The sequence below is a fragment of the Pseudomonas sp. LBUM1643 genome, assembly GCF_059716215.1.
Window position 1 is genome coordinate 5419745 of sequence record NZ_CP166813.1, and the last position, 55590, is coordinate 5475334.

The following is a 55590-nucleotide window of genomic DNA, read 5'->3' on the forward strand; positions in this document are numbered from 1 at the left end:
ATGCTGCTGTTGAACCTGGCAACGCGTCTAGCCGACTATCAGAAAGCGGTCGGTGAAGGACGCTGGCAGCAGGCGAAACAGTTCTGCCTTCTGGACTATCCGATCGTCGAACTGGAAGGGAAAACCCTCGGCATGCTGGGCCACGGCGAACTGGGCGGCGCGGTCGCGCGGCTGGCGGAGGCATTCGGCATGCGCGTGCTGCTGGGCCAGATTCCGGGGCGCCCTGCCCGGCCGGATCGGCTGCCACTGACTGAACTGTTGCCCCAGATCGATGCCTTGACGCTGCATTGCCCGCTCAATGAACACACCCGCCATTTCATCGGGGCCGCTGAACTGGCGTCGATGAAACCTGGCGCTTTCGTGGTCAATACCGCGCGCGGCGGCTTGATCGATGAACAGGCGTTGGCCGATGCCTTGCGCGATGGTCACCTGGGCGGCGCGGCCACCGACGTGCTGAGCGTCGAGCCGCCTACCGCCGGCAATCCGTTGCTGGCGCAGGACATCCCTCGGCTGATCGTCACCCCGCACAATGCCTGGGGGAGTCGCGAAGCGCGCCAGCGGATCGTCGGGCAACTGACGGAAAACGCGCAGGGATACTTCAGCGGTAAAGCACTGCGGGTCGTCAGTTGATAGACTGCGGCACTTTTTTTCAGGGAGCAGATTATGGATCCGCGCAGTGAAGTACTGCTTCGTCAGGCCGAGTTATTCCAAGGGTCGGTGCTACTGGCCGGTTTGCCCGCCGATGATTTGCTCGGTCGCCTGACCGGCGCCCACGGCTGGTGCTGGCACGCCGGCGATCAAGCGGCACTCGATGCCCGCTTCACCGAGCGCAGCCACTTTGGCGTGACGGCGCCTGAGCGTGAGTTCGATTCCGCGGTGGTGTTTCTGCCCAAGTCCAAGGACTTGACTGACTACATTCTCAACGCCCTGGCCTCACGCCTGGCCGGCCGGGAACTGTACCTGGTGGGTGAAAAGCGCAGCGGCATCGAAGGCGCCGCCAAGCAGCTCAATCCCTTTGGCAAGCCGCGCAAGCTCGACAGCGCGCGCCATTGTCAGCTTTGGCTGGTCACTGTTGCCGATGCGCCACAGGCCAAATCTTTGGAAAGCCTGGCCCAGACCTACGAGTTGCCGCTGGCCGAAGGCCCGCTGAAAGTCATCAGCCTGCCGGGCGTGTTCAGTCACGGTCGGCTTGATCGGGGTAGCGCGCTGCTGCTTGAACACCTGGACAAGTTGCCGAGCGGCCACTTGCTGGACTTCGGTTGCGGCGCCGGGGTGTTGGGGGCTGCGGTCAAGCGGCGGTATCCGCACAACCAGGTCACCTTGCTCGACGTGGACGCCTTCGCTGCCGCGAGCAGCCGTCTGACACTGGCTGCCAATGGCCTGGAGGCCGATGTGATTACCGGCGACGGTATCGATGCGGCACCGATGGGTTTGAGTGCCATTCTGAGTAATCCACCGTTCCATGTCGGCGTGCACACCGATTACTTCGCAACCGAGAACTTGCTGCGAAAAGCAGCAAAACATCTGAAAAACGGCGGCGAACTGCGCTTGGTTGCCAATAGCTTCCTGAAGTATCAACCCTTGATCGAAGAGCATCTGGGTGTCTGCGCGATCAAGGCTGAAGGACAGGGTTTCAGGATCTACCGCGCCAAGCGTGGCTGAGATGTCTTTTCAAAAAGAGGCTTGCCCAATCGGATTTGCCTAGGCAGAATCCGCTCCGTCCTAGGGGAGTAGTCTCCCACGAGCGCCATGCTCGTCCGGCATACGTCAACATACTTGGTCCTCAGACCATGGCGTATGCGACCCAAGCGTCCGCATCAGACGGATCGCAGGGTTTGACAAGACCTATGACACGAACACCTTACCCGGGGCGGGAAGGCTGTACGTGTCATAGCCGTGTCGACCCGCCCCTTAGGAAAACCCCTGATGCTGGATTCACTACTCGTTCCGACCGCAATCGTTGCCTTGGCCGAAATCGGCGACAAGACGCAACTGCTCGCGCTCATTCTCGCTGCCCGCTTTCGCAAACCCTGGCCGATCATTGCCGGCATCGTCGCCGCGACCCTGGCCAACCACGCGGCGGCCGGCGCGGTGGGCGCCTGGGTCGGAAGTTTCTTCTCGAATTCGATGCTGCACTGGATCCTTGCCGTGAGCTTCGCCGCGACGGCGTTGTGGACCCTGGTGCCGGACAAGATGGATGACGACGAAGCCAGTACCGCGCGTAAATTCGGGCCGTTCCTGACCACGCTGATCGCGTTCTTCCTCGCCGAGATGGGAGACAAGACCCAAGTCGCTACCGTGATGCTCGCGGCGCAATACCCGGAATTGTGGCTGGTGATCATCGGGACCACCCTCGGCATGTTGATTGCCAACGTACCGGTGGTTCTGGCGGGTAACTTTGCGGCGGACAAACTGCCGTTGACCCTGATCCGTCGCCTGGCGGCGTCGGCGTTTTTCATCCTGGCGATTGTCGCGGTGTACAAGGCGATGCAGAGCAGTGGCTGGATCTGACGCGGTAATTTGTTAGACCGCGTTATCGTTCATCGCCAGCAGGCTAGCTCCCACAATTGGAATGCATATCCCTGTGGGAGCCAGCCTGCTGGCGATGAGGCCCTTATTGACGATGAATCAACGTCAGGATTTAGGCGCTTTCTCGTACAGCGGCATGACTTTCGGAATCGCCGCCTGCAGCGAAGCAATGCGACTGGCCGAGGCCGGGTGAGTGCTCATGAACTCCGGTGGCGAGCCTTCCGACGCCTTGGACATCTTGTTCCACAAGGTAATCGCAGCGTTCGGGTTGTAACCGGCACGGGCTGCCAATTCCAGACCGATCAGGTCAGCTTCGTTTTCGTTGGAGCGACTGTTGGGCAGCGTCATACCGTAGTTAGCCACGGTGTCCGCCAGCGCCAGGCTGTCCTGGCCGAGGCCGAACAACGCACCGGCCCCCTGCTTGGCCATCTCGATGCCATAGGCCTTGGACATCGCTTCACGACCGTGCTCGCGCAAGGCGTGAGCAATTTCATGGCCCATGACGGCAGCGATTTCATCATCGGTGAGTTTCAGGCTGTCGATCAGACCGGTGTAGAAAATGATCTTGCCGCCAGGCCCGCAGTTGGCGTTGAGCTCATCGCTCTTGATCAGATTCACTTCCCATTTCCACTGCGCCGAATCCGGGCGGAAAACAGGTGCCTGGGCAATCAGTCGATCAGCGATCGCCTGCACACGCCTGGCTTCGCTACTGGTTTTGTCCAGCACGCCCTTGCTGGTCGCCTCACCCACGGTCTTTTGATAAGACTGGGCGTACATCTGGTTGACCTCGTCCGTCGACAACATGCTGAACATGTATTGCTTGCGCTCAACGCCCACGGCCCCGCCGCTGGTGGTGTTGACCGACTGACAACCGGCGAGCAGCAAACTTGCGCTCAGTGCACACAAAACCAATGTCTTGTTCATCGAAAAGCTCCTTGAAAACATGCGACGTATCCTAGGCGCGCAATTGTATCGGCGCCAGATACATCCGTCGTGACGAAACATATTTCAGTTAGATCTCAAACAGATCAAAAGATCGCAGGCCGTGATTTTTTGGTTTTGATTGTCTACAAACGCGCAAAGACGCACCTATCCAGGTGTTAAACACTCAGGCGCATTGAGCTTCGGATCATTCACCAGATTGGCCAATACCCGCTCGCGCAACGCAATGGGCTCACTGGCCAGCAGCGCCTGCAACACATGTAATGGAGTTTCGGGATTGAGCCACGCTTCTTGCCCCGCCGCATCAAGTATCAACGGACGACGCTGACTCGCCGCCGGCTGAGTGATAACTGCCGTGCTCAGCCAGACTTGCTCCTGCACCGGATAGGCCTCCCAGATCGCCGCGAAACACAGTGCCGAGCCTTCTCCCGGCGTCAGCCAGTATGGTCGTTTGCGCGTCGTGCCGCGCCATTCGTAGAAGCCGTTAGCCGGCAGCAGGCAACGGCGCAGGCGAAAGGCCTCGCGAAACATCGGTTGTTCTGCAACGGTTTCAGCCCGGGCATGAGCCGGCGTGCGGGACAGGTCGGTCAGCCATGGCGGAGTCAGACCCCAGCGGGCACGGGCCAATTCACGTTGGCCGTCGACGTTCGCGCGCAGCATCAGCACCGAATCGGTAGGGGAAATGTTCCACTGGGCCTGCTGATCGGCCGGAAAACCTGGCAGCGCCGCGAAGGCGGGGTTCCAGCGAAACAGGGCATAACGTCCACACATGGGGCAGCACGACTCTTGATAAAACGAATGTCAGCCTAACAGACCAGCGTGCCGGGAAAACTCTCCGGCTCATCACCGGGTAGCGGCAGCGCGGCATTGTACGCGGTGATCAGTTCTCGGGCGTATACGGCCTGGTCATTATCCACTGACAACCCAAGAAGGCCGAAGATCGGCAATTCGCCGGTGCCACCGACCAAATCGCGTCCCTCCAGATGAGCCTCGATGCCTTCGCTGGCCAGCATGCCCTGCAGCAACTCGCCTTCCATCAGGTTTTCCGGTTCGTAGATTCGCTGCATGGACGCCCCCTCACTCGTTTTCGCTGAAAACTTCGAGATGCCACTCCTCTCCTTCGACCTGCAACACAAACGTGATGGGTCGACAACACACCTGACAATCCTCGATATAGGTTTGATCGCCCCCTGACAGGTCCACCGACGTCTCCACCTCTTCACCACAATACGGACATTCATACTTCGCGGCTTCCAGCATCGCGGTCTCCCAAGTGACTTGTGCGTATAATCGCCGGTCTATTTGCAGGGCTATTTTTGTCTGTCTAACTTTTTCAGACCGTACCCTGTTGGTTTTCGATCAAAACCTTTACTTACCCTAGCCGTTTCTAACAAGAGAGCATGATGGGCGAATTCGATACCATCCGACCTTACGACGACAGCGAAGTCCCAGCGGTGCTGGCTCGGCTGCTCAGCGACAAGGCGTTTCTAGATATCCTCACCCACTTTCGCTTCCCGCGCTTTGCCGGTGCTTTAGGCTGGGCGCTCAAACCTCTTATAGCTCATCGGTTGCGCCGTGAGTTCGCCGGCGTCAATTCGGTAGCTACGCTGCAGGACAAAGTCGAGGTTTACGTCGACCACACCATTGAGCGCGCCACCGACGGCGTGACCTACAGCGGCGTGGAACAATTCAAGTCCGGCAGTGCGTACCTGTTCATCGCCAACCATCGCGACATCGTCATGGACCCGGCATTCGTCAACTATGCCGTTTACCACGCCGGCCTGCCGACCCCGCGTATCGCCATCGGCGACAACCTGCTGCAGAAGCCGTTCGTCAGCGACCTGATGCGCCTCAACAAGAGTTTTATCGTGCACCGCTCGATCACCGGGCGGCGCGAAAAAATGGCGGCGTATCAGCTGCTGTCGGCGTACATCAACCACTCGATCCGCAACGATTGCGCCTCGATCTGGATTGCCCAGGCTGAAGGTCGGGCCAAAGACGGTGACGACCGTACCGAGTCGGCGATCCTCAAGATGTTTCACATGAGCCGCAAGGACGAGCCGTTCGGTGAAGTCATCCGGTCGCTGAACGTGACCCCGGTATCGATCAGCTACGAGTACGACCCCTGCGATCAGGCCAAGGCTCGCGAACTCTTTATCCGCGCCACCACTGGCACCTACACCAAAGTGCCGGGCGAGGATGATGTGAGCATTGCCAAAGGCATTACCGGGTACAAGGGTCGAGTCCACGTGAATTTTGCCGCACCGATCACGCAGATGTTCGACGACACCAAGCAATTGGCGATCGAAATGGACAAGCAGATTCTGGGTGGGTATCGCTTGTTCCCGGTGCATTACCTGGCATACGCCCAATGGCAAGACGCCGACCCACAATTGCAGGTGCCGAAAGCCGCCGAGGTGTTTGCGGCCGACGAACTGGCCAAAGCCCAGGAAGAATGGCAACGTCGCCTGGACGAATGCCCTCAGGAGCATCGCCCGTACCTGGTGCAGCAATATGCGACGCCGGTGCGCAATCAGTACCGGGTTAAAGCGGGATTGGCATTGTAATAAAGATCAAAAGATCGCAGCCTGCGGCAGCTCCCTACACGGGATGTTTGTTCACCCTGTAGGAGCTGCCGCAGGCTGCGATCTTTTGCTTTAAAACATTTAAAGGCGCGTGCTGATCCACGAAACAAGCAACGCCAGCCCCAGGCAGGCGAAGCCGAATCGATAGAAAAAACGGTTCATGCGCAAGGTTGCCCAATCCAGGATCGGCTCTTCGCTCGGGCGGCTCTGGCGCTGAGACGCAAGACTGGCCAGCGCGCGTTGCTCGCGACGACGCGTAGCGTGCAGCAACCAGCCGCCAGGGAAGGCAAGCAGCAGGGCCAGCAGGTTGATCAGTTTGGCGGGATGGGCGGTAAACAGCGTCATCAAATGCAGCGACATCACGGACCTCAAGCAAAACAGGTGTGGCAGGCGCCGGACCGGCGACCGCGCGGCAGATTCTACCGAAAGCCTCTTCGCCTGCCCTTCCTTTCCGACAAATAACGAAGCAATTGACCCAATACTGCCTTGTGTCACGGCGACGTCATCTAATTGCGGCAGTCTGGCGCCCCTCGAAACCGACAGGGAAACCGTCATGCTGCACGCCGAAAACCAGGATCGTCTCTACCTCATCGCCCAAAGCGACGAACAACAGAACCTCGTGGGAAGCCTCGCCTTCAATGTTCAAGACCGCCACTGGCTGGTGTATTGCGCATTGGGTGGTCATCAGCACGCGGACTTGCCGGAGACCGATTTGCTGACAGGCGTGAGCGTGCTGGACTTTTATTCGCAAGCTGCCTGACCACAGAAGGGCTCTGTATCCGCCATAAAAAAACCCGGGCCATTTTTGGCACCGGGTTTTTTTCGTCTCGCGAAAATTTACTGGCCGAGAATCTGACCCACTGATGGATCTTTGAACAGACGCGTCAACGCATCGCTCAACACATCGCTGACCAGTTTGGTGTTGGTCTCCTGATTCGGCGCCATACCGAAACGCTGATCCAGGGATGCGCCGTAACGACCGCTGTAACGACGACCAGCGTTCTGCACATCCGAGCGGAACGTCGCGCCAATAGTGGCTTCCGTCACGTACATGCCTTCTTTGGGCGACTGATACTTCAGTTCGGCCAGCGTCACGGTCAACTGCGGCGCGTTCATGCCGTTGCTGACAGGCGTGAAGCCCAGCAGGCGCACGGCCGCTTCGGCCTGAGCCTGCAACTTAGGCAGGATCTGTGCGCCCTGCACAGTAATCGCGCTGGTTTCAGGGTACATACCGCCACGGGTGCCCAGGGTTGGCGACGGACGACCATCCACCACGCGAACCACCACCTGCTGGCCATGGCCAACCGGCGCCAGCTGAGTGGTCAGCTTCGGCTCCGGGCTCAGTTGTTGCGGGCTGTGGGCGCAGCCGACGAGGGTCAAACTGGTCACAGTGATCAAACCGAACAACAAGCGTTGCAACATGCTCTTCTCTCCAGAATCAGGCACAAACAGGCCGGCAGTATAGCGGTGCGCCACCGGGGCAAACCAGCGCAACAATTACAGATGAATCTGACACGCCTATCAGACTGCGGTTCATGTCACAGATCTGTCACCGCCCATACACTTGCACGTCACGACCCACTGGCAACCTTCAGATCAGTCCCCGAACAAGGAACCTGGCCATGCGCTACCTCATATCGCTGTTTGCACCCCGTCCGCTGCATCGCTGCTTCGCCCTGCTCGACCGCAACGGTCATTGCCAGGCATTCAAGCAGTGCAGCCTCCAGCCAATGGGTGACGGCTGGGTCGAAATAGAAGAAATCCGCCTCAACTGGCTGCACCATCCCCTGCCCCCAAGTGCCCGGGTCCGCCAGCGCCAGACTCGCTCACGGGCCCAACAACTGTTGACCACCTGACCGGACGCCTAATAAAAGTCATTATTGACGACCATTTCCCCGCGTTTCTTCGTTACAATCTCCCCCCGATTATAAGGACGTCTCCTGATCGGGCCCCGCAGCATTGTCAATGCGCTTGTATTGACCCTCGATACCGCCCACAGAGAGCCGCCCACACAGATCGTGTGAAGCTGGCGCTTGCTGTTCTTCAAGCAAAAAACCCACTTTTCGCGAATCTGCAGAGCTGTCATTACGCTCGGTCACTGAGCTGTCTGCCCGTTTTGCCGGTCATGTAACCCATGACGGCGATCCATCCGGGCACAGTGCCAGGCTGGGACAGCCCTTTTTGAGGTTCACGTCTTCAAAAGAGCGTGAAAAAAACGGGTTTTCACAACTTCACAAGAGTGTGGCGAGCAAATGAATAGTTTTGCGTCTGAACATGCACCATTAGCGTCTGAAACAGCCCAACGACACAGGACCGAGTACTCCTCGAATACCGGAGCCTGAAGCCTGTCCGCTACGGATTTGGTTGCACAAACGGATGTATCGACCATAAGTCGAATTGCCAGTCGCGCGTTGAAATGAGTTCATAGACCTCATTATCCCGGCCGGTAGCGTCCGTCGAAGTTGCGATAAATTGCGAAGATTCGGACATGGCGACAGTGCCATGAGTACCAGGGGCATCACTGACTCGCCCCGGAACGCCTGGCAGCCATACCGACAATTTGGTGCTGCAGATTTTGGAGACGCGTTAAATGGCGCATAACGAAGCAGTCGACGTAGTACTCGTAGGGGCCGGCATCATGAGTGCCACCCTCGCCGTACTGCTCAAAGAACTCGACCCCGCGATCAAGCTGGAAGTCGTCGAGCTGATGGATTCCGGTGCCGCGGAGAGTTCCAACCCGTGGAACAACGCCGGTACCGGTCACGCCGGGCTGTGTGAGCTGAATTACACGCCACAGGCCGCCGACGGCACCGTCGACATCAAGAAAGCCGTGCACATCAACACCCAGTTCGAGGTGTCGAAGCAGTTCTGGTCGTACCTGACCAAAAAAGGCACCTTCGGCTCGTGCAAATCGTTCATCAGCCCGGTACCGCACCTGAGCTTCGTGCAAGGTGACGGTGGTGTGTCGTTCCTCAAGGAACGCTTCAATGTGTTGAGCAAGCACCACGCGTTCTCAGACATGGAATACACCGAAGACAAGGCCACCATGGCCGAGTGGATGCCGCTGATGATGCCAGGCCGTCCGGCTGACGAAGTCATCGCGGCCACCCGCGTGATGAACGGCACCGACGTCAACTTCGGCGCCCTGACCAATCAACTGCTCAAGCACCTGACCAGCGCACCCGATGCCCAGGTCAAGTACTGCAAGCGAGTGACCGGCCTCAAGCGCAACAACGGTGGCTGGACCGTCAGCATCAAGGACGTGAACAGCGGTAACACCCGTGAAGTCGACGCCAAGTTCGTCTTCCTCGGCGCAGGCGGCGCAGCACTGCCGCTGCTGCAGGCGTCGGGCATTGAAGAGAGCAAAGGCTTCGGCGGCTTCCCGATCAGTGGCCAGTGGCTGCGCTGCGACAACCCGGAAGTGGTCAAGCACCACCAGGCCAAGGTGTACAGCCAGGCAGCCGTGGGTTCGCCACCGATGTCCGTGCCGCACCTGGACACCCGTGTCGTCGATGGCAAGAAGTCCCTGCTGTTCGGACCTTACGCCGGTTTCACTACCAAGTTCCTCAAGCACGGTTCCTTCATGGACCTGCCGATGTCGGTTCGCGCCGGCAACATCGGCCCGATGCTGGCGGTGGCGAAAAACAACATGGACCTGACCAAATACCTGGTCAGCGAAGTGATGCAGTCGATGGAGCAGCGCCTGGATTCCCTGCGTCGTTTCTACCCTGAAGCGAAAGCCGAAGACTGGCGCCTGGAAGTGGCCGGCCAACGGGTGCAGATCATCAAGAAAGACCCGAAAAAAGGCGGCGTGCTGCAGTTCGGCACCGAGCTGGTCGCGGCCAAGGACGGTTCCCTGGCGGCACTGCTCGGCGCTTCGCCAGGTGCTTCGGTGACGGTTTCGATCATGCTTGAGCTGATCGAAAAATGCTTCCCGAACAAGGCATCCACTGAATGGGCTGCCAAGCTGGCAGAAATCTTCCCGGCCCGGGAAAAGGTTCTGGAAACCGACGCTGCGCTGTATCGCAAGATCAACACGCAGAACAACGTCGCCCTGGAACTGGTTGAAGCCAGCAGCGAGACCGAAAGCTACGCTTGATTCGGTCCCAATAAAAAACGCCCCGTTCTCATTGAGACCGGGGCGTTTTTTTATGGGCAGTGAAACAACCATTGTGGCGAGGGAGCTTGCTCCCGCTGGGCTGCGAAGCGGCCCCAAAATCTTGTGAGCGCTGCGCACTCAAGCGGGAGCAAGCTCCCTCGCCACAAGGAAAAGTGATTAGCCACGAGCCTTGGCGATCAGCTCAATGTACTCGGCCGCATTGCGCTGATCCTTGATCACCGCGACGAAATCGTTGCCGTGCTCATCCTTGCCGTCCAGGTCATGACCCGCCTCGACGAAGAACGTCAGGAAACGCTCGAAGTCATCGATACGCAGGCCACGGTAGGCTTTGATCAGTTTGTGCAGCGACGGCGAAGTGGCGTCGACCGGCTCGAAATCGAGGAACAACTTGATCTGCTCATCGCCGATCTCGTCACCAATCACTTGCTTCTTATCTTTACGCATTGCCGACTCCAGCTCGCAGACATTTCACGGGGCGGGCAGTTTACCCCTCCCTTGGCGCCGCACTCAACGCGGACGAACGCTGCCGGTGTGCAAATCCGCCCAGATATGGCCGTTGGCATAGCTGAGGAATTGGCAATACACCGTGTCATTGCGCAACAGATCCATCACTACCCGGTACTGTGCCATCGGGTAGTAAAGCGTCAACGTCCTGGTTTTATCGTCGTAGATCGGCTTTTTCAGGCTTTTGCTTTCGCCGTCGAAGTTGACCAGCACCTGATTGATGGTCGCCCCCTTATTCAAGGACTTGCCCTTGAGGCGGATCATCAACGGTGACGTGACGGGAATCGGTTGCTGATTGGACTGGCGCTGACTGCCCACCACTACCGAGTATTCCGTAACCTGCAACAACTGTTGCAGGTCCGGTTCGGCGTCACGCAGGTTCAGGTCATCCAGGGGAAGAAGTTGCGCGTGCATGGGCGCAGGGGCGGCGGCCAGCGGCAGGCTGACCGTCAGCAACAGGGCGACGCAGCTGCGAATCAAAAGGCTCATGACGGGCTCCCAGGTCGAAGCCGGGCACTCTATCACGGGTTTAAAAGCAAAAGATCGCAGCCTTCGGCAGCTCCTACAGGGGAAACGCATTCCAAATGTAGGAGCTGCCGCAGGCTGCGATCTTTTGATCTCTCATGAATATCAATCGAACTGCGCGCGCATCCAGGCCTGATACTCGGCAACGCCCGGCTGGCCTTCGCGCGGTGCCCAATCTGCCAGCTCACCGTCACCGACCGGGCGGTAAGGACCGGCCTTGCATTCGAACATCAGGCTGTCGGCTTCCAGCACCACCAGTCCATGGAACACGCCAGTGGGCAGGTCCACGCCGATGCAATCGCCACCAGCCTGCAGGATGCGCTTGCTGACTACCCCGCCCGACTCATCAAAGATCAACAAACCAAGCCGCCCTTTGAGGACCAGCAAGGTTTCGGCCTTGTTCTCGCCAAGGTGGCGATGCGGCGGGATATAGGTGCTCGGCTGCAACCCGACCGCCATGCGGTGGCAAGCATCTTCCATCTGATGGAAGTTGTGATGTTGGCGCCCCCGGGGATTAGCCGCGGCTTTCTCGGCCAACTCAGCGAACAGCGTTTGATCAAGAAAGCTCGGCGTGGTCATTGATTACATTCCTTTAACGGCAAAAATCCCGTTGGCGTTGCGCCAGTAACCTTTGTAATCCATGCCGTAACCGAAAATGTAACGGTCGATGCACGGCAGACCGACGAAGTCGGCTTTCAGATCCGGGCGAGCCTTGCGGTCGTGGTCTTTGTCGATCAGTACCGCGGTGTGCACTTTGCGCGCGCCGGCATGTTTGCAGAAGTCGATGATCGCGCCCAGGGTGTGACCTTCATCGAGGATGTCGTCGATGATCAGCACATCACGGTCGATGAACGAAACTTCCGGCTTGGCTTTCCAGAACAGGTCGCCGCCGCTGGTTTCGTTGCGATAACGGGTGGCGTGCAGGTAGGACGCTTCCAGCGGGAATTGCAGATGGGTGAGCAGCTTGCCAGCGAAAATCAGGCCGCCGTTCATCACACAGAACACCACCGGATTGCTGTCAGCCAGTTGCTCGTTGATGTGCGCACCGACGCGGGCGATGGCCGCCTCGACTTCAGCTTCGGTGTACAGGCAGTCAGCCTCTCGCATGATTTGACGGATATGCTCGAGATCAGCGGACATGGCGCTCTCCAGGGGGACGTATTCGGGAAAAGCGGGCAAAGGTACGCATCCCGCCCGGCCAGATCAAGCGTTTGTGGACTAACGTACTCTATGTCTATAGGACAACACTCTCGGATAGATTAATCTAGGCCGCTTTTTTTGCCCGCCGCCGGAGCTTTTCCCATGCCCATCCTCGAGATCCGCCATCCGCTGATCCGTCATAAACTTGGCCTAATGCGCCGCGCAGACATCAGCACCAAGAATTTCCGTGAGCTCGCTCAGGAAGTCGGTGCCCTGCTGACCTATGAAGCCACCAAAGACTTGCCGCTGGAAGCCTACGATATCGAAGGCTGGTGCGGAACCGTGTCGGTCGAGAAAATCGCCGGCAAGAAAATTACCGTGGTACCGATCCTGCGTGCCGGCATCGGCATGCTTGAAGGCGTTCTGAGCCTGATCCCGGGCGCAAAAGTCAGCGCCGTGGGCGTGGCCCGCAATGAAGAAACGTTGCAGGCACACACCTACCTGGAAAAACTGGTCCCGGAAATCAACGAGCGCCTGGCAATGATCATCGACCCGATGCTCGCCACCGGCAGCTCCATGGTTGCCACCATCGACCTGCTGAAAAAAGCCGGTTGCCGCGACATCCGCGCCATGGTGCTGGTTGCCGCGCCCGAAGGCATTGCCGCCGTGGAGAAGGCTCACCCGGACGTGACCATCTACACCGCATCCATCGACGAACGACTGAACGAGCACGGTTACATCATTCCGGGCCTCGGTGATGCGGGTGACAAGATCTTCGGCACCAAGCAGAAGGACGCTTGAGCATGCAGGAAGAGTTCAACGATCCGCTCTGGCGCACGGTGTTGTCCGGCGCACAGATGCTGTTCGTAGCATTCGGCGCCCTGGTATTGATGCCGCTGATTACCGGCCTCGATCCAAACGTAGCGCTGTTTACCGCAGGGCTGGGGACGATTCTGTTCCAGATCGTCACCGGCCGTCAGGTACCGGTGTTTCTGGCATCGAGTTTCGCCTTTATCACCCCGATCATTCTTGCCAAGGGCCAGTTCGGGCTCGCGGCGACCATGGGCGGCGTCATGGCGGCAGGCTTCGTCTATACCTTTCTCGGCCTGGCCGTGAAGATCAAAGGCACCGGTTTTATCGACCGGCTGCTGCCACCGGTGGTGATTGGTCCGGTGATCATCTCCATCGGCCTGGCTATGGCACCGATTGCCGCCAACATGGCGATGGGCAAGGCTGGCGATGGCTCTGAACTGATTCATTACCAGACGGCGATGCTGATCTCGATGCCGGCATTGCTCACCACACTGATCGTGGCGGTGTTCGGCAAAGGCATTTTCCGCCTGGTGCCGATCATCTCCGGCGTGCTGGTCGGCTTTGCCATGGCCTTCTACTTCGGTGTGGTGGATACCGCCAAGATCGCCGCGGCACCCTGGTTCGCCATCCCGCACTTCACTGCGCCGGAATTCAACTGGCAGGCGATTCTGTTTATCGTTCCAGTGGCCCTGGCGCCAGCGATCGAGCACATCGGCGGTGTGATTGCCGTCGGCAGCGTGACCGGTCGCGACTACCTGAAAAAGCCTGGCTTGCATCGCACCCTGCTCGGTGACGGGATTGCGACCACCGCAGCCGGTCTGTTCGGCGGCCCACCCAACACCACCTACGCCGAAGTGACTGGCGCGGTGATGCTGACCAAGAACTACAACCCGAAAATCATGACCTGGGCGGCGATCTTTGCCATCAGCCTGGCGTTTGTGGGCAAGTTCGGCGCGCTGCTGCAAAGCATTCCAGTGCCGGTGATGGGCGGGATTCTCTGCCTGTTGTTCGGTTCGATTGCTGCAGTGGGCATGAACACGCTGATTCGCCACAAGATCGACCTGGGCGAGGCACGTAATCTGGTGATTGTTTCGGTGACCCTGGTGTTCGGGATTGGCGGTGTGCTGGTCGGTACAGGGACAGGCCCGGACGACTTCGGCCTCAAAGGCATCGCGCTGTGCGCGGTGGTGGCGATTGCGCTGAATCTGTTGCTGCCAGGCAATGACAGCTGGAAGCACAAGAAGGCGGATGAGCCGCTGCTTTAACAGCGCACACATCCCCTGTGGCGAGGGAGCTTGCTCCCGCTTGAGTGCGTAGCACTCACAAAATCTTTTTCGACTGCGAGAATTTTGGGGCCGCTTCGCAGCCCAGCGGGAGCAAGCTCCCTCGCCACAGGTCGTATTCTTATAGGGCCAACGGCGCTCGTTCACACAAGGCATTCAATGCCCGCGCCCACTGCGGATCATCGTTGAGGCAAGGCACCAGCACCAGTTCCTCCCCTCCCGCTTCGCGGAATTGCTCCAGCCCGCGATCGCCAATCTCCTCCAGTGTCTCGATGCAATCGGCAACGAACGCCGGGCACATCACCAGAATTTTCTTCACGCCGCTTTTGGCCAGTTCGTGCAAACGGGCTTCGGTGTAGGGTTCGATCCATTTCGCCCGACCCAGGCGCGACTGGAACGACACCGACCATTTACCGTCCGGCAACCCCATGCGTTTAGCGAATTCGGCAGCGCTGCGCAGGCATTGCGCGCGGTAACAGGTAGCCAACACTTCAGGCGTAGCGTTCTTGCAGCAATCCGCATTCTTGAAGCAATGCTGGCCGGTGGGGTCGAGCTTGGTCAGGTGACGTTCCGGCAAACCGTGGAAACTTAGCAGCAGGTGATCGTGATCCTGCGCCAGATACGGCTTGGCACTGGCGACCAGCGCATCGAGGTATTCCGGCTGATCGTAAAACGGCTGGAGAATCGAGAACTGCACGTCGAGTTTCTTCTCGCGCACGACGCGTTTGGCTTCTTCAATCACCGTGGTCACGGTGCTGTCGGCGAACTGTGGATAAAGCGGCGCGAGGGTGATGCGTTTGTGGCCTTGAGCGGCGAGCTGCTGCAGTTTGGTCTCGATCGACGGTTCGCCGTAACGCATCGCCAGCTCAACCGGCCCATGGGTCCACTGCGAGGTCATCGCCTGTTGCAGGCGACGGCTGAGCACCACCAGCGGTGAACCCTCTTCCCACCAGATGGACGCGTAGGCATGGGCCGACTGCTCCGGCCGCTTGATCAGGATCAGCGATACCAGCAAACGGCGCACCGGCCACGGCAGGTCGATCACATACGGGTCCATCAGAAATTGATTGAGGTAACTGCGCACATCCGCCACCGAAGTGGAGGCCGGTGAGCCCAGGTTGACCAGAAGCAATGCGTGATCGGTCATGCAACGTCCTATTTCAAAGGCGGCTGGACAGGTCGTCCAGAGCCGCGCGCAAATCAGTGAACCGGAAAGTGAAACCCGCTTCCAGCAAGCGGACCGGCATGGCCTTTTGGCCGCCCAACAACAGCAATGACAGCTCGCCCAGGCACACCTTCAACGCCAGGGCCGGCATCGGCATGAACGCGGGACGATGCAGTACAGCACCCAACGTCTTGGCGAACTCGCTGTTGCGCACCGGTTTCGGTGCGCAGGCATTATAAGGACCGCTGGCATTTTTCTGATGAAGAAGAAAATCAATCAAGGCGATTTGATCGTGGATATGAATCCACGGCATCCATTGCCGACCATTGCCAATAGGCCCGCCCAGCGCCAGTTTGAATGGCAGCAACAGGCGCGACAAAAAGCCGCCATCGGCCGATAGCACCAACCCCGTGCGGACCAGGACCACGCGAATACCCAACGCCTCGGCCCGCTGTGCGGTTTCCTCCCAGGCGATGCACAGCTGACTGGCGAAATCATCGATGACCGGTGCAGATTCCTCGGTCAATTCCCGTTCGCCCCCGTCGCCATACCAACCGACAGCAGAACCGGAAATCAGCACGTCGGGTTTCTGCTCGCGGGTCTCGAGCCAGGCCAGCAGGTGTTCGGTCAGCGTAATCCGGCTGCTCCACAACAACGCCTTGCGCTTGGTCGTCCATGGACGATCTGCAATTGGCGCGCCGGCCAGATTGATAATGGCGTCCACCGTTTCCTCGCCGATGTCCTCCAATCGAGAAATTCCGCGCACCTTGGGACCACAGATTTTCGCGACTTTCTCCGGCTCGCGGCTCCAGACCGTCAGGCTATGTCCCTCGCTCAGCCAGTGTCGGCAGAGCTGACGCCCTATCAAACCAGTACCGCCGGTCAGCAATATGTGCATGACTTCTTCCTCGCGTGGCCTTTTATCCTGCTCACTAGTCTATTTTTATAAGCAGGGATCTTTGGTATCGGGCAGTGTCTGTGTTTAACAATAGGCCAACCTGTCAGAACTAGAACGCTAAAAGTTATACCAAAAAACAATATTGTACAGGTTTCAACCCCAGCGTAGTCTGTACAGAAAGGTAAACGAGGCCCCTATGACTGTACCTATCGCAATCATCGGCACCGGCATCGCCGGGCTCTCAGCCGCCCAAGCCCTGACAGAGCTCGGGCATGTCGTTCAACTTTTCGATAAAAGTCGCGGAAGCGGCGGACGAATGTCGAGCAAGCGCAGTGACGCCGGCGCTCTGGACATGGGCGCACAGTATTTCACTGCGCGTGACCGTCGGTTCGTTACAGAAGTTCAGCGTTGGCAAACCCTTGGTTGGGTCGCCGAGTGGACGCCGCAGCTTTATACCTACCACGGTGGCCAGCTCAATTTGTCACCGGATGAACAGACTCGCTGGGTCGGCACGCCCCGCATGAGCGCGATCACCCGCGGTCTGCTCGGCAATCTGGAGGTGCAGTTCGCTTGCCGGATCACCGAGGTCTATCGCGGAGAAGAGCACTGGCATTTGCAGGACGCCGAAGGGTTCACGCACGGCCCGTTCAGTCATGTGGTCATCGCCACGCCAGCCCCTCAGGCGACGGCATTGCTGGCCTCTGCACCGAAACTCGCCGGGGCTGCTGCCGGAGTGAAGATGGACCCGACCTGGGCGATTGCCCTAGCCTTCGATACGCCACTGGATACCCCCATGGAAGGTTGCTTCGTGCAAGACAGCCCGCTCGACTGGCTGGCGCGTAACCGCAGTAAACCCGGGCGTGACAACACGCTGGACACGTGGGTACTGCATGCCACGAGCGCCTGGAGCCGACAGCACATCGACCTGTCCAAGGAAGCCGTTATCGAGCAATTGCATGGTGCCTTCGCCGAGCTGCTGCACAGCGCCATGCCTGCGCCGACGTTCAGCCTGGCTCACCGTTGGCTCTACGCCCGTCCCGCCACCAGCCACGAATGGGGCACGCTGGCCGACGCCGATCTGGGCCTGTATGCCTGTGGCGACTGGTGCCTGTCTGGCCGCGTCGAAGGCGCCTGGCTCAGCGGCCAGGAAGCAGCCCGCCGCTTGCACGAGCACCTGCAGTGAATCGCATCAATCCAGGCAAATTGCTGCTGTCGAAGTGGACAGCAGCCCACCCGCAAAACCGTGAAAAACATTTTTTGGTGACCGAGCTGTTCCGTGATGAGGAAGGCGTCGTGCTGGAAGTTGAAATCCAGGCGGTGTTGACCAAGCGCAGCGAACGGTTTGAATGGCAGGGCCTTCGCAATCAGGACCAATGGAAAATGGGTTGGTTGTAGGAGGCCGGCAAATACCTATACAAATAATTTGACTTGTACAGCTTCGAATCTATGATGAGCTTATGTTGTACAGAACCTCGCATCTGTACAAGTTTAGATTCGAGGTGTTCCGATGACCCCTGCCACCGTGAAACCGAAGATTGCCATCAGCGCCTGCCTGATGGGCGCCGAAGTACGCTTTAACGGCGGACACAAGGAATCGCGCCTGTGCAGTCGCACCCTCACTGAATACTTCGATTTCGTCCCGGTCTGCCCGGAAGTCGCCATTGGCCTGGGAATTCCTCGCCAACCGATCCGTCTGGTCGGTGATCCTGAACAACCTCAAGCCGTCGGCACCGTCCTTCCAGAACTCAACGTTACCCGCCCCCTGGCTGAGTACGGTGAAAAAATGGCGGCGGAGCTGGACGACATCTGCGGCTACATCTTCATGCAGAAATCCCCTTCCTGCGGCCTGGACCGGGTCAAGGTCTACCACGCCAACGGTGCGCCTGTGGATGGCGGTGGACGCGGTATCTACGCCCAGGCTTTCTGCTCGCGACACCCGGATTTACCGGTGGAGGAAGACGGGCGGCTGAATGATCCAGTGCTGCGCGAGAACTTCCTGACTCGGGTTTTCGCCTACAGCGCCTGGCAACAACTGTTGAAAGAAGGCCTGACCCGCCGCGGCCTCACCGACTTTCACTCGCGCTACAAATACCTGCTGATGGCCCACAACCCGGTGCAGTACAAAACCCTGGGCAATCTGCTGGGGAACATGGGCCAGACCGACCCGATCGAGTTGGGCCCGCGCTATTTCAGCGAGCTGATGGCAGCCTTGAAGAAATGCGCCACTCGACGCACCCACAGCAATGTCCTGCAGCACATCAGCGGTTACCTCAAGCAGGTGATCAGCGCTGAAGACAAACAGGAAGTGCAGCACGTTATCGGCCAATACCGCCACGGCATCGTGCCGCTGGTGGTGCCTTTGACGCTGCTCAAACACTACTTCCGCCAACACCCGGATCCCTACATTGCGCAACAGGTTTACCTGCAACCGCACCCGGAAAACCTCAGCCTGCGAAACGCGATCTAATGAACGACCGACTCGACACCAGCGCCAGCGAAGACCTGGGCGATGATTTCAAAAAAGCGCTCGACGAAGGCTGGCTGCCCATCCGCGAAGTCGCGCGGCAGACCGGCGTCAACGCGGTCACCTTGCGCGCCTGGGAAAGGCGTTACGGCCTGATCGTGCCCCAGCGCACGCCCAAAGGTCATCGACTGTTTTCCGCCGAGCACGTGCAACGCATTCTGACCATTCTCACCTGGCTCAATCGTGGCGTGGCCGTCAGTCAGGTCAAGCAACTGCTCGATACCCCACAAGCCTTGAACGTACCCGTCGAAAGCGATTGGCACGTGCTGCGGCATACGTTGCTGCAAGCCGTAACGCAGCTAAACGAGCGCACCCTGGACGACACCGTCAATCAGGCGATGGCGCTGTACCCGCCACGCACCTTGTGCGAGCAGTTACTGATGCCACTGTTGGCGGACCTGGAGCAACGCTGGAAAGGCCAGTTCGGCGCGCAAATGGAACGCGTGTTTTTTTACTCCTGGCTGCGCAGCAAGTTTGGCGCGCGCATTTACCACAACAACCGTCAATTACGCACCGCGCCGCTGCTCTTAATCAACCACTCGGACCTGCCGCTGGAGCCTGACCTGTGGCTCACCGCCTGGCTGGTCAGTAGCGCCGATTGCCCGGTCGAGGTGTTCGACTGGCCGCTGCCGGCCGGTGAACTGGCGCTGGCGGTGGATCATTTGAAGGCTCGCGGCGTGCTGCTGTATTCCAGCAAAGCCATGAACCTGTCGCAGCTGATGAAACTATTGAGCGGCGTGAGTTGCCCAAAAATGATTGCCGGCCCAACGGTATGCATCCATTGCGCCGAGTTGTCCGTAAGAACTTCCGGGATCGCTGATTTGTTCCTGGCCGAAGATCCCTTGTCGGCTCACCAGAACCTCGTTCAGCAGGGGCTCATTTAATGGCTCTGCTGAATAACCGTACGGACACCACCATGCAATTGATCTGGCTGCGCAGCGACTTGCGCCTACTCGACAACACGGCGCTCAGCGCAGCTGCGGCACGCGGCCCGTGCGTGGCGGTGTATGTGTTGAGCCCGCAGCAATGGCTGGAGCATGACGACGCGCCGTGCAAAGTGGATTTCTGGCTGCGCAACCTGAGCGAATTGAGCCGCGCATTGGGAGAATTGAACATCCCCCTGCTGATCCGCGAGGCCTCACGGTGGGATGACGCGCCGAAGGTCTTGCTCGATCTCTGCCAGCAATTGAAGGTCGAAGCGGTCCACGTCAACGAGGAATACGGCATCAATGAAAGCCGGCGTGACGAGCAGGTTGGCGAAGCACTGAATGCCGAAGGCATCGGCTTTTACAGCTATCTCGATCAGCTGTTTTTCAAACCTGGCAGCGTGCTGACCAAGACCGGGACTTACTTTCAGGTCTTCAGTCAATTTCGCAAGGTCTGCTACGAACGTCTGCACCGCTCGATACCCGCCATGGTCGTGAAACCCGCAGCGCAGGATTCGCTAGACATCGCCAGCGACAAAATCCCTGCCAGTGTCGAGGGCTTCGAAACGCCCGGCGAACGGCTGCGAGCACTCTGGCCGGCCGGCGAAGCGCAAGCCCGCCTGCGTCTCGATGCCTTCGCCGACGCACAGATCGATTACTACAAAAACGAGCGCGACTTCCCCGCCAAACCGGGCACCAGCCAGCTCTCAGCCTATCTGGCGGCCGGGGTCGTTTCCCCTCGCCAGTGCCTGCACGCAGCCTTGCAAAGCAACCAAGGGGAGTTCGAAAGCGGCAAAGTCGGCGCAGTCACCTGGATCAATGAACTGCTGTGGCGCGAGTTCTACAAACACATCCTGGTGGGCTACCCACGGGTTTCTCGCCACCGTGCTTTTCGCCCGGAGACCGAAGCGCTCGCGTGGCGCGACGCCCCGGATGAACTGTTGGCCTGGCAGCAGGCCCGCACGGGGCTGCCGATCATCGACGCGGCCATGCGCCAATTGCTTGAAACCGGCTGGATGCACAACCGCCTACGCATGGTGGTGGCGATGTTCCTGACCAAAAACCTGCTGATCGACTGGCGCGAAGGCGAACGCTTTTTCATGCGTCACCTGATCGATGGTGACCTGGCGGCGAACAACGGTGGCTGGCAGTGGAGCTCATCCACCGGCACCGACTCGGCGCCCTACTTCCGGATATTCAACCCGCTGAGCCAGTCCGAGAAATTCGACGCCGAAGGCGTGTTTATCAAGCACTGGCTGCCTGAGCTGGCCGGACTGGACAAGAAGCAAGTGCACAACCCGGCAGACGTCGGTGGGTTGTTCGGCGTGGCGGATTATCCATCGCCCATCGTCAACCTGAGCACGTCTCGACAGCGCGCTCTGGCCGCATTCAAAAACCTGCCCTCGCGGCAGGCGCAAGATTGAAAAGGAGAATGGGATGAGTCTTACACCTCCACGACGGTATTGGTTGACTGGCGCCAGCAGCGGTATCGGTGCCGCGCTGGCTGAAGAAATACTCAAGACCGGCGCACACCTGGCCGTGAGCTCACGCTCGGTGGCGCCTTTGAAAGTCTTGTCCCAACGCTATCCGGGGCAAGTGCTGGTCGTGCCTGGTGATCTGACCAACAGCCAGAAAGTGCGCGAGATCGGCGAACAGATTGCTGAAGACTGGGGATCGCTGGACACGGTTATCCTTAACGCCGGCACGTGCGAATACGTCGATGCCCAACAGTTCGATGCGTCGATCATCGAGCACGTGGTGCGGACCAATCTCCTCGCCAGCGCCTACTGCATTGAAGCGGCCTTACCCTTGTTGCGCGCCGGGACGGCGCCGCATCTGGTCGGCATGGCAAGCTCCGTGACCTACCTTCCGCTGCCCCGAGCCGAAGCCTATGGCGCGTCGAAGGCAGGCCTTCGTTACCTGTTCGAATCGCTGCGCATTGATGTGGCGTCTGAGGGCATCGAGGTCACGGTGGTCAGCCCGGGCTTTGTCGATACACCGCTCACGGCCAAAAACGATTTCCCGATGCCCCTCAGCTGGCCTGTGGATAAAGCAGCGCGGCACATTTTTGCAAAACTTGCGAACCGTCCACTGGAGATCGCGTTTCCGGCACTGTTCATGGCCGCCCTGTGGCCGTTGTCGAAACTGCCCAATCGCATCCAGCTCGAGATCGGCAAACGCATGGTGCGCAGCAATCCGCCCATCAGGGACACACCGTGAACATCGCCATCATCGGCAGCGGTATCTCGGGGCTGACGAGCGCCTATCTGCTCAACCGCAGTCACGAGATCACCCTGTTCGAAGCCGGCGACTGGATCGGCGGGCACACCCACACCGTGGACGTGACTGTCGACGGTCGAAGCTACGCCGTGGACACCGGGTTCATCGTGTTCAATGACTGGACCTACCCCAATTTCATTCGCTTGCTGGAACAGCTTGGCGTGGGCTTCAAACCCACCGAGATGAGCTTCTCGGTCAGCGATCCGGACAGTGGCCTGGAGTACAACGGCAACAACCTCAACAGCCTCTTTGCCCAGCGTCGCAATCTGTTGTCACCAGGGTTCTGGGGCATGTTGCGTGACATCCAGCGCTTCAATAAGGAGGCGCTACGCGACCTCCAGGAAGAGCGAATCGACATCAACACCACGCTGGATGATTACCTCAAGGCCGGTGGCTATGGTGAGCGTTTCATCCTGCATTACATCGTCCCGATGGGCGCGGCGATCTGGTCGATGTCCATGGCCGACATGCTCGGTTTTCCGTTGCAGTTGTTTGTACGGTTTTTCAAGAATCACGGCTTGCTGTCCATCAACAATCGGCCGCAATGGCGGGTGATCGAAGGCGGCTCCAGCGCCTACATCGAACCATTGACTGCTTCATTCCGTGAACGCATCCGGTTGAATTGTCCGGTGACCCGGGTCGAGCGCGACGAGGAGGGTGTGGTTATCCACAGCGCCGCCGGTATCGAGCGGTTCGACAAAGTGGTGTTCGCCTGCCACAGCGATCAGGCATTGAAACTGCTCGCGGCACCGAGCGACGCGGAACAATCGATCCTCGGCGCCCTGCCCTATGCCGACAATGAGGTGGTGCTGCACACCGACACGCGCTTGCTACCCCAGCGCAAACTTGCCTGGGCCAGCTGGAATTATCGCCTCGGTGGCCCAGGCCATACCCACGCCGCCGTGACGTACGACATGAACATCCTGCAAGGCATCCAGAGCGACACCACGTTCTGTGTCAGCCTGAACCAGAGTGCGGGCATCAGTCCCTTCAAGGTCCTCGCCAAATACACTTACGCGCATCCGCAATACAGCCTGGCCGCCGTTGCCGCCCAGGCGCGCTGGGAGGAATTGAACGGCACTGAGCACACCTGGTATTGCGGTGCGTATTGGGCAAACGGTTTTCACGAGGATGGCGTAGTCAGTGCGTTGCGGGTTGCCCATGCGTTTGGAGAGCTGCTGTGAACAGCGCCCTCTACAGCGGCTGGATCGCCCATCGGCGATTCGCCCCGCGGCGTCATGAATTCCGCTACCGGATCGGTCTGCTGTACCTGGACCTCGATGAGCAGGACGAGGTGCTGGGGTTATCGCCGATGTCGGGCAATAGTCGCTTTTCGCCATTCTCATTTCGCGAAACCGATTACCTCAGAACCTACACCCGCAGCGGCATGCGTCTGATCGATGCGGTGCGCCTGCAGGTCGGCGAAGCGCTCGGACATGTTCCACAAGGCTCGATCTGCCTGCTGACTCAAGCCCGCAGCTGGGGTTTGTCGTTCAATCCGGTGAGCTTTTTCTATTGCCATGAAGCGGACGGTCAACTGGCAGCGATTCTCTGCGAAGTCAGTAACACGCCCTGGCGCGAACGCTATCACTACGTGTTGCCGGCCAACGCCCCGCAAGATCTGAGCGACTTCCATCAGCACTTCGCCGTGGCCAAGGCCTTTCACGTCTCGCCGTTCTTGCCCCGTGATCTTGAATACCGAATGAGCTTCAGCCCCGCCGCCAAAAAACTGGGCGTGCACATGGCTGACTGGCAGGGCGAACTGAAGCTTTTCGACGCCACGCTCAATCTGCAACGTGAGTCCCTGGATCGCGCCAGCCTGCACCGTTACCTGCGGCGTTTTCCGTGGATGACAGCGAAAACCTGCCTGGCGATTTACTGGCAGGCCATACGCCTGCTGCTGAAGGGCACACCCATATTTGCTCATCGACCTGCCGACGGCAGCTATCAAATCGCCACAGTTCCCCCCAAGGATCGCCGCCATGAAATCCTCTAGCGTCACGGCCAAAGCCCCCCTGCTTAGTACCAACGGCCTGACCGGAACGCTGTTGCGTCGGGGCGTACTGCGTCAGTTGACACACCTCAAGCACGGGCAACTGGTGGTGGTCGAAGACGGAGAACGCCACGTCTTCGGCACCCAGGGCAGTCATTTGCTGGGAGAGATCCATATCCTCAATGCCGCCGCGTGGGGACTGGTGGCGAGCAACGGTTCCATCGGTGCCGGGGAAGCGTTTATTCACGGCTACTGGAGTTCGCCTGACCTGACATCGGTGGTGCGGGTGTTTGTCAGCAACCTTGAAGTGCTGGACGCGCTGGAAGGCGGCCTGGCGAAACTCGGCCGGCCATTCGTTCAAGGGCTGCACTGGCTGAACCGCAATACCCGCAAGGGTTCGCAGAAGAACATCGCCGCCCATTACGACCTCGGCAACGACCTGTTCGAACAGTTTCTCGATCCAACCATGATGTATTCGGCGGCCCAGTTCCTGACGCCCGAAGACAGCCTTGAGCAAGCGCAGTTGAACAAGCTTGAGCGGATTTGTCAGAAGCTGGCGCTCAAGCCGACCGATCACTTGCTGGAAATCGGCACAGGTTGGGGCAGCATGGCGCTGTATGCCGCGCAGCAGTACGGCTGTAAGGTCACCACCACGACGCTTTCCAAAGAACAATACGCCTTTACCGCACAACGTATTGAAGCGCTCGGGCTGCAAGATCAGGTGACGCTGCTGCTGTCCGATTATCGCGATCTGACGGGCCAATACGACAAGCTGGTGTCGATCGAGATGATCGAAGCCGTCGGGCATCGCTTTCTGCCGACCTACTTCAAGCAATGCGCGCATCTGCTCAAGAGCAACGGACTGATGCTGTTGCAGGCCATCACCATTCGCGATCAACGCTACGAACAGGCCAAGAGCAACGTCGACTTCATTCAGCGTTACATCTTCCCCGGCGGCGCCCTGCCCTGCGTGCAAAAGATGCTGGAGATCGTCAGCCGCGACACCGACATGAACCTGCTGCACATGGAAGATTTCGGCCTGCATTACGCCCGGACACTGCGCCTGTGGCACGAGAACTTTCGCCGGGCCCACGGCCGCCTGAGCGAATTGGGTTACGACGATTATTTCCTGCGTCTGTGGGAGTTTTACCTGTGTTACTGCGAAGGTGGCTTTCTGGAACGTACCATCGGCACGGCGCAATTGCTGTTGGCGAAACCGTCAGCAATCACCGCACCGCTGCTGGGCCGTTTCGATGCTTGAACGCCTGACCAATGCCGCGTTGTTTCAATTGGGCTGGTTCGCGTGCGTGGGTGGTGGCGACAGTCTTTGGTTGTTGGTGCCATTGGCAGCGTTGCTGATTCATCTGCTGTGGATAAGTCGTTGGGCGGATGAAGGCCGACTGATCCTCAGCGTGGTTCTGTTGGGCACGACCGTGGACAGTACATTGCGCTGGTTAGGGGTGTTCGATTTCTCCGATGTGGCACCCCTCATACCGCTTTGGCTGATGTTGCTATGGGCGCTGTTGGCGACGACCTTGCGCCACTGCCTGGCCTGGAGCGCCCATCCGTGGTGGCTCGCCAGTGCATTGGGCGCGATCGGTGGGCCGCTGTCGTATTACGCAGGCGGCCAACTGGCAGGGGTGCAATTTCCCTACGGACAATGGGTGACGCTGATCGGCATCGGCTTACTGTGGGCGATGCTGTTTCCCACGCTGCATTTCATGGCCCAGCGACTGGCCTCGGACACCCATCGTTAAACGTCTGTCAGGCCTTTTACACTCATAAGGTCCACTGCCTTACACTGCGCGCCATGAAGACCATTCCCCATATGCAAATCGCCGAGCCGGCCGTCACGTGCTCGACCTGCGCAGCGTGCTGCTGTCAGCTCGAAGTCATGCTGATCACGGACACGGGCGTGCCTGAACGTTTTATCGATACCGATGACTGGGGCGGGGAAGTGATGCTGCGTCTGGATGACGGCTGGTGCGCTGCGCTGGATCGCAACACCATGATGTGCACGATTTACGAAAAGCGTCCGCTGATCTGCCGGGAATTCGAGATGGGTGCACCGGAATGCATCGAGGAAAGACAGGGGATTACGACGGCGTATCGGTGATTTTTGGATCACCGCAGATAAAATGTGGGAGCTGGCTTGCTCCCACATTTTGATCAATGCTTACAACGGCAACGTGTAGTGCAGGGCGTAGCTTTCTACACCGTCATTGTGGCTGGCCAGGCCGGCATTGGAATAGTGCGTAGCCCGAATCCCGACTTCATGACCGCCCGCAAAGCGCAGACCGAATCCGAGACGGTCTTCAAACTGAAAAGACTGACCGATGTTGTTGTCTTCCAGCTGGGTATCGGAGAAGAACGCAACCCCAACACCTGCCTCGATGTAAGGCTTGACGTTCTGACCGGCAAACTCGTAAACGAACACCGGTGCAAACGACAGGCTGTTGTTGCTGGACGTCTTGTCGCCTTCCCAATAGGTATAGGCGCCGCTCCAGAAACCGGTCAGGCGACCCACATCGCTCTGCCACCAGCTCTTGTCCCAATCGAACTGCATGCCCAATCGGTAGGTCATGGTTGAGTCGCTAGTCGCGCCGACTGCGAACTCCACGCCTGCCGCCTGTGCAGTAATACTTTGCCCCATCAGTGCGGCCGCAATCGCGGCCAAGCAGAATAGTCGCTTCACTAGAAACATCCTTTTCCGAACGATTTTCGTATGGTTTTTTTGGTGCAGCTCAACATTCAAAGCTATAGAAGTCGACGAATAGTCAGAAGTTCAGACGGTTTCGGGACTTTTTCACATTTTTTTTACAAGTCGAAGCTACGCACAATGCCGGTGGAATTCCAGAGTACCGGCAACACATTACTAAAATGTTCCGGATCGGCGCTCGTCCAGAACTGTGCGGCGCGAGCAGGCCCCTCAGCGAGCAATTCACGTTCTGCCAACAGGCGCTGAAGTTGCCGTGCTACCGCAGCACCGGTGTCGATCAGGCTGATGTGCTCTGGGATCATCTGCTTTAGCAAAGGCTTTAGGAAGGGGTAATGCGTGCAACCGAGAATTATCGTGTCACACCCTGCAGCCAATAGCGGTGTGACATAGCTGTGGAGCAACGTTCGTAAGGCGGGACTGTGCAGATCACCGTTCTCGATCAACTCAACCAGACCGGGACATGGCTGGGTAATCACGCGAACATCGGTAGCAAAGCGGTCGAGTAGCGCGGCGAACCTGGCGCTTTGCAACGTGCCGGTGGTGGCGAGGACACCGACCACGCCACTGCGCGTTGCGGCGGCGGCAGGCTTGACTGCGGGCTCCATGCCAACGATGGGCCACTCGGGATAATCACGGCGCAAATCTGCAACACCTGCCACCGTCGCGGTGTTGCAGGCCAGCACCAGCGCCTTGGCGCCCTGCTGCTGAAAAAAGCCGGCCATTACGCTGCAACGATCGCGGATGAATTCGGGTGTTTTCTCGCCGTAGGGAATATTTCCGCAATCGGCGACGTACAGCAGGGACTCGTCAGGCAGCAACCGCTGGATTTCAGCCAGCACCGACAGCCCACCGACGCCGGAGTCGAACACGCCAATCGGCGCTTCACGCATGTTTCGACCCACAAACGCCGCAACCTGGATCTCGCTTGACGCGCAACTCCCGGAACCGCGTGCCCAAGGCATCAATCAACAACAATCGACCTACCAGCGGCTCGCCAAAACCTGCCAGCAGTTTCAGCGCTTCGAGGGCCTGAAGGCTGCCGACCAAACCGACCAAGGGACCGATGACGCCGGCTTCGCTGCAGGTCAGCTCGGCTTCGCTGCCATGTCCGTATAAACAGTGGTAGCAGGGGCTTTCCGGGCGTCGTGGATCGAACACCGACAATTGCCCTTCAAGGCGAATGGCGGCGCCGCTCACCAAAGGTTTGCCGGCCATCACACACGCGGCGTTGACCGCTTCGCGGGTAGAGAAATTATCGGAACAATCCAGCACCAGGTCCACCGCCGCTACCGCAGCAGCGAGGGAATCCTCGTCCAGCGCAGTGCGATGGGCGATCAGCTGAATCTCGGGATTGATGGCGCTTAATCGGCGGATGGCCGAGTCGACCTTGCTGACACCAACGCTGTCGGTGTCATGAATGATCTGGCGTTGCAAATTGGTCAGGTCGACACTGTCGAAGTCCGCCAGATGCAGCTCGCCAACACCGGCAGCGGCCAAATACAGCGCAACCGGCGAACCGAGACCGCCGAGGCCGACAATCAGGACACGGCTTGCCTTGAGTCGCAGCTGACCGTCGATATCCACGTGCTGCAACAGAATCTGACGGCTGTAGCGCAACAATTCCTGATCATTTAGCACGGCAAGCGTCCCAGGCTGATACGTTCGTGACCGCCCAGATCGGTGCGGCTGTGCACTTCTTCAAAACCACGGGTCAGCAGCAGATCGCGCACTGCCAAGGCCTGATCATAACCGTGTTCGAGCATCAGCCAGCCACCCGCTTCAAGGTAGTCCGGCGCCTGGGCGACGATCAAACGCAGATCGTCGAGCCCGTCGATACCGGCAACCAGGGCACTGGCCGGCTCGAAGCGCACGTCGCCTTCGACCAGATGCGGATCGGCGCTGGCGATGTAAGGCGGGTTGCTGATGATCAGTTCGAAGCGCTGGCCTTCCAGGGCACTGAACCAATGGCTGCTCAGCACAGTGGCATTGTTCAGGTGCAGACGCTGGCGATTACGTTCGGCCAGGGCAACGGCTTCCGGTACGCGATCCACCGCGGTGACCTTCCATGCCGGGCGCTCACTGGCCAGGGCCAGGGCAATCGCGCCGCTGCCGGTGCCGAGGTCGAGAACCCTGGCAGCTGTGGCCGGGAGCAATTCCAGCGCGGTCTCTACCAGCAATTCGGTGTCCGGACGCGGGATCAGGGTGTGCGGGGCAACCTCCAGGTCCAGCTTCCAGAAACCTTGCTGGCCAAGGATGTAGGCCACCGGCTCCCCGCCGCGACGACGTTGGAGGAATTCGGCGAATTTCAGCGCCGCTTCGCTCGGCACGATGCGTTCCGGCCAGGTGTGCAGGAAGCTGCGGGGCTTGCCCAGCGCAGCCGCCAGCAACAACTCGGCATCCAGACGTGCAGAGGGCGAGTCGGGCAAATCGGCGGCGCGTAACAAACTGGCAATGATGGTCATTTACTCACCTATCGCTGCGAGTTGGTCGGCCTGGTATTCGGCCAGCAACGGCTCGATCACCGCATCGACGCCACCGGCGAGGATTTCATCAAGGGAGTACAGCGTCAGGTTGACCCGGTGATCGGTCACCCGGCCCTGCGCAAAGTTGTAGGTACGAATCCGCTCTGAACGATCGCCCGAGCCCACCAGCAACTTGCGTTCGCTGGCAATGGCATTGGCGGCAGCGCTGGTTTGCTGGTCGTTCAGCTTGGCCGACAGCCAGGCCATCGCCCGCGCGCGGTTCTTGTGCTGGGAACGTTCTTCCTGGCACTCCACGACGATACCGGACGGTATGTGCGTGATGCGAATCGCCGAGTCAGTCTTGTTGACGTGCTGACCGCCCGCGCCAGAGGATTTGTAGGTGTCGACCCGGATATCCGCCGGGTTGATCTCGATCGCTTCCTGCTCGTCCGGCTCAGGCAACACCGCTACGGTGCAGGCCGAGGTGTGGATGCGGCCCTGGGATTCGGTGGCCGGCACGCGCTGTACGCGGTGGACGCCGGACTCGAATTTCAGTTTGCCGTAGACATTTTCGCCCTCAACTCGCGCGATGACTTCTTTATAGCCACCGTGCTCACCGATGTTCTCCGAAAGGATCTCCACCCGCCAGCCGCGACGCTCGGCGTAGCGTGAATACATGCGAAACAGATCGCCCGAGAAAATCGCGGCCTCATCACCGCCAGTGCCGGCACGGATCTCGAGGAACACGTTGCGACCGTCGTTCGGGTCCTTGGGCAGCAGCATGCGTTGCAGATTGGCTTCGATTTCGATCAGTTGCTCTTTGGCTTCGCGGACTTCTTCCACGGCCATTTCGCGCATGTCCGGGTCGCTGTCCTTGAGCAGCGCCTGAGCACCTTCAAGATCGCTCTGTACCTTGAGCAACTGTTTATAGGTTTCGACGATCGGCTCGACTTCCGCGTATTCCTTGGAATAGGTGCGGAATTTGGTCTGGTCGCAAATGACTTCGCCGTCGCCAAGGAGGGCGGTCAGTTCCTCGAAACGGTCCTGGAGGATGTCCAGCTTATTGAGCAGTGACGCTTTCATTGCGTTTTTTTATCCGAAAAGCTATCCGATGAGCCCTCACCGAGGGCAAAGAGTTCCTGGGCCATTGCCAGTGCGTCGAGGCGTCCTTCGGCAGAAAGCTTTTTCAACTGCACGCTCGGGGCGTGCAGGAGTTTGTTGGTCAGGCCCCGCGCCAATTGCACCAGCACGTCTTCGGCGCTGCTGCCATTGGCCAGCATTCGCTGGGCCTTCTGCAATTCTTCGTCCCGCATGCGCTCGCTTTGTTGGCGATAGGCCTTGAGCACATCCACTGCGGCCAGTTCACGCAGGCGGACCATGAAGTCTTCAGCGCCGATCGAGACCATCTCTTCCGCCGCTTGGGCAGCGCCTTGACGGCTTTTGAGGTTCTCGGCGACGACTTCATGGAGATCGTCGACGCTGTAGAGGTACACGTCGTCAAGCTCGCCGACTTCCGGCTCGATATCCCGAGGCACGGCGATGTCGACCATGAAGATCGGTTTGTGCTTGCGCAGCTTCAAGGCGCTTTCGACGGCGCCCTTGCCCAGGATCGGCAACTGGCTGGCGGTGGAGCTGATAACGATGTCACTGCGCACCAGCTCTGCCGGGATATCCGACAGCAATACGGCGTGAGCGCCGAACTGTTCGGCCAGGATGCTCGCGCGTTCCAGTGTGCGGTTGGCAACCACGATACGTTTCACACCCAGTTCGTGCAGATGACGGGCGACCAGGGTGATGGTCTCGCCGGCGCCAATCAGCAGGGCCTGGCTGCGTTGCAGATCGCTGAAGATTTGTTTCGCCAGGCTGACTGCGGCGAACGCCACGGAAACAGGGTTCTCGCCAATAGCGGTGTCGGTACGCACCTGCTTGGCCGCATTGAACGTCGCCTGGAACAGACGCCCAAGCAATGGACCGATGGTCCCGGCCTCGCGGGCCACGGCGTAGGCGGATTTCATCTGACCGAGAATCTGCGGTTCGCCCAGTACCAGCGAATCCAGCCCGGAGGCGACCCGCATCATGTGACGAACTGCCGCATCATCTTCGTGCACGTAAGCGCTCGAACGCAGCTCGTCGAGGCTCAAATGATGGTAATCGGCCAGCCAGCGCAACACGACATCAGCCGAAAGGTGATCCTGTTCTATATAGAGTTCACTGCGATTGCAGGTGGAGAGGATCGCAGCTTCGCGGCTGTCGGTAAGTCGGCAGAGCTGCTGCAAGGCCTCCACCAGCTGCTCAGGGGTAAAGGCCACGCGCTCGCGGACGTCTACTGAAGCAGTCTTGTGGTTGATACCGAGTGCAAGGAAGGCCATTCAAAGTCGCTGATGGTGACGTGAAGCCGGCAATTGTCCTACTTCGACACAACGAGAACAACTACTCGATCTCTATCGCCTTGGTAGGCATCACCCGAGACTGCGAGCGCTTCTCGTTTACATGACCAGGCTGCCCCCCCCAGCCCTTTGTAGGAGCGAGCCTGCTCGCGATAAACCAGAGGACGCCGCGAGGTGTCAGGCTTCCAGCGTTATCGTTGACGTCCTTTGCGAGCAAGCTCGCTCCTACATGGGGATCGTGTCCAAGGGACCGGTAAACAGGGGAAAATGGAGGGCCGGTTATGTTTGGCCGAAGGCTTGTGTCATGATGATCTGACCGCAGGTTAGTCGTCCTCTTCCTATATGAATAGATCTTCCGCGTTGCTCCTCGCTTTTGTCTTCCTCAGCGGCTGCCAGGCCATGGCACCCGTTTCGTCGGACGGTACGCCGCCGACTGAAGACAGCACCCCTGCCCCTGAAAAACCCAAGGTCTATGGCTCATTCAGCGAAGAAACCGTCTTCAGCCTGTTGAGTGCGGAACTGGCTGGCCAGCGCAATCGTTTCGACATTGCCCTGGACAACTACGTGACCCAGGCCATCAACACCCAGGATCCGGGAATTTCCGAGCGGGCATTCCGTATTGCGGAGTATCTGGGCGCTGATCAGGCAGCTCTGGACACTGCGCTTATCTGGGCGAAAAACGCCCCGGATGACCTCGAAGCGCAACGGGCCGCCGCTGTGCAACTGGCTCGCGCCGGGCGCTACGACGACTCCATGGTGTATATGGAGAAGGTCCTGCAGGGCAAAGGCGACACGCATTTCGACTTCCTCGCCTTGTCCGCGGCCGATACGGACCAGGACACCCGCAATGGTTTGATGAAGAGTTTCGATCGATTGCTGCAGCGTCATCCCAACAACGGCCAGCTGATTTTCGGCAAGGCTTTGCTGTTGCAACAGGACGGCGATGCAAAGGGCGCGCTGGCCCTGCTGGAAGACAATCCACCGGAAGATGGCGAGATAGCCCCGATTCTCCTGCGGGCACGTTTGCTGCAATCGCTCGATCGAGGCGATGAAGCCTTGCCGCTGCTGCAAAAAAGCATCAAGAAGTACCCGGACGACAAACGTCTGCGCCTGACTTACGCACGAATGCTGGTTGAACAGGACCGCATGGAAGACGCCAAAGTCGAGTTTTCGAACCTGGTCCAGCAGTATCCCGAAGACGATGAACTGCGCTATTCCCTGGCGCTGGTGTGCCTGGAAGCCAAGGCCTGGGAAGAGGCCAAAGGGTATCTTGAGGACTTGATTGCCCGGGACAGCCACGTCGATTCGGCGCACCTGAACCTTGGGCGCATCGCTGAAGAGCGCAACGATCCACAAGGTGCACTGATCGAGTACGCACAAGTGGGCCCGGGTAATGATTACCTGCCGGCGCAATTGCGTCAGTCCGACATTCTTATGAACAACGGCAAGACGGCCGAAGCTCAAAGTCGCCTGGCAGCCCAGCGTGACGAGCAGCCGGATTACGCGATTCAGTTGTACCTGATCGAAGCCGAGACCCTGTCCGCCAACAAACAACAGGACAAGGCGTGGGCCGTGTTGCAGAAAGCCTTGCAGCAATACCCGGATGACCTGAATCTGCTGTACACCCGCGCCATGCAGGCGGAAAAGCGCAATGACCTGGCGCAGATGGAGAAAGACCTGCGGCTGATCATCAAACGCGACCCGGACAATGCAATGGCGTTGAACGCCCTCGGCTACACCCTGTCTGACCGTACAACGCGCTATACCGAAGCCAAGGCCCTGATTGAACAGGCGCACCAGATCAATCCGGATGACCCGGCAGTGCTCGACAGTCTCGGTTGGGTGAACTTCCGACTGGGCAACCTCGATGAGGCCGAACGCTATTTGCGTCTGGCACTGGAGCGCTTCCCCGATCAGGAAGTTGCTGCTCACCTTGGCGAAGTCCTTTGGGCGAATGGCAAGCAACGGGAAGCGAAGCAAATCTGGGGCAAGTTCCTCAAGGAACAGCCCGACAGCCCAATCCTGCGCGGTACCATCAAGCGCCTGACCGGATCAGAGACTCTTTAAGATTATGTTTTTGCGCCATTTCATTGTTTTCAGTTTTATCGCCCTGCTCGCCGGTTGCGCGGGTTTCGGCGCCCGCGAGTCGGTCGAGGGCCACGGCAACCCCGCCCAATGGCGTGAGCACAAACAGCAATTAACTGGCCTTGATGGCTGGCAGATCAATGGCAAGATCGGGATTCGCGCGCCTAAAGATTCGGGCAGCGGCACCCTGTTCTGGCTACAGCGTCAGGATTATTACGACATTCGCCTCTCCGGCCCCTTGGGTCGCGGCGCAGCTCGCTTGACGGGTCGCCCCGGAAAAGTCTCGCTGGAAGTTGCCAATCAGGGCCGCTACGAGGCGCCGAACCCGGAAATCCTGCTGGAAGAACAACTGGGCTGGAAGTTGCCGGTGTCCAACCTGGCCTGGTGGGTCCGCGGGCTCCCGGCACCTGAGAGTAAAAGCCGTTTGACCCTGGACGCGGACAGCCGCCTGGCCAATCTGGAGCAGGATGGCTGGCAGGTGGAATACCTGAGTTACGCCGAACAAAACGGCTTTTGGCTGCCCGAGCGCATTAAGCTGCACGGCACCGACCTTGACGTCACGCTAGTGATCAAGGAATGGCAACCACGCAAATTGGGGCAGTGAACATGACTGCTCCGCGCTTGACGCTGCCCTCCCCCGCCAAACTCAACCTGATGCTGCACATCCTGGGTCGTCGTGAAGACGGCTATCACGAGCTGCAGACTATTTTTCAATTTCTCGATTACGGCGATGAGATCACCTTCGCCGTGCGCGACGATGGCGTGATTCGACTGCACACCGAATTCGATGGCGTCCCCCATGACAGCAACCTGATCGTCAGGGCCGCGAAACAACTTCAGGAGCAATCTGGTTGTTCGCTTGGCATCGACATCTGGATCGAAAAAATCCTGCCCATGGGGGGAGGCATCGGTGGCGGCAGCTCAAATGCCGCGACGACGTTGCTCGGCTTGAACCATCTCTGGCAACTGGGTTGGGATGAGGATCGGCTGGCTGTACTGGGTCTAACGCTGGGCGCTGACGTCCCGGTTTTCGTGCGCGGTCACGCGGCTTTTGCCGAAGGCGTGGGCGAGAAACTGACCCCTGTAGACCCCGAAGAACCGTGGTATCTGGTGCTGGTGCCGCAAGTATCTGTAAGTACAGCAGAAATTTTTTCAGATCCGCTGTTGACACGTAACACTCCTCCCATTAAAGTGCGCCCCGTTCCCAAGGGAAACAGTCGAAATGACTGCTTACCGGTGGTAGCAAGGCGTTATCCTGATGTACGTAACGCATTGAATTTGTTAGGTAAATTTACCGAAGCAAAACTCACCGGAACTGGAAGTTGTGTGTTTGGGGGCTTCCCAAGCAAAGCTGAAGCTGATAAAGTCTCGGCCCTTCTTACAGAGACCCTTACAGGGTTTGTAGCAAAAGGAAGCAACGTTTCGATGTTGCATCGCAAGCTGCAAAGTCTGCTCTAAAGGAACCGAGTACTGGGTACTCGTTGCAACAGATACAGGGGCGTCGCCAAGCGGTAAGGCAGCAGGTTTTGATCCTGCCATGCGTTGGTTCGAATCCAGCCGCCCCTGCCATTTTCTATACTCATCCAGGTTACCCTCAGCCTCTAGGTACTGCGCGTGTCCAAGATGATGGTCTTTACGGGGAACGCTAACCCCGATCTGGCTCGACGTGTCGTACGTCAGCTGCATATCCCTCTCGGTGACATCTCTGTCGGCAAGTTTTCCGACGGCGAAATTACAGCCGAGATCAATGAAAACGTCCGCGGTAAAGATGTCTTCATTATTCAGCCGACTTGCGCTCCGACCAACGATAACCTGATGGAACTGGTAGTGATGGCTGATGCCTTCCGCCGCTCCTCGGCTACTCGTATCACTGCTGTAATTCCTTACTTTGGTTATGCCCGTCAGGATCGCCGTCCGCGTTCCGCACGTGTGGCTATCAGCGCGAAAGTCGTCGCTGACATGCTTACCGTAGTCGGCATCGATCGTGTTCTCACGGTTGATTTGCATGCTGACCAAATCCAGGGTTTCTTCGATATTCCGGTAGATAACATCTACGGCTCCCCAGTACTGGTGGATGACATTGAAGATCAGCGCTTCGAAAACCTGATGATTGTATCCCCGGACATTGGTGGCGTCGTGCGTGCACGTGCCGTTGCCAAATCCCTGGGTGTTGATCTCGGGATCATCGACAAACGCCGTGAGAAAGCCAATCACTCTGAAGTGATGCATATCATCGGTGATGTCGAAGGGCGTACCTGTATTCTGGTCGATGACATGGTCGATACCGCAGGCACTCTGTGCCACGCGGCCAAGGCCTTGAAAGAGCATGGCGCTGCCAAGGTTTTCGCCTACTGCACACACCCTGTGCTGTCCGGTCGGGCGATCGAAAACATTGAAAATTCCATGCTGGACGAACTGGTGGTGACCAACACCATCCCGTTGTCCGCTGCTGCTCAAGCCTGCTCGCGTATCCGTCAACTGGATATCGCGCCGGTAGTTGCCGAAGCGGTCCGCCGCATCAGCAATGAAGAATCGATCAGCGCGATGTTCCGCTAAGGGCCCTGCCCTTTTCGAATGTCTCGTTGACGAAAAGCGCCCCGCCCCGGCATTCCTGTCGGGGCGGGGCTTTTTTGCCCATATCGCCTTTAGCGCTGGTCGCAAACGCTGGGGCGAATGTGGTTATTTTGGAGATACAACATGAACGATTTTACTCTGAATGCTGAAGTGCGTTCCGACCTGGGGAAAGGTGCGAGCCGCCGCCTGCGTCGTCTCGCAAGCCTGGTACCTGCTGTAGTTTACGGTGGCGAAAAAACCCCTGAATCCATCAGCATGCTGGCTAAAGAAGTTGCCAAACTGCTCGAAAACGAAGCGGCTTACAGCCACATCATCGAGCTGAACGTTGGCGGCACCAAGCAAAACGTAATCATCAAAGCTCTGCAGCGTCACCCGGCCAAAGGCCACGTGTTGCATGCTGACTTCGTACGCGTTGTAGCTGGCCAGAAACTGACCGCTATCGTGCCTGTACACTTTGTTGGTGAAGAAGCTCCGATCAAGAAAGGCGGCGAAGTTTCGCACGTTGTTTCTGAAATCGAAGTGACCTGCCTGCCAAAAGACCTGCCTGAATTCATCGAAGTCGATCTGGCTAACGCCGAAATCGGTTCGATCATTCACCTGTCTGACCTCAAAGCCCCTAAAGGCGTTGAGTTTGTTGCTCTGGCACACGGTGATGACAAGGCTGTTGCCAACGTTCACGCCCCACGTGTTGCTCCAGAAGCTACTGAAGAAGGCGAAGCAGAGTAATTTCACTCTGTTCGCCGGAGTGACCGGTAACATCGCGGACTAGTACGTAGCGAGAAAGCGGGCGAGAACGCGGAGTTTACATAATGGTAAATGAGCACTTGTCGTCCACTTTCGCCGCACACACTTGCGGCGATGTTAACCACCACTCCAAGGAAGGGCCCCTATCGTGACTGCCATCAAACTGATCGTTGGCCTGGGAAATCCAGGCGCTGAATACGAACAGACCCGGCATAACGCAGGGGCCCTTTTTGTTGAGCGCATCGCGAACGCACAAGGCGTAAATCTTGTGGCGGATCGCAAATATTTCGGCCTGACCGGACGCTATTCGCATCAGGGTCAGGATGTTCGCCTGCTGATTCCCACCACCTACATGAACCGCAGCGGCCAGGCCGTCGCGGCACTCGCTGGATTCTTCCGCATCAAGCCTGAAGAAATCCTCGTGGCGCATGACGAACTGGACCTGCCACCGGGCGTTGCCAAACTCAAACAGGGCGGCGGCCACGGCGGTCACAACGGGTTGCGCGACATCATTGCGCAACTGGGCAATCAGAATACCTTTTACCGCTTGCGGCTAGGCATTGGCCACCCGGGCGTTGCCAGTATGGTTTCAAATTTCGTCCTGGGTCGTGCGCCACGCGCCGAACAGGAAAAACTCGATGCCAGCATCGACTTTGCCCTCGGCGTGCTGCCGGATATCCTCGCCGGTGAATGGAACCGCGCGATGAAAAACCTGCACAGCCAAAAGGCCTGACTCTTATCCGAGGGGAAACACCATGGGATTCAATTGCGGCATCGTCGGCCTGCCTAACGTCGGCAAGTCCACCCTGTTCAACGCCTTGACCAAATCCGGGATCGCGGCCGAGAACTTCCCCTTCTGCACCATCGAACCGAACACCGGTATCGTGCCGATGCCGGATGCTCGACTGGAAGCCCTGGCTGCCATCGTCAATCCAAAGCGCATCCTGCCGACCACTATGGAATTCGTCGACATCGCAGGCCTGGTTGCCGGCGCCTCGAAAGGTGAAGGCCTGGGTAACAAGTTCCTCGCCAACATCCGCGAGACCGATGCCATCGCTCACGTGGTCCGCTGCTTCGAAGACGAGAACGTGATCCACGTCTCCAACAGCGTCGACCCGAAACGCGACATCGAAATCATCGACCTGGAACTGATCTTCGCCGACCTCGACAGCTGCGAAAAGCAACTGCAGAAAGTTGCGCGCAACGCCAAGGGTGGTGACAAAGACGCGGTAGTTCAGAAAGGCCTGTTGGAGCAGTTGATCGCTCACTTCACGCTAGGCAAGCCAGCGCGGACGCTGATGAAGAACATGGGTGCCGACGACAAAGCGGTGATTCGTGGTTTCCACCTGCTGACCACCAAGCCGGTCATGTACATCGCCAACGTCGCTGAAGACGGCTTCGAGAACAACCCGCTGCTGGACATCGTGAAGGCCATCGCTGAAGAAGAAGGCGCCATGGTGGTTCCGGTCTGCAACAAGATCGAAGCTGAAATTGCCGAACTGGAAGACGGCGAAGAGAAAGACATGTTCCTCGAAGCCCTGGGCCTTGAAGAGCCAGGCTTGAATCGCGTCATTCGCGCCGGTTACGAAATGCTGCACCTGCAGACTTATTTCACTGCCGGTGTAGAAGAAGTTCGCGCCTGGACTGTCCGCGTAGGTGCTACTGCGCCACAAGCCGCAGGCGTAATCCACACCGACTTCGAAAAAGGCTTCATCCGCGCCGAAGTCATCGCCTATGACGACTTCATTCAGTACAAGGGCGAAGCCGGCGCCAAAGAAGCAGGCAAATGGCGTCTGGAAGGCAAGGATTACATCGTTAAAGACGGCGACGTGATGCACTTCCGCTTCAACGTCTAAGTTTGTTCGCAACGTAGCAACCGCCCAAGAAAAAGCCGCGTTTAATACGCGGCTTTTTTGTGCCCGTGATTCGGGTAGGAGTGTTCAGACCTTTTTGGTTCTCGGCAGGAAGATTGCCAGCACACCAAACAACGGCAGGAACGAGCACAGGAAGTACACGTACTCGATGCCGTGTATGTCCGCCAAATGCCCCAGCAGCGCCGCACCAATCCCGCCAAAACCGAACATCAGCCCGAAGAACACGCCGGCGATCATTCCGACATTGCCAGGTACCAGCTCCTGCGCATACACGACGATGGCCGAGAATGCGGACGCCAGGATGAAACCGATCACCACGCTCAGGATGCTGGTCCAGAACAGATCGACGTGAGGCAGCAGCAAGGTAAACGGCGCGACGCCAAGGATCGAAAACCAGATCACCGCTTTACGCCCGATCTTGTCGCCAATTGGGCCGCCAAAGAAGGTCCCCGCCGCCACCGCGCCCAGAAACAGGAACAAATGCAGCTGCGAACTGGCCACCGAGAGATCGAATTTCTCGATCAGGTAAAAGGTGAAGTAACTGGTAAGACTGGACATGTAGAAGTACTTGGAAAACACCAGCAGCCCGAGGACCACCAGCGCGCTGGTGACTCTGCCCTTCGACAAACCATGGGTGGCTGCCTGACCCTGTTTGAGCTTGAACAGGCTCAAGTGGTTGGCGTACCAACGGCTGATCCGATAGAGCACGAACAGCGCAAACACCGCAAACAGCCCGAACCAGGCGACGTAGCCCTGACCGAACGGAATGATGATCGCCGCAGCCAGCAAGGGACCGAAGGCCGAGCCCGCATTACCACCCACCTGAAACGTCGATTGTGCCAACCCGAAACGCCCGCCGGAGGCCAGGCGCGCCACGCGAGAAGCTTCCGGGTGAAAGGTCGAAGAACCGATACCAATCAGCCCCGCCGCCAGCAGAATCATCGGAAAGCTGCCGACCACGGACATCATCAGGATGCCAATCAACGTGCACACGGTCCCGGCCGGCAGTAGCCAGGGTTTGGGATGGCGATCAGTGTGATATCCGACCCACGGTTGCAGCAGCGACGCTGTCAGCTGAAAAGTCAGCGTGATCAGTCCGACTTGCGTAAAGGTCAAACCGTAATTGGCTTTGAGCATCGGATAGATCGACGGTAGAACCGACTGAATCAGGTCGTTGATCAAATGGGCTAGCGCCACCGCGCCGATGATGCGCATGACCAATGGGCTGCTTTGCGGGGTCGCTGATGCCGGCGAGGTGCCGGTCTGGGCATTGCTGATAGCCATAAGGGTTTCCGTACTACAAATGGGTGCAAACAGGCAGGTGCGTCAATGTGCCATTTTTCAGTGCGTCCGCGCCATCCCCTTAGCCTGCTAACGACCTTAAATAGAAAGTAATAGCGCAACGCCATGGTCTGAATCTTGCCTTAACCAACCCCTTCAACGCGGCCTCTTACAAAGGGGACCGAGAATGGGAAGTTTCGCTACAGAGTCGGCCTACAGAGCTGGCGAGGGTGGACTTTCGAGGCCTTTAAAAGGGGCACAAGTCGCGACCCCAGCGGTCTCGGCGCACGCCAATAGTGCGTGGTGCCCAGAGGAGTCATGGGGCATGCAGGCATTTTTATCACCGGGAATCGGTTTGCTGGGGCGCTTTGGCTTCGCACGCAAATTTCAGCTGTTGTTTTTGCTGTTTATTTTGCCCCTGGCGGGCAGCCTATGGATGATCGGGCTGGATTATCGGGACAAATTGAGCCTGATTTCTGGTGAACGCGCCGGGGTTCGTCAATTGCTCGCGCTGGATACGCTGGACAATCTGCTGGCCGCTCAACGCGATTGCGCAGCCCGTTGGCGTGCCACGGAAACCAATCGCCAGCCGACCCCGGCGACGCTCGCTGCCGTGGCCGGATTTGACGCGGCTCAACCGGCAGTCGCCCAAGCGGCCTCGGAATTGGGTAACGCCTTGACCGCCGAAGGTGCCAAGGACGAGACCCAAGCCCGGTATCAAGCGCTGCAAGCCGCACTCAACGGCCTGGACTCGAAAAGCCTGAGCAGCGTCGGCTGGTGGCCGGACGGTTATGACCGCTTCACCAACGCCCTGAGCGCCTTGCAGGCTCTGCGCGAACAGATCGCCATGGACACCCGCCTGACGCTCGCTCCCTGGCTGGAAACCTATCTGCTCACGCAGATCTCTACCCAACACGCACCGGACCTGATCGAACGAATCGGTCGTCTTGCCAGCGTCGGCCAAGCGTCAGTGGTCTCCGGGCAGTTCACCCTGCAAAGCCGTCTGCAACTACGTGATTTGCGCAGCCGCATCGGCGACGCCCGAGAGCAGTTGGTCAAGACCGCAAGCCTGCTGGAGGCGCGCCTGCCCAGTGCCTTGCAGAACTGGGCGGGGCAATACCATGACAGCCTCAAGCATCTGGACACCACGCTGAAGGTGCTCGATGACGGCGTGTTTGGCGGCAGCATCACCCTCAAGCCGGAAGACTTCGAGCGCAACCTGGATGCCTTGCTTGCCGATCTGGCCGCGCTGCGCCAACACTCACTGGTGTCGCTGGATCAACGGCTGGATGACTACCATGGCTCGGCGATTCGCCAGTTCATTGTGGTGGCTACGATCCTCGGCTGCTTGCTGCTGGCAGCGCTGTATCTGTTCGTCTGCCTGCAGGCCTCGATCCGTCGAAGCACCAGCGGTATCACCCTCTTGGCCGAAGCGTTGCGTGATGGCAACTTAAGCCTGCAGGTGCCGGTGCAAGGTCGCGACGAACTCGCGGCCATCAGCACCGCGCTCAACGTCGCGGTGGTGCAGTTGCGCAACAGCCTGTTGGGGGTCGATCACGAAACCTTGCAACTGGGCAACGCGGTGCGAATGCTTAATCAACATTCCAGCGGAGCCTTGGGCGAAGTCGAGGCGCAACAGCTGCAGATCAGCCAGATCGCCGCCGCCACGCAGTTGGCCGCCACCTCGCAAGGCGTCGCCCAAAGTTGCGAACAGGCGTCAGGCAGCGCCCAGCACACGCAACGCATTGCCGCCGACAGCAGTCGGGACAGCCAACGCACCACGGCGAGCATCCAGCAACTCAATCAGCGCTTGAGCGACACCGCCGCAGCCCTCGGTCGGGTCAGCGAGCAAGGGCAGCAGATCCAGCTGGTGGTGGACACCATTCGTGGCGTCGCCGAACAGACCAATCTGCTGGCACTCAACGCTGCCATCGAAGCGGCGCGTGCCGGTGACCAGGGTCGCGGCTTTGCCGTGGTCGCCGATGAGGTGCGCAGCCTGTCAAAACGCACCCAGTCATCAACCGCGCAGATTGCCAACACGGTCGACAGCCTGCGCAACACGGTGAATGAAGCGGTGAGCCTGATGGAAGCGGCGTGCAGCCAAGCCCAGAGTGATGCGCAATCGGTCACCGGTCTGGGCGAACGTCTTGGAGAAATCGCCCACGCCGTCCAGGGCGTTACCGACACGCTGGCGCAAATCGCAACCGCGGTGGAAGAACAGGCCAGCACGGCCGATGAAGTCAGTGGCAACATTCAGCAGGTTGATCAGGCGGCAGTCAGGTTGCTTGAAGGCGCACGAGCCGTGAACCTCGCGGCGGACACCTTGAGTCAGGGCAGCAAGGCATTGAGTGCCAATACGGGAAGATTTCAGCTGGGTTGACGCCCTCCTCCGGTCCGGTTTTTCGGCTCAGGAGGATAAGCGGTTGAAAGCGTAGAGAAATATTTTGTATTTACGCTTGACGCATCCCCATTACCGGTGAATAATGCGCGCCACTTGGCTACATAGCTCAGTTGGTTAGAGCATAGCATTCATAATGCTGGGGTCCGGGGTTCAAGTCCCTGTGTAGCCACCAAGTACTAAAAACGGCTTACCGAAAGGTAGGCCGTTTTTTTATGCCTCGAGAAAAGTCCCGGTAAAACCTGGAGCGGAGGTCGCCCGCTCCGGCTCGAACACTTCCCTTCAGGTGCGAACCGTCGGCAATGCAGCCAACGCCTTCTCCCATATCTGCCAGGTCCGCAGCCAGACCATCGCCTGCCAGTCACTGTCAGCGGGATAGAACTGTTCCAGCAAATTCAGTTTGATCCCGCGCCCCGTCCTGCCGCTCGGGTCGCCATGCAGATGCAGCCAATGATCATCGCGCAAATGACGATGAACCTCAGGCCCCGGATAGGTCCCGCACTCGATCACAAAAGGCATCAACTTCACCTTCGGCAAGGCATCGATCAGCGCTTGAGAGGTATAGCCGGTGGCCGTTGCCGCAACGCCGGTTTCACTCAATGTGTCGGCACCGGTCAGCAGGGTGTAAAGCCAGGGGCCGTAGATCGCCTGGGCATCGGGAAGTGCCGGGTAGGCCGCTTCGGTGATGGTCAGCAACATCGGATGACCGTACTCGCCGGCGCCTGTGTGCAAGTCGAAACACATGGCCACTTCTGCATGACTGATGTGTTTCTGCAGGATCTGGTGCAACGTCCGGTTTGACCAGCTCGGCGCCAGCCCGCCATAAAACAGACCATCGGGATGACGGTGCTGCCCGCCTTCGACAATCGACATCACCGCTGGCCAGCCGTGTTCGCGGATGTTCTTTTCGAGCAGCGCATCGGCGTGATCACGCTCCGGCCCTTCGAGCTCGGTGCAAGCATAGATCTCATGCAACGCGGCATAGGCCTGATTGTCTGGCAGCGCTCGCTCGAAGTTCAGGTGATTGCGGTTAAGGTCGATGTTGTCTTCGTTGACCCGACGCAACCATGCGGTGCCCCAGGGATTGATCAAATGAATCATCACCACCGCCACATCAGCGGGAAGTGAGCGCTTGCCCAGTTCCTGCAACCATCGGGTCTGGCAGCCCGAACCGTAGAACCCTTCGACGCCGTGGGTGCCGCTCAGCGCGATCAGCAAGCGCCTGGCGTGCGGATCGCCGAGTACCGCTACATCGGTGCTGAGCGGCTCACCGAACGGTCCCTTGAGAGGATGCGGGTACTCGGTCAGTGATGCGCCGGCGGAGTTCGCTGCCGCGAGGAATTGTTCACGCAGCGTGCGATAGCCTGGCTGGGAGGGAAACTCGGTGTGCATGCCTGCCTCTTGTTGATCTTCTGGTCAGTCTGATGATCACGACCCTACAGAAAATAGCTCAGTTCATGAAGGACAAAAGCGTCTTTACTGTAGGCCCTGGTTTGCTTCACCGGATGTCGGTCGATACAGTCCCCGGATCTTTTCCCACGGACGGAGTGCCCCACGTGTCTTCAGTTTTCCACTTGAGCCGCTATCGCCTTTCAGCGTTGTCATTGATTGTCACTGCATTAACGCTGGTCGCCTGCGCCCCACCCTCTTCAACTCTGCCCCTCGCTCCGGAAGCTGCTTCGGGCTTTCGCACCGACCTGCAGACCCGTCACGCGACAAAACACATGGCCGCCGCAGCGAATCCGCTGGCAGCCGAAGCCGGCCGGGACATGTTGCGCCAAGGGGGGTCGGCCATTGATGCCGCCATCGCGATGCAGGCCGTGCTGACACTGGTCGAGCCACAATCCTCGGGCATCGGTGGTGGTGCGTTGATCGTGTTGTGGGACGGCAAGAACGTGCGCACCTATGACGGTCGCGAAACCGCCCCTGCCGGCGCGACCGAAAAACTGTTTCTCCAAGCCGACGGCACACCGATGCCATTTACCCAGGCTCAGATTGGTGGTCGTTCCGTGGGGACGCCTGGCGTTTTGCGCGCGCTTGAACTGGCGCATCAGAAGCACGGTCGTTTGCCTTGGGCGAAGCTGTTCGAGCCGGCCATCACACTTGCAGAGCAAGGATTTGCCATCTCGCCGCGACTTCACCGTTTGATTGCCGCGGATTCGTCCCTTCGCCGATCACCCGAGATGGTGGCGTATTTCCTGAGTGCCGATGGCAGCCCGAAAGCCGTTGGTACGCGACTGCAAAACCCGGCGCTCGCTGGCGTGCTCCGACGCATTGCCCACGAAGGGCCGGACGCACTGTACAAAGGTCCTGTCGCCGAAGAGATCGTCACCAAGGTTCAAGGACACGCCAACCCCGGCAGCCTGTCGCTGAACGACCTCAAAGTTTATAGCGCCAAGGAACGTGCACCGCTGTGCACCGATTACAAGCGCTGGCAGGTCTGCGGCATGCCCCCTCCCTCGTCGGGAGGCATTGCCGTAGCACAAATCCTCGGCACGCTGGAGGCCTTGGAGTCTCGTGATAAACGCTTCGCCCTGGCGCCCATGAAACCGCTTAAGACCGGCGCACCTGCGGGTATCGAACCCACCCCCGACGCCGTGCACCTGATCTCCGAAGCCGAGCGACTGGCCTATGCCGACCGCGCGCAATACGTCGCTGACACAGACTTCGTGCCCGTCCCCGTCAAAGGCCTGGTGGACCCGACTTATCTGACCAGCCGGGCCACCCTGATCGGTGATCGCAGCATGGGCACGGCCAAACCGGGCACACCGCCCGGCATTCAGGTCGCCTACGCGCCGGACCGTTCACCACTTCGCATTTCCACCTCGCAAGTCGTGGCCGTCGATGACCTGGGCGGTGCGGTGTCCATGACCACCACCGTGGAGTCCGCCTTCGGTTCACACCTGATGGTGCAAGGCTTTCTGCTGAACAACCAGATGACCGATTTTTCGTTCATCCCCGAAGAGAACGGGCAGAAAGTCGCCAACCGCGTCGAACCCGGCAAACGCCCCCGCTCGTCCATGGCGCCCACGTTGATCTTTGATCGCCAGAGCGGCGAGTTCGTGGCCACCCTCGGATCCCCTGGCGGCTCGCAGATCATCGAGTACGTCGCCAAGACCACCATCGGCCTGCTCGACTGGAACCTCGACCCGCAAGCCGCCATCAGCCTGCCCAACTTCGGCAGCCGCAACGGCCCGACGGAGCTGGAACAAGGGCAATTCAGCGCAGGGCTGATTCAGGCGTTGAAGGACAAAGGTCACAGCGTCAACGAGATCGACATGACCAGCGGGACTCAGGCGATTGTTCGGGTCAGGGATGCGCAGGGCAACGTGTCTTGGGCGGGCGGGGCTGATCCACGGCGCGAGGGGGAAGCGTTGGGGGATTGAGTCCTACAAACGACGGAAAGGGCTTACTCCGGGGTAAGCCTTTTTCATAGGTTATACATCCTGGTACGTCAGTTAGCATGGCCTTTTCCTACCCGCAAACAGCTGGCTCTTGGGTAGAGTGCAGCAGCATTTTTTCTCCAGCACTCTTCAACCAGACTTGCATAAGTCCCACCACGGGACTAGGGTTATGCCATGAGAATCATCGCTGTTAGTCAGTTGAAAGGTTTTTGGAAGAAGCACCCGGAATCAGAACAATCCTTTCTCGCCTGGATTGACGAGACAAGAAATGCTCAGTGGAAAACACCTGCCGACGTAAAACAGCACTTTGCAACGGCAAATATTCTTAAAAGCCGTAGGGTCGTGTTCAACATAAAAGGCAATGACTTCAGACTGGTCGTTGCTGTGGCCTATCGCTTCGGCGCCGTGTACATAAAATTTGTCGGTACTCACAAGCAGTACGATGCAATCGACGTTGATACTGTCGATATGGAGCAAACATGAATATTCATCCGATTCACACCGACGAGGACTACCGCGCAGCGCTCAAGAATATCTCACCACTATTCGACAACGAACCTGAGCCAGGAACTGCTGAAGGTGATTACTTCGACATAATGATCACGCTAATCGAAGCGTATGAATCGAAGCAGTTTCCCGTAGACCTTCCAAATCCTATCGACGCGATCAAATTTCGTATGGAGCAATCCGGATTGTCTGCCGTCGACCTGGTGCCTGCTATTGGTCGAACAAACAGAGTGTATGAGGTGCTCAACGGCAAGCGCGCATTGACGCTTCCAATGATTTGGAAACTTCATGAGTTGTTTGGGATACCTCCAGGAAGCCTTATCAAGCCCATTAAACGGGCTTAATCCTTGTCTTCACGATCACACCTTTCGTTCAGACTCAGTTCCGTCGAGGCAGATATCCGCACCGATATTCGCTGCACCACGGATTATCGCGAAATCTTTAAAACCCGCCGTGCTTCGTGCTTCTCCAGCGCCAGCTCGATCAATCGGCTGACGAGCTCGCTGTAGGTCATGCCAGTGGCCTGCCACAGCTTGGGGTACATGCTGATGCGAGTGAAGCCTGGCAAGGAATTGATTTCGTTGATCAACACTTGCCCGTTGTCGGTCAGGAACACATCGACCCGCGCCAGACCGGAACAGCCCAACACGTGGAACGCCTCGACCGCCATCGCGCGAATGCGCTCACTGGCCTCGACACTGATAGTGGCGGGCACCACCACCTCAGCAGCCTGAGCATCAATGTACTTGCTGTCATAGGAGTAAAAACCGCTGCGCACGACAATCTCGCCGCACCCACTGGCGATGGCGTCCTCGTTGCCGAGCACGGCGCACTCGATCTCGCGGCCGCTGACGGCGGATTCGATCAACACTTTTTCATCAAACCCCAGCGCCAGCTCGACGGCAGCCGTGTATTCGGCTTCATCGCTGACTTTGCTCACGCCCACGGAAGATCCCTGATTCGCCGGTTTGACGAACAGCGGCAGTCCTAGTTTGTCCTGCACTTCGGTGAAACCGGTGCGTGCAGCGGAGGTGCGGGTCAGGGTCACGAAGGGCGTTACCGCCAACCCGGCATCGCGCAGCAGTCGCTTGCTGATGTCCTTGTCCATGCACACGGCCGAACCGAGTACGTCGGAGCCGACAAAAGGCAGGTCCGCCATGCGCAATAAACCTTGCAGGCAGCCATCCTCACCGAGGGTGCCGTGGACGATCGGGAAGATCACATCCACATGCCCCAGCAGTTCCTGATTGGAGGTTTCGACCAGTTGCTGGCGGGCCTTGCCGGGCACGACGGCCAGTTCACGGTTGGACTGATTGAGCGCAATCAGCGCCGGATTTTCCTGGTTGAGCAAAAAATTCGAAGGGTCATTGAGGTGCCAGTGGCCTTGCTTGTCGATACCGATCAGCACCGGCTCGTAACGCGAACGATCCAGTGCATCGACGATGTTTTTCGCCGACTGCAACGACACTTCATGTTCAGCCGAACGGCCACCAAAAATAATACCTACCCGCAGTTTGCTCATTCGGAACTCCTCAACGATTGGCCACCAGATGCGCACCGAACAGCAGGTAACAACTGCCGGCAAAGCGATCCAGCCATTTACGTGAACGGTTATAGCCTCGGGCCATCCGGCGGCTGGAAAACAGCAACGCCACGCTGCAATACCAAGTGAAAGACAAGGTCGCCATGGTCAGCACAGCCAGCGCCAGCAACGTCGTTGGTACGGACGCGGGCATTGCGGTCGCGAAGATCGTCGCAACAAACAGGGCTGACTTGGGATTGGTCATATTGCCCAAAAATCCCTGGCCATAGACAGACAGCAACGTGCGCCTCGCCTCGCCAGGTGAGCCATTTTCGCCTGCAACCAACGGCGGTTTGCGCTTGAACTGCTTCAGGCCCAGATAGATCAGATAACAGCCACCCGCAATCTTGAAACTCAGGTAGAGCGTCGGTGCCATGCTGAACAGCGATTTGATTCCCAGCCCGCCCGCAATCCCCCACAGCACCGTGCCTGTCGCCACTCCCAGGGCGGCCACGATTCCGTGGCGCTTGGAGTGACTGGCGGCCAATTGCGCGATGTTGAAAAAATTGGGCCCCGGTGTCACCACCGCAACCGTCCACAACAGGGCCAGTGATAACAACGCGGAGGTGTAGCTCAGGGGGGATAGTTCCATGAGGTGGGTCGCCTTCTTGGCTTCATCGGATGCGCAACACATTGCAACATTTACCCTGGGTTTTCCACTCAAATGGAGCCTGCCATCGGCCAGAAGACAGCTGGCAGGTCACTGGGTTAACGTGTTCTGCATCGAGCTTGAGACAACGTGACCATGGCCAGCCCCCCACCTCACAATGACTGGTTTCACCGCGCCCCCGATGTCGGCGGTCTTCAGCGTTTCGAGGCGTTTTTTGCGGGCCATGGCTACGACCTGCACCGTCACGATACATACGCCATCGGCAATACACTGGCCGGTGTGCAGCGTTTTCAATACCGCGGAGGCTGGCGCCATAGCCTGCCCGGCGGGACGATGGTGCTGCACCCGGACGAGGTACACGATGGCGAGGCAGGGACCGAGATCGGGTTTCAATACCGAATGATGTACATCGAGCCGGCGATGATCCAGCAGATGCTGGGCGGTCAGCCACTGCCGTTCATCAAGGATGGGCTGTCGACCGACTTACGCTTGTTCGCGGCTACGCAAGTGTTGCTGCGCAGTCTGGCTTGTCCTCTCGATCCGCTGGAGGAGCTGGACGCGCTGTTCGACCTGGCACAAGCCCTGAATAACGCCGCCGGAGTCTCCACCACCACCCGCCCCACCTTTGACTATGTGGCAGCGGAACGCGCGCGGGAATACATGCACAGCGCGTTGAACCGGACGGTGACACTGGACGAACTGGCCCACCACAGCGGCCGGGATCGCTGGAGTCTATCGAGGGACTTTCGCCTGTTGTTCGGCACCAGCCCTTATCGATACCTGACCATGCGGCGCCTGGACCTGGTGCGCTCGCTGTTGATTCAGGGCCAGTCACTGGTGAATGCATCGTTGATTGCCGGTTTCACCGATCAGAGCCACATGACCCGTCACTTCGCCAAAACCTACGGATTGTCGCCGGCCCGCTGGATGAAAATGCACCGGCCTTGAGCCACGCACAATCGTACAAGAAGCAGGCTTATACGTTGGTTATCGTGGCTTCACGATCAATCACGAGAGTTGCTTCATGAACGCTTACAAAAGCCTGAACTTCGCCGAAAAAATCTCCCGGGTTGGCCCGCACTGGACGCCTCGGGTCATCGCCGAAATGAACGATTACCAGTTCAAGGTAGTGAAGTTGTCAGGGGATTTCATCTGGCATGACCACTCCGATACCGATGAAGCCTTCATCGTTCTTGAAGGCCGGCTGCGCATCGATTTTCGCGATGGCCACGTGCTGGTGAACGCTGGCGAGATGTATGTGGTGCCCAAAGGAGTCGAGCACAAACCGTTCGCGGAGCAGGAGGTAAAGCTCCTGCTGATCGAACCCAAGGGCGTGCTCAACACGGGTAACAAAGGGGGTGAGCGCACGGCTCAGAATGACGTATGGGTGTAAGAGTCCCCGGTAGAAGCAAGCGGGCTGGTGCCAATCGTGTATTTATAACGTCTTGCCGTCCACCGGGTCGCCAATGGTCAGGAAGTGCCCGCCTGCCACGTGGTGCAAGGTTCGCAGAGCGTCATGCCCCTCAAAGTGCCAGCGTCCGTTACTGAAGACACGATCATCGGCCTGAGCGGCGATGACTTCGGCGAGGAACAGATCGTACCGCTCGTGGTTTCCGGGTTCTGGCAGCAGCCGGCATTCAAGCCAGGCGACGCAACCTTCGAGCATTGGAGCGTCGATCAACTCCGCACTGAAGGTCGGCAAGCCATAGGCCTGGAACTTGTCCTTTCCCTGGTCCCGGTTGATGTCCAGGCCTGATGTCGAGCCTACGGTCTGGACGATATCGGCCTGGGCTGCACAAGGAACGTTCAGCACAAACGTCCCCGAAGCTTCCAGCAACTGCCGGGTCCAGGTGGACTTGTCCAGCACCACGGCAATTTTTGGCGGCTCGAAATCCAGCGGCATGGCCCAGGCTGCCGCCATGATGTTGCGTTGCCCGTCGTGAGCCGCGCTGACCAGCACGGTCGGGCCGTGGTTGAGCAGGCGATAGGCTTTGGACAGGGCAACCGGTTGGCGATGGGAAGCGGTCATGGTGTCTGCTCCAGAAGAAAGCGCCGATTGTAGCGGGTCCAGTCCTGTCCCGATCAAGTTGCCAGCTGATTGGCAAATTGCCCCACCGCGCTCACCACTTTCTTCGCACCGTCCTGAATTTCGACGATCACCGTGCCCGCCTCCGCCGCCAGCGCCAGGCCTTGTTCCGCCTGAAGCTTGCCTTCGGTCATCAAGGCAACGGCGTTACGCGCCATGTCCTGGTTCTGCCGTACCACGCCGACGATTTCATCGGTGGCCTGGCTGGTGCGTGAAGCCAGCTGACGAACTTCGTCCGCCACTACCGCAAAACCCCGGCCCTGCTCGCCGGCGCGCGCGGCTTCGATCGCCGCGTTCAGCGCCAGCAGGTTGGTCTGTTCGGCAATGCCGCTGATGGTTTTGACGATGGTGCCGATCACCAGCGATTGATCGTTCAACGCTTCGATGCCTTCACTGGCGGTTTGCATGTGTTTGGCCAGATCGCGCATTACGTCAACCGCCTGGGTCACCACGGCGTTACCGCGCTGGGCGCTATGGTCCGTTTGCTGGGAGGTGCTATAAGCAATGTTTGCGGCTTCCGCGACGGCTTGTTCCTGGTTCACCAGATCGGTGATCACCGTGGCGAACTTCACAATTTTGTAGAGCATGTTGTTGGCATTGACCACGGGGTTGTAGGACGCCTCCAGCCAGACTGTACGACCATGGCTATCGATGCGCTTGAAGCGGTCAGCCACGAATTCGCCCGCATTCAAGCGGCGCCAGAAGTTCTGATACTCGGCACTGTTGTACTCCTCGGGCACGCAGAACGTGCGGTGATGCTTGCCCTTGATCTGCGCCAGGCTGTAACCCATGCCACTGAGAAACCGGTCGTTGGCCGTCAGCACGTTGCCACCGAGATCAAACTCGATCACCGCCGTGGATCGCACCAGCGCGCCGATCAGGTTTTCATGCTCGCGGGACGCTTCGATGGTGCGGGTCAGGTCGCTGGAGTAAATCGAGAAGTGCTTGATCCGACCGTCCGCAGAGCGAACCGGCTGCATGATCGAGCGCAGCCAGGCTTCCTGACCATCACCGCGCAACAAACGCAACGCGCCGGCAAAATGCTCGCCTCGAGTGAGTGCGGTTTTGAAACGGTGGTGGAACTCATCCGACTTCACATGGGCTGGCACGATGTCGTCGATGTGTCGACCGATCAGTTCGTGGCCCTTGTAGAGCATCTCATCGATGAAGTTCGGGTTGGTCGATTGAATTCGCCCGTCAGGATCGAGCGCCAGGACCAGCATTTCGCTTTCCAGACTGTCCTTCACTTGCTGAAGGCTGGAGAGTTCTTCACGAAGAGCCGACAGCTCCTGCTTCAAGCGTTTATTGAACATGGGATGCACCGATGGACAGGGGTAGAAAGCGAACTGCAGCCCTAGCCATCGGCTTTGGAGATGTTTTCTGAAGAGCGTTTCAGGGGGCTCCTGCAAAAATAGTTGCGGCGCGTGAGGCGCCTTCTCCGTTTACGCCGCACCAGCCGCCGGGCAACGTCCGACACTCGGCATTCGCGCGCCGAAATACGCGGCGCTGATCACTCCCACTGTTCCCATTACTGCACTGAAGATCACGCAGATCCATGGGCTCCAGGGCATCAAGCCGATCAGCAACAACGGTGTGACACTCGCCCACGCGGCGTAGGCAATGTTGTAGGTGAAGGAAATGCCGGAAACGCGAACCCGCGCCGGGAACAGGCTGACCATCACTGATGGCACGGCACCCACCACCCCGCAACACAGACCGGCAATCGCGTACGCCAGGCCAATCCAGTCTGCGCCAGTGATCAGGCAGGCGTAGAGCACGCCAATCCCCATCGGCAGCAGCAGGCTATACAGCATGACGGTGCGCCACGCGCCGATGCGATCGACCAGCAGCCCGGCGAGTACACACCCGATGTTCAAGAACACGATGCCCAGGGCGCTAAGCCCGAAGGTATAGCTGGCGGTCATGCCGAAGGTTTTCTGCATCATGGTCGGGGTGATGACGACGAAGACCACCACCGCCGACGTCAGTACACAGGTCAGGATCATCGCCGGCAGCATCGCCAGACGATGTTCGCGCAGGACCGTGCGCAACGGCAGTTCGACCGCCGCATCCCGCTTGGCTTGCATCGCCATGAACACTGGGGTCTCGCTGAGCCAGCGGCGCAACCACACGCCGATCACACCAAAGACTCCGCCGAGCAGGAACGGATAACGCCAGGCGAAATCGAGGATTTCTGCCGGGGTGAACGTTTGCGCCAGAATCGTCGCCGTGAGCGCACCGAGCAGGTAGCCGAACGTCAATCCCGCCTGCAGGAACCCCAGCGCATAACCGCGGTGCCCGGCCGGCGCGTGCTCGGCAACAAACACCCAGGCACTCGGCACTTCACCACCCACCGCCGCACCTTGCAGGATCCGCAGGGCCAACAGCAGCAACGGCGCGAAATACCCGATCTGGGCATAAGTGGGCATGATCCCGATCAGCAGGCACGGGAGCGCCATCATCAGGATGCTCAGGCTGAAGACTTTCTTGCGCCCCATCCTGTCGGCGAAATGCGCCATCAGAATTCCGCCCAACGGCCGTGCCAGATAGCCCGTGGCGAAGATCCCGAAGCTTTGCAGCAAGCGCAGCCACTCGGGCATTTCCGGTGGAAAGAACAGCTGGCTGAGGGTCAGGGCAAAAAACACGAAAATGATGAAATCGTAGATTTCCAGCGCGCCACCAAGGGCTGCAAGGCCGAGGGTCTTGTAATCCGAACGGGTGAAGGGCGTCGGGCGCGAATCGGTTTGGGCAGTCATGTAAAAAAACTCTGGCATAGGCAAAAACCAAGGCGCCCATGGTCTACGGAAAAGCGCTCATGGACAACCCGAACTGCCCTCTGGGTTGGTTTTTAGCCGTGCTCTGTGCATTGAATTCGCTTTCGTGAAGCTAATAATCGAGCGCTTTCCAACCCACAGGAAAGCCGCCATGAGCAGCCATTCACGCAGTAGACGCCTGACCGTTCCACAGTTGGTGGCCATGAAAGGCCAGCAGAAGATCGTTTCGCTGACGGCCTATAGCCGCTCGATGGCGCAGTTGATGGACCCCTTCGTCGACTTCGTGCTGATCGGCGACTCAACCGCCATGGTTGGCTATGGCCGGACCTCGACACTGGACATGAGCCTGGAAGAAATCATCGGCCACACCCGTGCGGTCGTCGCCAGCACACGGCTGGCCTGCGTGATTGCCGACATGCCGTTCGGCAGCTATCAGGAATCACCGCAACAGGCCTACCGCAATTGTGCCGAAGTCATGGCGCGGACCGGCTGCGACGCGCTCAAACTTGAAGGTGGCAAGGCCTTGGCCAGCACCGTCGAGTTTCTGGTGCAGCGTGGCATTCCGGTGATGGCGCACATTGGCCTGATGCCGCAGTACGTAAACGTCATGGGCGGTTTCAAGGCTCAGGGCCTGAACGAGGCGACTGCCACGGCCATCGAGGAAGATGCGCGCGCACACCTCGCGGCGGGGGCTTTCAGTCTGTTGCTGGAAGGTGTCGCCGAACCTCTTGCGCGGCGCATCAGCGACTTTTCAGCGATGCCGACCATTGGCATCGGCGCCTCACCGGCCTGCGACGGGCAAGTGCTGGTCACCGAAGATATCCTGGGACTCGGTGGCGAACATGTGCCGCGCTTCGTCAAACCCTATGCGGATGTCGGTGCCGTGATCAGCCAGGCATTCGAGCGTTTTGCCGACGAAGTGCGCAACGGCCAGTTTCCTCAGATGCAGCACTGCTATGGCGTCAGCTGACGTTCCTGATCAATGGCCTGGGCCAGCATTTTCACGGCCAAACCGATGTCCTTGCTCCAGTCCACGGTGTAGCTCAGGCGCAAGCAATCACGCCACAGCCCCTGCGCACTGAACAACTCGCCGGGCGCGATCACGATGCCTTTGACCAGCAGACGCTCGTACACCCGGCGCATATCCACCGGGTGTACGGACTGCGCCCAAAGCGTCGCGCCCCCGGCCGCTGCCATCACATTGAGCTGGTCGGCGGCATGCGCTCGAAGCAACCCGGTCATCTGCGTCATGCGCTCGCTCAGCAGACCTCGCACGACCTGAGTGTGCTGATCGACCCGTCGTGAACTGTACAACCGGGCGAGCGCTTTTTGCCGAATCGGCGAGAGACGAAATGCCCGGTCCAGGCACTGACGTTGCATTGCCACCTCTTGCCCACGCACCAGCACGTAGGCAAAGGGCGCTTCCGGGCCGATGACCTTATCGAAGGTGGAAAACACCACCAGCCTGTCGAGGTCGGCAAAATCCCGCAAACGCGACGGATCTGCGTGAAAACCGAACTCACCGTAGCTGTCGTTCTCGAAGAGCCAGACACCCCGCTCTCTTAGCCAATTGCACAGCTGCTGTTTGTCCGCAGCGGGCATCAGACTGCCATGGGGAATGCTCACGGCCGATGAGAACACTGCCAGCGCCACGTTTTCACGCTGTAATACACCGTGGACGAATTGCAGGTCCAACCGTCCATCCGCCTGCAGAGGCACCTCAATTACCCGAATGTTCGCCGCCTGCAACTGCCGCAGGATCACCCAGGAACACGGCGATTCGACCAGCGCCACCGTCCCGGACAATTGCAGTGCGGCCAGCGACATCTGCAACACACTGCGCACATCGGCACCGATGTACACCTGCTCGGGGCGC

The 55590-nt window shown here is 58.8% G+C and carries 60 protein-coding genes, 2 tRNA genes, 1 pseudogene and 1 riboswitch (2 of these 64 only partly in view); of the genes and pseudogenes, 36 read left to right on the plus strand and 27 right to left on the minus strand.

Features of this window, described 5'->3' with window-relative positions; genetic code table 11:
- The 3 genes from ACA063_RS24395 to ACA063_RS24405 all read left to right on the plus strand — a co-directional run.
- A protein-coding gene (locus tag ACA063_RS24395; RefSeq protein ID WP_497663680.1) for a 2-hydroxyacid dehydrogenase crosses the window boundary here: on the plus strand, nucleotides 1–630 show its 3' portion. Its footprint begins 336 nt before the window's first position; only the last 630 of its 966 coding nucleotides appear in the window; the start codon falls outside the window, past its left edge; the stop codon is at nucleotides 628–630.
- A 33-nt stretch (nucleotides 631–663) separates the two neighbouring features.
- Nucleotides 664–1662, plus strand: a complete 999-nt coding sequence (locus ACA063_RS24400) for a methyltransferase (protein WP_497663681.1) — start codon at nucleotides 664–666, stop codon at nucleotides 1660–1662.
- A gap of 50 nt (nucleotides 1663–1712) precedes the next feature.
- Nucleotides 1713–1837, plus strand: a riboswitch (yybP-ykoY riboswitch).
- A gap of 89 nt (nucleotides 1838–1926) precedes the next feature.
- A complete protein-coding gene (locus ACA063_RS24405) occupies nucleotides 1927–2511 on the plus strand; it encodes a TMEM165/GDT1 family protein (protein ID WP_497663682.1) in 585 nt (194 codons plus the stop codon).
- A gap of 123 nt (nucleotides 2512–2634) precedes the next feature.
- Here the strand turns inward: ACA063_RS24405 and ACA063_RS24410 are convergent, their stop codons facing one another.
- The 4 genes from ACA063_RS24410 to ACA063_RS24425 form a co-directional block, all read right to left on the minus strand.
- Nucleotides 2635–3453, minus strand: coding sequence for a M48 family metallopeptidase (locus tag ACA063_RS24410; RefSeq protein WP_497663683.1), 819 nt, complete (start codon nucleotides 3451–3453; stop codon nucleotides 2635–2637).
- A gap of 165 nt (nucleotides 3454–3618) precedes the next feature.
- Nucleotides 3619–4242, minus strand: coding sequence for an SOS response-associated peptidase (locus ACA063_RS24415; protein WP_162437186.1), 624 nt, complete (start codon nucleotides 4240–4242; stop codon nucleotides 3619–3621).
- A 35-nt stretch (nucleotides 4243–4277) separates the two neighbouring features.
- Nucleotides 4278–4538, minus strand: a complete 261-nt coding sequence (locus tag ACA063_RS24420; RefSeq protein ID WP_162437185.1) for a putative signal transducing protein — start codon at nucleotides 4536–4538, stop codon at nucleotides 4278–4280.
- A 10-nt stretch (nucleotides 4539–4548) separates the two neighbouring features.
- Nucleotides 4549–4731: a CPXCG motif-containing cysteine-rich protein gene (locus ACA063_RS24425; protein ID WP_497663684.1), complete on the minus strand. Its 183-nt coding sequence runs from the start codon at nucleotides 4729–4731 to the stop codon at nucleotides 4549–4551.
- 140 nt (nucleotides 4732–4871) lie between these two features.
- Between ACA063_RS24425 and ACA063_RS24430 the strand changes: the two genes are divergently transcribed.
- Nucleotides 4872–6038, plus strand: coding sequence for a 1-acyl-sn-glycerol-3-phosphate acyltransferase (locus tag ACA063_RS24430; RefSeq protein WP_497663685.1), 1167 nt, complete (start codon nucleotides 4872–4874; stop codon nucleotides 6036–6038).
- A 99-nt stretch (nucleotides 6039–6137) separates the two neighbouring features.
- Here ACA063_RS24430 and ACA063_RS24435 read toward each other — a convergent pair whose 3' ends face one another.
- Entirely contained in the window at nucleotides 6138–6416 is a 279-nt protein-coding gene (locus tag ACA063_RS24435) for a hypothetical protein (protein WP_497663686.1), read from the minus strand.
- Between the two features lie 193 nt (nucleotides 6417–6609).
- Here ACA063_RS24435 and ACA063_RS24440 point away from each other — a divergent pair, with 193 nt between their 5' ends.
- A complete protein-coding gene (locus ACA063_RS24440) occupies nucleotides 6610–6816 on the plus strand; it encodes a hypothetical protein (RefSeq protein WP_010458215.1) in 207 nt (68 codons plus the stop codon).
- Nucleotides 6817–6893: 77 nt separating this feature from the next.
- Here ACA063_RS24440 and ACA063_RS24445 read toward each other — a convergent pair whose 3' ends face one another.
- Nucleotides 6894–7478 carry a YajG family lipoprotein gene (locus tag ACA063_RS24445; RefSeq protein WP_497663687.1) on the minus strand — a complete coding sequence of 195 codons (585 nt, stop codon included), beginning with the start codon at nucleotides 7476–7478 and terminating at the stop codon, nucleotides 6894–6896.
- 200 nt (nucleotides 7479–7678) lie between these two features.
- Here ACA063_RS24445 and ACA063_RS24450 point away from each other — a divergent pair, with 200 nt between their 5' ends.
- Complete coding sequence (locus ACA063_RS24450) at nucleotides 7679–7912, plus strand: hypothetical protein (protein ID WP_162437180.1); 234 nt, start codon at nucleotides 7679–7681, stop codon at nucleotides 7910–7912.
- A 734-nt stretch (nucleotides 7913–8646) separates the two neighbouring features.
- A complete protein-coding gene (mqo, locus tag ACA063_RS24455; RefSeq protein ID WP_162437179.1) occupies nucleotides 8647–10155 on the plus strand; it encodes a malate dehydrogenase (quinone) in 1509 nt (502 codons plus the stop codon).
- A gap of 177 nt (nucleotides 10156–10332) precedes the next feature.
- On the opposite strand, the gene ACA063_RS24460 is transcribed toward mqo, so the two are convergent.
- The 4 genes from ACA063_RS24460 to ACA063_RS24475 form a co-directional block, all read right to left on the minus strand.
- Entirely contained in the window at nucleotides 10333–10620 is a 288-nt protein-coding gene (locus ACA063_RS24460; RefSeq protein ID WP_157713313.1) for a PA4642 family protein, read from the minus strand.
- A gap of 63 nt (nucleotides 10621–10683) precedes the next feature.
- On the minus strand, nucleotides 10684–11169 hold the full coding sequence (locus tag ACA063_RS24465; protein WP_497663688.1) for a hypothetical protein: 486 nt from the start codon (nucleotides 11167–11169) through the stop codon (nucleotides 10684–10686).
- A 141-nt stretch (nucleotides 11170–11310) separates the two neighbouring features.
- A complete protein-coding gene (locus ACA063_RS24470; RefSeq protein ID WP_497663689.1) occupies nucleotides 11311–11784 on the minus strand; it encodes a WbuC family cupin fold metalloprotein in 474 nt (157 codons plus the stop codon).
- A 3-nt stretch (nucleotides 11785–11787) separates the two neighbouring features.
- A complete protein-coding gene (locus ACA063_RS24475; RefSeq protein ID WP_162437176.1) occupies nucleotides 11788–12345 on the minus strand; it encodes a hypoxanthine-guanine phosphoribosyltransferase in 558 nt (185 codons plus the stop codon).
- 162 nt (nucleotides 12346–12507) lie between these two features.
- On the opposite strand from ACA063_RS24475, the gene upp reads away from it, so the two are divergent.
- Together upp and ACA063_RS24485 are read left to right on the plus strand one after the other, a co-directional pair.
- Nucleotides 12508–13146 (plus strand): uracil phosphoribosyltransferase, encoded by a 639-nt coding sequence (upp, locus tag ACA063_RS24480; RefSeq protein ID WP_162437175.1) that lies wholly within the window; start codon nucleotides 12508–12510, stop codon nucleotides 13144–13146.
- 2 nt (nucleotides 13147–13148) lie between these two features.
- Entirely contained in the window at nucleotides 13149–14423 is a 1275-nt protein-coding gene (locus ACA063_RS24485; RefSeq protein ID WP_121757255.1) for a uracil-xanthine permease family protein, read from the plus strand.
- Nucleotides 14424–14562: 139 nt separating this feature from the next.
- On the opposite strand, the gene hemH is transcribed toward ACA063_RS24485, so the two are convergent.
- The gene (gene hemH, locus ACA063_RS24490) at nucleotides 14563–15588 is read right to left on the minus strand and encodes a ferrochelatase (RefSeq protein WP_497663690.1); all 1026 of its coding nucleotides are present in this window, start codon (nucleotides 15586–15588) and stop codon (nucleotides 14563–14565) included.
- A gap of 13 nt (nucleotides 15589–15601) precedes the next feature.
- Nucleotides 15602–16504, minus strand: coding sequence for a TIGR01777 family oxidoreductase (locus tag ACA063_RS24495; protein ID WP_497663691.1), 903 nt, complete (start codon nucleotides 16502–16504; stop codon nucleotides 15602–15604).
- Nucleotides 16505–16700: 196 nt separating this feature from the next.
- Between ACA063_RS24495 and ACA063_RS24500 the strand changes: the two genes are divergently transcribed.
- The 11 genes from ACA063_RS24500 to ACA063_RS24550 all read left to right on the plus strand — a co-directional run bounded on the left by ACA063_RS24500 (nucleotide 16701) and on the right by ACA063_RS24550 (nucleotide 26343).
- Nucleotides 16701–17687 carry an NAD(P)/FAD-dependent oxidoreductase gene (locus tag ACA063_RS24500; RefSeq protein WP_194692733.1) on the plus strand — a complete coding sequence of 329 codons (987 nt, stop codon included), beginning with the start codon at nucleotides 16701–16703 and terminating at the stop codon, nucleotides 17685–17687.
- The gene (locus ACA063_RS24505; RefSeq protein ID WP_162439671.1) at nucleotides 17684–17899 is read left to right on the plus strand and encodes a TIGR02450 family Trp-rich protein; all 216 of its coding nucleotides are present in this window, start codon (nucleotides 17684–17686) and stop codon (nucleotides 17897–17899) included. The genes ACA063_RS24500 and ACA063_RS24505 overlap by 4 nt, the downstream gene beginning before the upstream one ends.
- Nucleotides 17900–18011: 112 nt before the next feature.
- Complete coding sequence (locus ACA063_RS24510) at nucleotides 18012–18971, plus strand: YbgA family protein (protein WP_497663692.1); 960 nt, start codon at nucleotides 18012–18014, stop codon at nucleotides 18969–18971.
- The gene (locus ACA063_RS24515; protein WP_497663693.1) at nucleotides 18971–19912 is read left to right on the plus strand and encodes a MerR family transcriptional regulator; all 942 of its coding nucleotides are present in this window, start codon (nucleotides 18971–18973) and stop codon (nucleotides 19910–19912) included. Before ACA063_RS24510 ends, ACA063_RS24515 begins: the two co-directional genes overlap by 1 nt.
- Nucleotides 19913–19944: 32 nt before the next feature.
- Nucleotides 19945–21378 (plus strand): deoxyribodipyrimidine photo-lyase, encoded by a 1434-nt coding sequence (gene phrB / locus ACA063_RS24520; RefSeq protein ID WP_497666583.1) that lies wholly within the window; start codon nucleotides 19945–19947, stop codon nucleotides 21376–21378.
- 13 nt (nucleotides 21379–21391) lie between these two features.
- Nucleotides 21392–22174, plus strand: coding sequence for an SDR family NAD(P)-dependent oxidoreductase (locus ACA063_RS24525; RefSeq protein WP_497663694.1), 783 nt, complete (start codon nucleotides 21392–21394; stop codon nucleotides 22172–22174).
- Nucleotides 22171–23418 (plus strand): NAD(P)/FAD-dependent oxidoreductase, encoded by a 1248-nt coding sequence (locus ACA063_RS24530; protein ID WP_497663695.1) that lies wholly within the window; start codon nucleotides 22171–22173, stop codon nucleotides 23416–23418. The genes ACA063_RS24525 and ACA063_RS24530 overlap by 4 nt, the downstream gene beginning before the upstream one ends.
- Nucleotides 23415–24230: a DUF1365 domain-containing protein gene (locus ACA063_RS24535; RefSeq protein ID WP_497663696.1), complete on the plus strand. Its 816-nt coding sequence runs from the start codon at nucleotides 23415–23417 to the stop codon at nucleotides 24228–24230. The genes ACA063_RS24530 and ACA063_RS24535 overlap by 4 nt, the downstream gene beginning before the upstream one ends.
- Complete coding sequence (locus ACA063_RS24540; RefSeq protein ID WP_497663697.1) at nucleotides 24217–25488, plus strand: class I SAM-dependent methyltransferase; 1272 nt, start codon at nucleotides 24217–24219, stop codon at nucleotides 25486–25488. The genes ACA063_RS24535 and ACA063_RS24540 overlap by 14 nt, the downstream gene beginning before the upstream one ends.
- On the plus strand, nucleotides 25481–25984 hold the full coding sequence (locus ACA063_RS24545) for a DUF2878 domain-containing protein (protein ID WP_497663698.1): 504 nt from the start codon (nucleotides 25481–25483) through the stop codon (nucleotides 25982–25984). Before ACA063_RS24540 ends, ACA063_RS24545 begins: the two co-directional genes overlap by 8 nt.
- A 53-nt stretch (nucleotides 25985–26037) precedes the next feature.
- Entirely contained in the window at nucleotides 26038–26343 is a 306-nt protein-coding gene (locus ACA063_RS24550) for a YkgJ family cysteine cluster protein (RefSeq protein WP_497663699.1), read from the plus strand.
- A 60-nt stretch (nucleotides 26344–26403) separates the two neighbouring features.
- Here the strand turns inward: ACA063_RS24550 and ACA063_RS24555 are convergent, their stop codons facing one another.
- From ACA063_RS24555 to hemA, 6 genes are all read right to left on the minus strand, one after another.
- A complete protein-coding gene (locus ACA063_RS24555) occupies nucleotides 26404–26922 on the minus strand; it encodes an acyloxyacyl hydrolase (protein ID WP_497663700.1) in 519 nt (172 codons plus the stop codon).
- Nucleotides 26923–27044: 122 nt separating this feature from the next.
- Complete coding sequence (gene murI / locus ACA063_RS24560) at nucleotides 27045–27836, minus strand: glutamate racemase (protein ID WP_497663701.1); 792 nt, start codon at nucleotides 27834–27836, stop codon at nucleotides 27045–27047.
- Complete coding sequence (locus ACA063_RS24565; protein WP_490146371.1) at nucleotides 27829–28584, minus strand: molybdopterin-synthase adenylyltransferase MoeB; 756 nt, start codon at nucleotides 28582–28584, stop codon at nucleotides 27829–27831. The genes murI and ACA063_RS24565 overlap by 8 nt, the downstream gene beginning before the upstream one ends.
- Complete coding sequence (gene prmC, locus ACA063_RS24570) at nucleotides 28578–29408, minus strand: peptide chain release factor N(5)-glutamine methyltransferase (protein ID WP_497663702.1); 831 nt, start codon at nucleotides 29406–29408, stop codon at nucleotides 28578–28580. The genes ACA063_RS24565 and prmC overlap by 7 nt, the downstream gene beginning before the upstream one ends.
- Nucleotides 29409–30491, minus strand: a complete 1083-nt coding sequence (gene prfA / locus ACA063_RS24575) for a peptide chain release factor 1 (RefSeq protein ID WP_497663703.1) — start codon at nucleotides 30489–30491, stop codon at nucleotides 29409–29411.
- Nucleotides 30488–31777, minus strand: coding sequence for a glutamyl-tRNA reductase (gene hemA / locus ACA063_RS24580; protein ID WP_162439685.1), 1290 nt, complete (start codon nucleotides 31775–31777; stop codon nucleotides 30488–30490). Before hemA ends, prfA begins: the two co-directional genes overlap by 4 nt.
- Nucleotides 31778–32137: 360 nt before the next feature.
- On the opposite strand from hemA, the gene ACA063_RS24585 reads away from it, so the two are divergent.
- The 8 genes from ACA063_RS24585 to ychF all read left to right on the plus strand — a co-directional run bounded on the left by ACA063_RS24585 (nucleotide 32138) and on the right by ychF (nucleotide 39054).
- Complete coding sequence (locus ACA063_RS24585) at nucleotides 32138–33862, plus strand: tetratricopeptide repeat protein (protein ID WP_497663704.1); 1725 nt, start codon at nucleotides 32138–32140, stop codon at nucleotides 33860–33862.
- A 4-nt stretch (nucleotides 33863–33866) separates the two neighbouring features.
- Nucleotides 33867–34484 (plus strand): lipoprotein insertase outer membrane protein LolB, encoded by a 618-nt coding sequence (lolB, locus tag ACA063_RS24590; RefSeq protein WP_497663705.1) that lies wholly within the window; start codon nucleotides 33867–33869, stop codon nucleotides 34482–34484.
- Between the two features lie 2 nt (nucleotides 34485–34486).
- Complete coding sequence (gene ispE / locus ACA063_RS24595) at nucleotides 34487–35338, plus strand: 4-(cytidine 5'-diphospho)-2-C-methyl-D-erythritol kinase (RefSeq protein WP_497666584.1); 852 nt, start codon at nucleotides 34487–34489, stop codon at nucleotides 35336–35338.
- 36 nt (nucleotides 35339–35374) lie between these two features.
- Nucleotides 35375–35449: transfer RNA gene (locus ACA063_RS24600), tRNA-Gln, on the plus strand.
- A 45-nt stretch (nucleotides 35450–35494) separates the two neighbouring features.
- Nucleotides 35495–36436: a ribose-phosphate pyrophosphokinase gene (locus tag ACA063_RS24605; protein ID WP_003208392.1), complete on the plus strand. Its 942-nt coding sequence runs from the start codon at nucleotides 35495–35497 to the stop codon at nucleotides 36434–36436.
- Between the two features lie 141 nt (nucleotides 36437–36577).
- Complete coding sequence (locus tag ACA063_RS24610; RefSeq protein ID WP_497663706.1) at nucleotides 36578–37180, plus strand: 50S ribosomal protein L25/general stress protein Ctc; 603 nt, start codon at nucleotides 36578–36580, stop codon at nucleotides 37178–37180.
- A 166-nt stretch (nucleotides 37181–37346) separates the two neighbouring features.
- Entirely contained in the window at nucleotides 37347–37931 is a 585-nt protein-coding gene (gene pth, locus ACA063_RS24615) for an aminoacyl-tRNA hydrolase (protein ID WP_008037207.1), read from the plus strand.
- Nucleotides 37932–37953: 22 nt separating this feature from the next.
- Nucleotides 37954–39054 (plus strand): redox-regulated ATPase YchF, encoded by a 1101-nt coding sequence (gene ychF / locus ACA063_RS24620; protein WP_162439689.1) that lies wholly within the window; start codon nucleotides 37954–37956, stop codon nucleotides 39052–39054.
- Between the two features lie 84 nt (nucleotides 39055–39138).
- Here the strand turns inward: ychF and ACA063_RS24625 are convergent, their stop codons facing one another.
- Nucleotides 39139–40356 carry an MFS transporter gene (locus tag ACA063_RS24625; protein WP_497663707.1) on the minus strand — a complete coding sequence of 406 codons (1218 nt, stop codon included), beginning with the start codon at nucleotides 40354–40356 and terminating at the stop codon, nucleotides 39139–39141.
- 322 nt (nucleotides 40357–40678) lie between these two features.
- On the opposite strand from ACA063_RS24625, the gene ACA063_RS24630 reads away from it, so the two are divergent.
- Both ACA063_RS24630 and ACA063_RS24635 read left to right on the plus strand, forming a co-directional pair.
- Nucleotides 40679–42733 (plus strand): methyl-accepting chemotaxis protein, encoded by a 2055-nt coding sequence (locus tag ACA063_RS24630; protein WP_497663708.1) that lies wholly within the window; start codon nucleotides 40679–40681, stop codon nucleotides 42731–42733.
- Between the two features lie 116 nt (nucleotides 42734–42849).
- Nucleotides 42850–42926, plus strand: a tRNA-Met gene (locus tag ACA063_RS24635).
- A gap of 107 nt (nucleotides 42927–43033) precedes the next feature.
- On the opposite strand, the gene ACA063_RS24640 is transcribed toward ACA063_RS24635, so the two are convergent.
- Complete coding sequence (locus tag ACA063_RS24640; RefSeq protein WP_497663709.1) at nucleotides 43034–44143, minus strand: DUF2817 domain-containing protein; 1110 nt, start codon at nucleotides 44141–44143, stop codon at nucleotides 43034–43036.
- Between the two features lie 164 nt (nucleotides 44144–44307).
- Here ACA063_RS24640 and ggt point away from each other — a divergent pair, with 164 nt between their 5' ends.
- The 3 genes from ggt (at nucleotide 44308) to ACA063_RS24655 (ending at nucleotide 47006) form a co-directional block, all read left to right on the plus strand.
- Nucleotides 44308–46137 (plus strand): gamma-glutamyltransferase, encoded by a 1830-nt coding sequence (gene ggt / locus ACA063_RS24645; protein ID WP_497663710.1) that lies wholly within the window; start codon nucleotides 44308–44310, stop codon nucleotides 46135–46137.
- A gap of 192 nt (nucleotides 46138–46329) precedes the next feature.
- The gene (locus ACA063_RS24650; protein ID WP_497663711.1) at nucleotides 46330–46638 is read left to right on the plus strand and encodes a type II toxin-antitoxin system HigB family toxin; all 309 of its coding nucleotides are present in this window, start codon (nucleotides 46330–46332) and stop codon (nucleotides 46636–46638) included.
- On the plus strand, nucleotides 46635–47006 hold the full coding sequence (locus tag ACA063_RS24655; protein WP_497663712.1) for a helix-turn-helix domain-containing protein: 372 nt from the start codon (nucleotides 46635–46637) through the stop codon (nucleotides 47004–47006). The genes ACA063_RS24650 and ACA063_RS24655 overlap by 4 nt, the downstream gene beginning before the upstream one ends.
- Before the next feature lie 83 nt (nucleotides 47007–47089).
- Here the strand turns inward: ACA063_RS24655 and ddlA are convergent, their stop codons facing one another.
- Nucleotides 47090–48184 (minus strand): D-alanine--D-alanine ligase, encoded by a 1095-nt coding sequence (gene ddlA / locus ACA063_RS24660; protein ID WP_497663713.1) that lies wholly within the window; start codon nucleotides 48182–48184, stop codon nucleotides 47090–47092.
- A gap of 10 nt (nucleotides 48185–48194) precedes the next feature.
- Nucleotides 48195–48836, minus strand: a complete 642-nt coding sequence (locus tag ACA063_RS24665) for a LysE family translocator (RefSeq protein WP_497663714.1) — start codon at nucleotides 48834–48836, stop codon at nucleotides 48195–48197.
- A 153-nt stretch (nucleotides 48837–48989) separates the two neighbouring features.
- Here ACA063_RS24665 and ACA063_RS24670 point away from each other — a divergent pair, with 153 nt between their 5' ends.
- Together ACA063_RS24670 and ACA063_RS24675 are read left to right on the plus strand one after the other, a co-directional pair.
- The gene (locus ACA063_RS24670; RefSeq protein ID WP_497663715.1) at nucleotides 48990–49802 is read left to right on the plus strand and encodes an AraC family transcriptional regulator; all 813 of its coding nucleotides are present in this window, start codon (nucleotides 48990–48992) and stop codon (nucleotides 49800–49802) included.
- Between the two features lie 76 nt (nucleotides 49803–49878).
- A complete protein-coding gene (locus ACA063_RS24675; protein WP_497663716.1) occupies nucleotides 49879–50247 on the plus strand; it encodes a cupin domain-containing protein in 369 nt (122 codons plus the stop codon).
- A 42-nt stretch (nucleotides 50248–50289) separates the two neighbouring features.
- Here ACA063_RS24675 and ACA063_RS24680 read toward each other — a convergent pair whose 3' ends face one another.
- From ACA063_RS24680 to ACA063_RS24695, 4 genes and pseudogenes are all read right to left on the minus strand, one after another.
- Complete coding sequence (locus ACA063_RS24680) at nucleotides 50290–50883, minus strand: flavin reductase family protein (protein ID WP_497663717.1); 594 nt, start codon at nucleotides 50881–50883, stop codon at nucleotides 50290–50292.
- A gap of 53 nt (nucleotides 50884–50936) precedes the next feature.
- Entirely contained in the window at nucleotides 50937–51497 is a 561-nt protein-coding gene (locus ACA063_RS24685; protein ID WP_497666585.1) for a methyl-accepting chemotaxis protein, read from the minus strand.
- Nucleotides 51477–52253: pseudogene (locus ACA063_RS24690) on the minus strand (PAS domain-containing protein); the annotation flags it as partial. The gene ACA063_RS24685 and the pseudogene ACA063_RS24690, both read right to left, overlap by 21 nt.
- A 129-nt stretch (nucleotides 52254–52382) precedes the next feature.
- Nucleotides 52383–53696: an MFS transporter gene (locus ACA063_RS24695; RefSeq protein WP_497663718.1), complete on the minus strand. Its 1314-nt coding sequence runs from the start codon at nucleotides 53694–53696 to the stop codon at nucleotides 52383–52385.
- A 169-nt stretch (nucleotides 53697–53865) separates the two neighbouring features.
- Here ACA063_RS24695 and panB point away from each other — a divergent pair, with 169 nt between their 5' ends.
- A complete protein-coding gene (panB, locus tag ACA063_RS24700; RefSeq protein ID WP_497663719.1) occupies nucleotides 53866–54684 on the plus strand; it encodes a 3-methyl-2-oxobutanoate hydroxymethyltransferase in 819 nt (272 codons plus the stop codon).
- Here the strand turns inward: panB and ACA063_RS24705 are convergent.
- Nucleotides 54669–55590: the 3' portion of an aminotransferase-like domain-containing protein gene (locus tag ACA063_RS24705; RefSeq protein ID WP_497663720.1), read on the minus strand. 476 nt of this gene lie beyond the right edge of the window; 922 of the gene's 1398 nt are visible here — the last part of the coding sequence; its start codon lies off the right edge, out of view; it ends in the stop codon at nucleotides 54669–54671. The genes panB and ACA063_RS24705 overlap by 16 nt on opposite strands.

Coding starts and splice junctions, on each gene's coding strand:
- hemH (WP_497663690.1), bottom strand. CDS start 15,588: ATGACCGATCACGCATTGCTTCTGGTCAACCTGGGCTCACCGGCCTCC.
- ACA063_RS24540 (WP_497663697.1), top strand. CDS start 24,217: ATGAAATCCTCTAGCGTCACGGCCAAAGCCCCCCTGCTTAGTACCAAC.
- ACA063_RS24430 (WP_497663685.1), top strand. CDS start 4,872: ATGATGGGCGAATTCGATACCATCCGACCTTACGACGACAGCGAAGTC.
- hemA (WP_162439685.1), bottom strand. CDS start 31,777: ATGGCCTTCCTTGCACTCGGTATCAACCACAAGACTGCTTCAGTAGAC.
- ACA063_RS24420 (WP_162437185.1), bottom strand. CDS start 4,538: ATGCAGCGAATCTACGAACCGGAAAACCTGATGGAAGGCGAGTTGCTG.
- ACA063_RS24485 (WP_121757255.1), top strand. CDS start 13,149: ATGCAGGAAGAGTTCAACGATCCGCTCTGGCGCACGGTGTTGTCCGGC.
- ddlA (WP_497663713.1), bottom strand. CDS start 48,184: ATGAGCAAACTGCGGGTAGGTATTATTTTTGGTGGCCGTTCGGCTGAA.
- lolB (WP_497663705.1), top strand. CDS start 33,867: ATGTTTTTGCGCCATTTCATTGTTTTCAGTTTTATCGCCCTGCTCGCC.
- ACA063_RS24450 (WP_162437180.1), top strand. CDS start 7,679: ATGCGCTACCTCATATCGCTGTTTGCACCCCGTCCGCTGCATCGCTGC.
- ACA063_RS24425 (WP_497663684.1), bottom strand. CDS start 4,731: ATGCTGGAAGCCGCGAAGTATGAATGTCCGTATTGTGGTGAAGAGGTG.
- ACA063_RS24630 (WP_497663708.1), top strand. CDS start 40,679: ATGCAGGCATTTTTATCACCGGGAATCGGTTTGCTGGGGCGCTTTGGC.
- ispE (WP_497666584.1), top strand. CDS start 34,487: ATGACTGCTCCGCGCTTGACGCTGCCCTCCCCCGCCAAACTCAACCTG.
- ACA063_RS24650 (WP_497663711.1), top strand. CDS start 46,330: ATGAGAATCATCGCTGTTAGTCAGTTGAAAGGTTTTTGGAAGAAGCAC.
- ACA063_RS24695 (WP_497663718.1), bottom strand. CDS start 53,696: ATGACTGCCCAAACCGATTCGCGCCCGACGCCCTTCACCCGTTCGGAT.
- mqo (WP_162437179.1), top strand. CDS start 8,647: ATGGCGCATAACGAAGCAGTCGACGTAGTACTCGTAGGGGCCGGCATC.
- upp (WP_162437175.1), top strand. CDS start 12,508: ATGCCCATCCTCGAGATCCGCCATCCGCTGATCCGTCATAAACTTGGC.
- ACA063_RS24680 (WP_497663717.1), bottom strand. CDS start 50,883: ATGACCGCTTCCCATCGCCAACCGGTTGCCCTGTCCAAAGCCTATCGC.
- ACA063_RS24405 (WP_497663682.1), top strand. CDS start 1,927: ATGCTGGATTCACTACTCGTTCCGACCGCAATCGTTGCCTTGGCCGAA.
- ACA063_RS24415 (WP_162437186.1), bottom strand. CDS start 4,242: ATGTGTGGACGTTATGCCCTGTTTCGCTGGAACCCCGCCTTCGCGGCG.
- prmC (WP_497663702.1), bottom strand. CDS start 29,408: ATGACCATCATTGCCAGTTTGTTACGCGCCGCCGATTTGCCCGACTCG.
- ACA063_RS24655 (WP_497663712.1), top strand. CDS start 46,635: ATGAATATTCATCCGATTCACACCGACGAGGACTACCGCGCAGCGCTC.
- ACA063_RS24525 (WP_497663694.1), top strand. CDS start 21,392: ATGAGTCTTACACCTCCACGACGGTATTGGTTGACTGGCGCCAGCAGC.
- ACA063_RS24475 (WP_162437176.1), bottom strand. CDS start 12,345: ATGTCCGCTGATCTCGAGCATATCCGTCAAATCATGCGAGAGGCTGAC.
- ACA063_RS24515 (WP_497663693.1), top strand. CDS start 18,971: ATGAACGACCGACTCGACACCAGCGCCAGCGAAGACCTGGGCGATGAT.
- ACA063_RS24585 (WP_497663704.1), top strand. CDS start 32,138: ATGAATAGATCTTCCGCGTTGCTCCTCGCTTTTGTCTTCCTCAGCGGC.
- ACA063_RS24545 (WP_497663698.1), top strand. CDS start 25,481: ATGCTTGAACGCCTGACCAATGCCGCGTTGTTTCAATTGGGCTGGTTC.
- ACA063_RS24675 (WP_497663716.1), top strand. CDS start 49,879: ATGAACGCTTACAAAAGCCTGAACTTCGCCGAAAAAATCTCCCGGGTT.
- ACA063_RS24470 (WP_497663689.1), bottom strand. CDS start 11,784: ATGACCACGCCGAGCTTTCTTGATCAAACGCTGTTCGCTGAGTTGGCC.
- ACA063_RS24400 (WP_497663681.1), top strand. CDS start 664: ATGGATCCGCGCAGTGAAGTACTGCTTCGTCAGGCCGAGTTATTCCAA.
- ACA063_RS24495 (WP_497663691.1), bottom strand. CDS start 16,504: ATGCACATATTGCTGACCGGCGGTACTGGTTTGATAGGGCGTCAGCTC.
- ACA063_RS24435 (WP_497663686.1), bottom strand. CDS start 6,416: ATGTCGCTGCATTTGATGACGCTGTTTACCGCCCATCCCGCCAAACTG.
- ACA063_RS24500 (WP_194692733.1), top strand. CDS start 16,701: ATGACTGTACCTATCGCAATCATCGGCACCGGCATCGCCGGGCTCTCA.
- phrB (WP_497666583.1), top strand. CDS start 19,945: ATGCAATTGATCTGGCTGCGCAGCGACTTGCGCCTACTCGACAACACG.
- ACA063_RS24510 (WP_497663692.1), top strand. CDS start 18,012: ATGACCCCTGCCACCGTGAAACCGAAGATTGCCATCAGCGCCTGCCTG.
- ACA063_RS24460 (WP_157713313.1), bottom strand. CDS start 10,620: ATGCGTAAAGATAAGAAGCAAGTGATTGGTGACGAGATCGGCGATGAG.
- ACA063_RS24670 (WP_497663715.1), top strand. CDS start 48,990: ATGGCCAGCCCCCCACCTCACAATGACTGGTTTCACCGCGCCCCCGAT.
- ACA063_RS24465 (WP_497663688.1), bottom strand. CDS start 11,169: ATGAGCCTTTTGATTCGCAGCTGCGTCGCCCTGTTGCTGACGGTCAGC.
- ACA063_RS24410 (WP_497663683.1), bottom strand. CDS start 3,453: ATGAACAAGACATTGGTTTTGTGTGCACTGAGCGCAAGTTTGCTGCTC.
- ACA063_RS24440 (WP_010458215.1), top strand. CDS start 6,610: ATGCTGCACGCCGAAAACCAGGATCGTCTCTACCTCATCGCCCAAAGC.
- ACA063_RS24625 (WP_497663707.1), bottom strand. CDS start 40,356: ATGGCTATCAGCAATGCCCAGACCGGCACCTCGCCGGCATCAGCGACC.
- murI (WP_497663701.1), bottom strand. CDS start 27,836: ATGCGTGAAGCGCCGATTGGCGTGTTCGACTCCGGCGTCGGTGGGCTG.
- ACA063_RS24640 (WP_497663709.1), bottom strand. CDS start 44,143: ATGCACACCGAGTTTCCCTCCCAGCCAGGCTATCGCACGCTGCGTGAA.
- ACA063_RS24610 (WP_497663706.1), top strand. CDS start 36,578: ATGAACGATTTTACTCTGAATGCTGAAGTGCGTTCCGACCTGGGGAAA.
- ACA063_RS24550 (WP_497663699.1), top strand. CDS start 26,038: ATGAAGACCATTCCCCATATGCAAATCGCCGAGCCGGCCGTCACGTGC.
- ACA063_RS24445 (WP_497663687.1), bottom strand. CDS start 7,478: ATGTTGCAACGCTTGTTGTTCGGTTTGATCACTGTGACCAGTTTGACC.
- ACA063_RS24665 (WP_497663714.1), bottom strand. CDS start 48,836: ATGGAACTATCCCCCCTGAGCTACACCTCCGCGTTGTTATCACTGGCC.
- ychF (WP_162439689.1), top strand. CDS start 37,954: ATGGGATTCAATTGCGGCATCGTCGGCCTGCCTAACGTCGGCAAGTCC.
- panB (WP_497663719.1), top strand. CDS start 53,866: ATGAGCAGCCATTCACGCAGTAGACGCCTGACCGTTCCACAGTTGGTG.
- prfA (WP_497663703.1), bottom strand. CDS start 30,491: ATGAAAGCGTCACTGCTCAATAAGCTGGACATCCTCCAGGACCGTTTC.